This window comes from Streptomyces sp. KL116D, assembly GCF_030766975.1.
Classification (GTDB): Bacteria; Actinomycetota; Actinomycetes; order Streptomycetales; family Streptomycetaceae; genus Streptomyces; species Streptomyces longispororuber_A.
In genome coordinates, this window is record NZ_JASERH010000013.1 from 1 (window position 1) to 55126 (window position 55126).

General features: G+C 72.0%; 55 protein-coding genes, 1 tRNA gene, 1 pseudogene and 1 riboswitch (1 of these 58 cut by a window edge). Of the genes and pseudogenes, 26 read left to right on the plus strand and 31 right to left on the minus strand.

Features of this window, described 5'->3' with window-relative positions:
• The 3 genes and pseudogenes from RBJ77_RS04060 to RBJ77_RS04070 form a co-directional block, all read right to left on the minus strand.
• Positions 1-216 (minus strand): annotated as a pseudogene (locus RBJ77_RS04060) (hypothetical protein); the annotation flags it as partial.
• 102 nt (positions 217-318) lie between these two features.
• Positions 319-585, minus strand: a complete 267-nt coding sequence (locus RBJ77_RS04065) for a DUF4031 domain-containing protein (RefSeq protein WP_372343728.1) — start codon at positions 583-585, stop codon at positions 319-321.
• Positions 582-950 carry a hypothetical protein gene (locus RBJ77_RS04070; RefSeq protein WP_372343729.1) on the minus strand — a complete coding sequence of 123 codons (369 nt, stop codon included), beginning with the start codon at positions 948-950 and terminating at the stop codon, positions 582-584. Before RBJ77_RS04070 ends, RBJ77_RS04065 begins: the two co-directional genes overlap by 4 nt.
• A gap of 90 nt (positions 951-1040) precedes the next feature.
• On the opposite strand from RBJ77_RS04070, the gene RBJ77_RS04075 reads away from it, so the two are divergent.
• From RBJ77_RS04075 to RBJ77_RS04095, 5 genes are all read left to right on the plus strand, one after another.
• Positions 1041-1967: a MurR/RpiR family transcriptional regulator gene (locus RBJ77_RS04075; RefSeq protein WP_255974412.1), complete on the plus strand. Its 927-nt coding sequence runs from the start codon at positions 1041-1043 to the stop codon at positions 1965-1967.
• Positions 1968-2049: 82 nt separating this feature from the next.
• Positions 2050-3000, plus strand: a complete 951-nt coding sequence (gene murQ, locus RBJ77_RS04080; protein WP_372343730.1) for an N-acetylmuramic acid 6-phosphate etherase — start codon at positions 2050-2052, stop codon at positions 2998-3000.
• Between the two features lie 42 nt (positions 3001-3042).
• Positions 3043-4569, plus strand: coding sequence for a PTS transporter subunit EIIC (locus tag RBJ77_RS04085; protein ID WP_372343731.1), 1527 nt, complete (start codon positions 3043-3045; stop codon positions 4567-4569).
• A gap of 192 nt (positions 4570-4761) precedes the next feature.
• Complete coding sequence (locus tag RBJ77_RS04090) at positions 4762-5328, plus strand: ABATE domain-containing protein (RefSeq protein ID WP_372343732.1); 567 nt, start codon at positions 4762-4764, stop codon at positions 5326-5328.
• Between the two features lie 115 nt (positions 5329-5443).
• A complete protein-coding gene (locus tag RBJ77_RS04095) occupies positions 5444-5740 on the plus strand; it encodes a hypothetical protein (protein ID WP_255978590.1) in 297 nt (98 codons plus the stop codon).
• Between the two features lie 29 nt (positions 5741-5769).
• On the opposite strand, the gene RBJ77_RS04100 is transcribed toward RBJ77_RS04095, so the two are convergent.
• The 5 genes from RBJ77_RS04100 to thrC form a co-directional block, all read right to left on the minus strand.
• Complete coding sequence (locus RBJ77_RS04100; RefSeq protein ID WP_372343733.1) at positions 5770-6480, minus strand: DUF6215 domain-containing protein; 711 nt, start codon at positions 6478-6480, stop codon at positions 5770-5772.
• A gap of 176 nt (positions 6481-6656) precedes the next feature.
• Positions 6657-8282: a chaperonin GroEL gene (gene groL, locus RBJ77_RS04105; RefSeq protein WP_255978595.1), complete on the minus strand. Its 1626-nt coding sequence runs from the start codon at positions 8280-8282 to the stop codon at positions 6657-6659.
• A gap of 302 nt (positions 8283-8584) precedes the next feature.
• The gene (locus RBJ77_RS04110; protein ID WP_005486335.1) at positions 8585-8791 is read right to left on the minus strand and encodes a cold-shock protein; all 207 of its coding nucleotides are present in this window, start codon (positions 8789-8791) and stop codon (positions 8585-8587) included.
• 432 nt (positions 8792-9223) lie between these two features.
• Positions 9224-9499, minus strand: coding sequence for a ubiquitin-like small modifier protein 1 (locus RBJ77_RS04115; protein WP_306322932.1), 276 nt, complete (start codon positions 9497-9499; stop codon positions 9224-9226).
• A 94-nt stretch (positions 9500-9593) separates the two neighbouring features.
• Complete coding sequence (gene thrC / locus RBJ77_RS04120) at positions 9594-10892, minus strand: threonine synthase (RefSeq protein ID WP_372343734.1); 1299 nt, start codon at positions 10890-10892, stop codon at positions 9594-9596.
• An 18-nt stretch (positions 10893-10910) separates the two neighbouring features.
• A riboswitch (SAM riboswitch) is annotated at positions 10911-11065 on the minus strand.
• Between the two features lie 134 nt (positions 11066-11199).
• Between thrC and RBJ77_RS04125 the strand changes: the two genes are divergently transcribed.
• The 3 genes from RBJ77_RS04125 (at position 11200) to RBJ77_RS04135 (ending at position 15762) form a co-directional block, all read left to right on the plus strand.
• Positions 11200-12147, plus strand: a complete 948-nt coding sequence (locus RBJ77_RS04125; protein ID WP_372343735.1) for a glucosyl-3-phosphoglycerate synthase — start codon at positions 11200-11202, stop codon at positions 12145-12147.
• A 61-nt stretch (positions 12148-12208) separates the two neighbouring features.
• The gene (locus RBJ77_RS04130; protein ID WP_372343736.1) at positions 12209-14278 is read left to right on the plus strand and encodes a hypothetical protein; all 2070 of its coding nucleotides are present in this window, start codon (positions 12209-12211) and stop codon (positions 14276-14278) included.
• A 101-nt stretch (positions 14279-14379) separates the two neighbouring features.
• Positions 14380-15762, plus strand: a complete 1383-nt coding sequence (locus RBJ77_RS04135; RefSeq protein WP_372343737.1) for a trehalose-6-phosphate synthase — start codon at positions 14380-14382, stop codon at positions 15760-15762.
• 229 nt (positions 15763-15991) lie between these two features.
• On the opposite strand, the gene otsB is transcribed toward RBJ77_RS04135, so the two are convergent.
• The 3 genes from otsB to RBJ77_RS04150 are packed head-to-tail and all read right to left on the minus strand — an operon-like array spanning position 15992 to position 18297.
• On the minus strand, positions 15992-16813 hold the full coding sequence (otsB, locus tag RBJ77_RS04140) for a trehalose-phosphatase (protein ID WP_372343738.1): 822 nt from the start codon (positions 16811-16813) through the stop codon (positions 15992-15994).
• A 22-nt stretch (positions 16814-16835) separates the two neighbouring features.
• On the minus strand, positions 16836-17072 hold the full coding sequence (locus RBJ77_RS04145) for a DUF3263 domain-containing protein (protein WP_255978627.1): 237 nt from the start codon (positions 17070-17072) through the stop codon (positions 16836-16838).
• Between the two features lie 10 nt (positions 17073-17082).
• Positions 17083-18297 carry an ABC transporter substrate-binding protein gene (locus RBJ77_RS04150; protein ID WP_372343813.1) on the minus strand — a complete coding sequence of 405 codons (1215 nt, stop codon included), beginning with the start codon at positions 18295-18297 and terminating at the stop codon, positions 17083-17085.
• Between the two features lie 247 nt (positions 18298-18544).
• Between RBJ77_RS04150 and RBJ77_RS04155 the strand changes: the two genes are divergently transcribed.
• The 3 genes from RBJ77_RS04155 to RBJ77_RS04165 all read left to right on the plus strand — a co-directional run bounded on the left by RBJ77_RS04155 (position 18545) and on the right by RBJ77_RS04165 (position 21703).
• A complete protein-coding gene (locus RBJ77_RS04155) occupies positions 18545-19501 on the plus strand; it encodes an ROK family protein (RefSeq protein ID WP_372343739.1) in 957 nt (318 codons plus the stop codon).
• Positions 19501-20646: an N-acetylglucosamine-6-phosphate deacetylase gene (gene nagA / locus RBJ77_RS04160; RefSeq protein ID WP_372343740.1), complete on the plus strand. Its 1146-nt coding sequence runs from the start codon at positions 19501-19503 to the stop codon at positions 20644-20646. Before RBJ77_RS04155 ends, nagA begins: the two co-directional genes overlap by 1 nt.
• A 124-nt stretch (positions 20647-20770) precedes the next feature.
• Positions 20771-21703 carry a 1-phosphofructokinase family hexose kinase gene (locus tag RBJ77_RS04165; protein WP_372343741.1) on the plus strand — a complete coding sequence of 311 codons (933 nt, stop codon included), beginning with the start codon at positions 20771-20773 and terminating at the stop codon, positions 21701-21703.
• Between the two features lie 22 nt (positions 21704-21725).
• Here RBJ77_RS04165 and RBJ77_RS04170 read toward each other — a convergent pair whose 3' ends face one another.
• Complete coding sequence (locus RBJ77_RS04170; protein ID WP_372343742.1) at positions 21726-22646, minus strand: CBM35 domain-containing protein; 921 nt, start codon at positions 22644-22646, stop codon at positions 21726-21728.
• Between the two features lie 111 nt (positions 22647-22757).
• Entirely contained in the window at positions 22758-24440 is a 1683-nt protein-coding gene (gene cdgB, locus RBJ77_RS04175) for a diguanylate cyclase CdgB (RefSeq protein ID WP_372343743.1), read from the minus strand.
• Positions 24441-24786: 346 nt separating this feature from the next.
• Between cdgB and RBJ77_RS04180 the strand changes: the two genes are divergently transcribed.
• Positions 24787-25374: a flavin reductase family protein gene (locus tag RBJ77_RS04180; protein WP_372343744.1), complete on the plus strand. Its 588-nt coding sequence runs from the start codon at positions 24787-24789 to the stop codon at positions 25372-25374.
• A 284-nt stretch (positions 25375-25658) separates the two neighbouring features.
• On the opposite strand, the gene arfB is transcribed toward RBJ77_RS04180, so the two are convergent.
• Positions 25659-26084, minus strand: a complete 426-nt coding sequence (gene arfB, locus RBJ77_RS04185; RefSeq protein ID WP_255978652.1) for an alternative ribosome rescue aminoacyl-tRNA hydrolase ArfB — start codon at positions 26082-26084, stop codon at positions 25659-25661.
• 188 nt (positions 26085-26272) lie between these two features.
• Here arfB and RBJ77_RS04190 point away from each other — a divergent pair, with 188 nt between their 5' ends.
• Complete coding sequence (locus RBJ77_RS04190) at positions 26273-26848, plus strand: TerD family protein (protein WP_255978655.1); 576 nt, start codon at positions 26273-26275, stop codon at positions 26846-26848.
• A 73-nt stretch (positions 26849-26921) separates the two neighbouring features.
• On the opposite strand, the gene RBJ77_RS04195 is transcribed toward RBJ77_RS04190, so the two are convergent.
• Complete coding sequence (locus tag RBJ77_RS04195) at positions 26922-27539, minus strand: LysE family transporter (protein WP_372343745.1); 618 nt, start codon at positions 27537-27539, stop codon at positions 26922-26924.
• A gap of 471 nt (positions 27540-28010) precedes the next feature.
• Here RBJ77_RS04195 and RBJ77_RS04200 point away from each other — a divergent pair, with 471 nt between their 5' ends.
• Both RBJ77_RS04200 and RBJ77_RS04205 read left to right on the plus strand, forming a co-directional pair.
• A complete protein-coding gene (locus RBJ77_RS04200; protein ID WP_372343746.1) occupies positions 28011-28544 on the plus strand; it encodes a GNAT family N-acetyltransferase in 534 nt (177 codons plus the stop codon).
• A 183-nt stretch (positions 28545-28727) separates the two neighbouring features.
• Positions 28728-30296, plus strand: a complete 1569-nt coding sequence (locus RBJ77_RS04205) for a M4 family metallopeptidase (protein ID WP_372343814.1) — start codon at positions 28728-28730, stop codon at positions 30294-30296.
• Here the strand turns inward: RBJ77_RS04205 and RBJ77_RS04210 are convergent.
• The 4 genes from RBJ77_RS04210 to RBJ77_RS04225 form a co-directional block, all read right to left on the minus strand.
• Complete coding sequence (locus RBJ77_RS04210; protein ID WP_372343747.1) at positions 30289-31692, minus strand: M1 family metallopeptidase; 1404 nt, start codon at positions 31690-31692, stop codon at positions 30289-30291. The genes RBJ77_RS04205 and RBJ77_RS04210 overlap by 8 nt on opposite strands.
• A gap of 37 nt (positions 31693-31729) precedes the next feature.
• On the minus strand, positions 31730-32911 hold the full coding sequence (locus RBJ77_RS04215) for a YncE family protein (RefSeq protein ID WP_372343748.1): 1182 nt from the start codon (positions 32909-32911) through the stop codon (positions 31730-31732).
• Entirely contained in the window at positions 32908-33495 is a 588-nt protein-coding gene (locus tag RBJ77_RS04220) for an ankyrin repeat domain-containing protein (protein WP_372343749.1), read from the minus strand. Before RBJ77_RS04220 ends, RBJ77_RS04215 begins: the two co-directional genes overlap by 4 nt.
• Before the next feature lie 159 nt (positions 33496-33654).
• Complete coding sequence (locus tag RBJ77_RS04225; RefSeq protein ID WP_255982938.1) at positions 33655-34218, minus strand: heme-binding protein; 564 nt, start codon at positions 34216-34218, stop codon at positions 33655-33657.
• Positions 34219-34459: 241 nt separating this feature from the next.
• Here RBJ77_RS04225 and RBJ77_RS04230 point away from each other — a divergent pair, with 241 nt between their 5' ends.
• The 3 genes from RBJ77_RS04230 (at position 34460) to RBJ77_RS04240 (ending at position 37121) form a co-directional block, all read left to right on the plus strand.
• Positions 34460-35710, plus strand: a complete 1251-nt coding sequence (locus RBJ77_RS04230) for a sensor histidine kinase (protein ID WP_372343750.1) — start codon at positions 34460-34462, stop codon at positions 35708-35710.
• 180 nt (positions 35711-35890) lie between these two features.
• Positions 35891-36541 (plus strand): response regulator, encoded by a 651-nt coding sequence (locus RBJ77_RS04235; protein ID WP_372343751.1) that lies wholly within the window; start codon positions 35891-35893, stop codon positions 36539-36541.
• A gap of 79 nt (positions 36542-36620) precedes the next feature.
• Positions 36621-37121 (plus strand): hypothetical protein, encoded by a 501-nt coding sequence (locus tag RBJ77_RS04240; RefSeq protein ID WP_372343752.1) that lies wholly within the window; start codon positions 36621-36623, stop codon positions 37119-37121.
• Between the two features lie 40 nt (positions 37122-37161).
• On the opposite strand, the gene RBJ77_RS04245 is transcribed toward RBJ77_RS04240, so the two are convergent.
• Positions 37162-37842 carry a pentapeptide repeat-containing protein gene (locus RBJ77_RS04245; RefSeq protein WP_372343753.1) on the minus strand — a complete coding sequence of 227 codons (681 nt, stop codon included), beginning with the start codon at positions 37840-37842 and terminating at the stop codon, positions 37162-37164.
• A 162-nt stretch (positions 37843-38004) separates the two neighbouring features.
• Here RBJ77_RS04245 and RBJ77_RS04250 point away from each other — a divergent pair, with 162 nt between their 5' ends.
• The gene (locus RBJ77_RS04250) at positions 38005-39189 is read left to right on the plus strand and encodes an NAD(P)-binding protein (protein WP_372343754.1); all 1185 of its coding nucleotides are present in this window, start codon (positions 38005-38007) and stop codon (positions 39187-39189) included.
• 59 nt (positions 39190-39248) lie between these two features.
• Positions 39249-40262, plus strand: a complete 1014-nt coding sequence (locus tag RBJ77_RS04255; protein ID WP_372343755.1) for a zinc-binding dehydrogenase — start codon at positions 39249-39251, stop codon at positions 40260-40262.
• 5 nt (positions 40263-40267) lie between these two features.
• Here RBJ77_RS04255 and RBJ77_RS04260 read toward each other — a convergent pair whose 3' ends face one another.
• Together RBJ77_RS04260 and RBJ77_RS04265 are read right to left on the minus strand one after the other, a co-directional pair.
• Complete coding sequence (locus RBJ77_RS04260) at positions 40268-40741, minus strand: N-acetyltransferase family protein (RefSeq protein WP_372343756.1); 474 nt, start codon at positions 40739-40741, stop codon at positions 40268-40270.
• A gap of 9 nt (positions 40742-40750) precedes the next feature.
• Positions 40751-41695, minus strand: a complete 945-nt coding sequence (locus RBJ77_RS04265) for an aminoglycoside phosphotransferase family protein (protein ID WP_372343757.1) — start codon at positions 41693-41695, stop codon at positions 40751-40753.
• Here RBJ77_RS04265 and RBJ77_RS04270 point away from each other — a divergent pair.
• A complete protein-coding gene (locus RBJ77_RS04270; protein ID WP_372343815.1) occupies positions 41687-42340 on the plus strand; it encodes a rhomboid-like protein in 654 nt (217 codons plus the stop codon). The genes RBJ77_RS04265 and RBJ77_RS04270 overlap by 9 nt on opposite strands.
• On the opposite strand, the gene RBJ77_RS04275 is transcribed toward RBJ77_RS04270, so the two are convergent.
• Entirely contained in the window at positions 42337-43077 is a 741-nt protein-coding gene (locus RBJ77_RS04275; protein ID WP_372343758.1) for a thioredoxin domain-containing protein, read from the minus strand. The genes RBJ77_RS04270 and RBJ77_RS04275 overlap by 4 nt on opposite strands.
• 152 nt (positions 43078-43229) lie before the next feature.
• Here RBJ77_RS04275 and RBJ77_RS04280 point away from each other — a divergent pair, with 152 nt between their 5' ends.
• Complete coding sequence (locus RBJ77_RS04280) at positions 43230-44642, plus strand: NAD(P)/FAD-dependent oxidoreductase (protein ID WP_372343759.1); 1413 nt, start codon at positions 43230-43232, stop codon at positions 44640-44642.
• A gap of 69 nt (positions 44643-44711) precedes the next feature.
• Here the strand turns inward: RBJ77_RS04280 and RBJ77_RS04285 are convergent.
• A tRNA-Thr gene (locus RBJ77_RS04285) sits at positions 44712-44785 on the minus strand.
• 226 nt (positions 44786-45011) lie between these two features.
• On the opposite strand from RBJ77_RS04285, the gene RBJ77_RS04290 reads away from it, so the two are divergent.
• The 3 genes from RBJ77_RS04290 to RBJ77_RS04300 all read left to right on the plus strand — a co-directional run bounded on the left by RBJ77_RS04290 (position 45012) and on the right by RBJ77_RS04300 (position 47668).
• Positions 45012-46148, plus strand: coding sequence for an ABC transporter ATP-binding protein (locus tag RBJ77_RS04290; RefSeq protein ID WP_255975236.1), 1137 nt, complete (start codon positions 45012-45014; stop codon positions 46146-46148).
• A 249-nt stretch (positions 46149-46397) separates the two neighbouring features.
• A complete protein-coding gene (locus RBJ77_RS04295; protein WP_255975235.1) occupies positions 46398-46856 on the plus strand; it encodes a hypothetical protein in 459 nt (152 codons plus the stop codon).
• Between the two features lie 44 nt (positions 46857-46900).
• Complete coding sequence (locus RBJ77_RS04300) at positions 46901-47668, plus strand: NDP-sugar synthase (RefSeq protein ID WP_372343760.1); 768 nt, start codon at positions 46901-46903, stop codon at positions 47666-47668.
• 84 nt (positions 47669-47752) lie between these two features.
• Here RBJ77_RS04300 and RBJ77_RS04305 read toward each other — a convergent pair whose 3' ends face one another.
• The 7 genes from RBJ77_RS04305 to RBJ77_RS04335 form a co-directional block, all read right to left on the minus strand.
• Positions 47753-49381 (minus strand): DoxX family protein, encoded by a 1629-nt coding sequence (locus tag RBJ77_RS04305; RefSeq protein ID WP_372343761.1) that lies wholly within the window; start codon positions 49379-49381, stop codon positions 47753-47755.
• A 93-nt stretch (positions 49382-49474) separates the two neighbouring features.
• The gene (gene rlmB, locus RBJ77_RS04310; protein ID WP_372343762.1) at positions 49475-50425 is read right to left on the minus strand and encodes a 23S rRNA (guanosine(2251)-2'-O)-methyltransferase RlmB; all 951 of its coding nucleotides are present in this window, start codon (positions 50423-50425) and stop codon (positions 49475-49477) included.
• An 85-nt stretch (positions 50426-50510) separates the two neighbouring features.
• Positions 50511-51911 (minus strand): cysteine--tRNA ligase, encoded by a 1401-nt coding sequence (gene cysS, locus RBJ77_RS04315; RefSeq protein ID WP_372343763.1) that lies wholly within the window; start codon positions 51909-51911, stop codon positions 50511-50513.
• A gap of 58 nt (positions 51912-51969) precedes the next feature.
• Positions 51970-52374: a PPOX class F420-dependent oxidoreductase gene (locus RBJ77_RS04320; protein ID WP_372343764.1), complete on the minus strand. Its 405-nt coding sequence runs from the start codon at positions 52372-52374 to the stop codon at positions 51970-51972.
• 95 nt (positions 52375-52469) lie between these two features.
• The gene (gene ispF / locus RBJ77_RS04325) at positions 52470-53003 is read right to left on the minus strand and encodes a 2-C-methyl-D-erythritol 2,4-cyclodiphosphate synthase (protein WP_372343765.1); all 534 of its coding nucleotides are present in this window, start codon (positions 53001-53003) and stop codon (positions 52470-52472) included.
• Positions 52993-53742: a 2-C-methyl-D-erythritol 4-phosphate cytidylyltransferase gene (gene ispD, locus RBJ77_RS04330; protein WP_372343766.1), complete on the minus strand. Its 750-nt coding sequence runs from the start codon at positions 53740-53742 to the stop codon at positions 52993-52995. Before ispD ends, ispF begins: the two co-directional genes overlap by 11 nt.
• A gap of 274 nt (positions 53743-54016) precedes the next feature.
• The gene (locus tag RBJ77_RS04335) at positions 54017-54499 is read right to left on the minus strand and encodes a CarD family transcriptional regulator (RefSeq protein WP_003953493.1); all 483 of its coding nucleotides are present in this window, start codon (positions 54497-54499) and stop codon (positions 54017-54019) included.
• A 620-nt stretch (positions 54500-55119) separates the two neighbouring features.
• Here RBJ77_RS04335 and RBJ77_RS04340 point away from each other — a divergent pair.
• Positions 55120-55126 carry the start of a copper chaperone PCu(A)C gene (locus tag RBJ77_RS04340; RefSeq protein ID WP_255975227.1) on the plus strand. The gene runs 659 nt beyond the window's last position, so 7 of the gene's 666 nt are visible here — the first part of the coding sequence; its start codon is at positions 55120-55122; its stop codon lies off the right edge, out of view.

Here is a 55126-nt window from a genome sequence, read left to right on the forward strand (position 1 = left end):
CGCCACCACGAGACAGGCCCCCGGCAGCGCCCACGGCCCGAACTCCCGGCCGGACCGCAGCTGTTCACCCGTCACCCAGCCGAAGGCCGCGGCCCCCCGCACCGCCGGCCACCGGCCGGCCGCCACCACGTCGTGCCCCGCCCACGGCGCGCACTGCCCCCGCCAGAGGGCCGCGCGGCCCGCACCGCCCGGGACGTCCTCAAGTCCTGACACCACGACCGTCGCTCCGTTCTCTGCGTGTGATGGAGGTTCCACCCTCAAGACACGGCAGAGAACCGGACCGGCAAAGAATCTCGACGGCCGCCTCCGGCAACTCCCTTACGCGGGGCGCCCCTTGGGCCTGCGCAGCCCGGCCTCGGTGAGCCGTCGCACCAGTTCCTTCGAGCCGATCTCCACGGCGCCCGCACCGACCGCGTCCGCGTACCGGTGCGCGGGGATGTCGTAGTGGTCGCGCTCGAAGGCCCGGGCGGGCACCCCCAGCCCCTCGGCGAACGCGTGCAGTTCGTCGAACGAGACGTCGCTGACCAGGTGCGACCACATGCGGCCGTGGCCCGGCCAGTTCGGCGGGTCGATGTAGACGGTCATCCGGCCACGGTCCCCAGCGCCCCCACCGGCGCGACCACCACCCCGGCCTCGGAGCAGACCCAGTGCGGGTCGGCGCCCAGCTCCGGCTCCACGTCGAGGGCGTGCGGGTCGCCGGTGCCGCACACCGGGCACAGCGGCCACCGGCCGTAGCGCTCCAGGAGGCCGTCCTTGACGTCCTGGGCGACGAGCCCGGTCACGTACTCGACGCCCTCCGGCCACTGCTCGACCCACCAGCGGCGCGAGGCGATCGACTCCTCGACGAGCGAGACGACGTCCGCGTCGGCGACGTCCACCGCCTTGAGGTCGGCGAGGACGAGGGCGCGGGCGGCGTGCAGGGCCTGTTCGAGCGGGCTGACGGAATCCATGCACCCATTGTCCCGCGCCCCTCATATGTGACGGACGTCCCGGCCGAAGGACCCTTGACCGCGACACGCCGCGAAAATATCTTTCATTATGTGAGCAATGACGTGAAGGAAAGTTTCGCCAGCGATGCGCCGCCCGCCCCGGCCGCCCTCGCGGCCAAGGTGCGCACCCTGGCGCCGTCGATGACCCGCTCGATGCAGCGGGTCGCCGAAGCGGTCGCCGGCGACCCGGCGGGCTGCGCCGCCCTCACCGTCACCGGCCTCGCCGAGCTCACCGGCACCAGCGAGGCGACGGTGGTCCGCACCGCCCGCCTCCTCGGCTACCCCGGCTACCGGGACCTGCGCCTGGCGCTCGCCGGCCTCGCCGCCCAGCAGCAGTCGGGCCGGGCCCCGGCCGTCACCGCCGACATCGCGGTCGACGACCCGATCGCCGACGTCGTCGCCAAGCTGGCCTACGACGAGCAGCAGACCCTCGCCGACACCGCGGCCGGCCTGGACACCGTGCAGCTCGGCGCCGCCGTGGCCGCCCTCGCGGGCGCCCGCCGCGTCGACGTGTACGGGGTCGGCGCCTCCGGCCTCGTCGCCCAGGACCTCGCGCAGAAGCTGCTGCGCATCGGCCAGGTCGCGCACGCGCACAGCGACCCGCACCTGGCGATCACGAACGCGGTGACGCTGCGCGGCGGCGACGTCGCGGTCGCCATCACCCACTCCGGCGGCACCGGCGACGTCATCGAGCCGCTGCGGGTGGCCTTCGAGCACGGCGCCACGACCATCGCGATCACCGGCCGCCCCGACGGGCCCGTCTCGCAGTACGCCGACCACATCCTGACCACCTCCATCGCCCGCGAGAGCGAGCTGCGGCCGGCCGCGATGTCGTCCCGCACGAGCCAGCTCCTCGTCGTGGACTGCCTGTTCGTGGGCGTCGCCCAGCGCAGTTACGAGACGGCCGCGCCCGCCCTCTCGGCGTCGTACGAGGCCCTCGCCCACCGACATTCACCCCGCGGCCGGGGCGGCCGCTAGCCCCGGCGCCCGCGCACACCCCTCGCCCCGCCACCGCCCCCCCGTCACCCGTCACCCGTCACCCCGGAAAGAGCCGTCCGCCATGACCACCACCGACGACGCCGCCTACTCCGAGCTCCGCGCCCAGCTGGACACCCTCACCACCGAGGCGTTCCGCCCCGAGCTCGCCGAGATCGACCAGCTCTCCACCCTGGAGATCGCGAAGATCATGAACGGTGAGGACGCCTCCGTCCCCACCGCCGTCGCCGCGCAGCTGCCGCAGATCGCCGCCGCGATCGACGGCACCGCCGAGCGGATGGCCCGCGGTGGCCGCCTGATCTACGCGGGCGCCGGCACCGCTGGACGGATGGGCGTGCTGGACGCCTCCGAGTGCCCGCCCACCTTCAACACGTACGACGGCCAGGTCGTCGGCCTGATCGCGGGCGGCCCGTCCGCGATGGTGAAGGCGGTCGAGGGGGCCGAGGACTCCAAGGAGCTGGCGGCCGCGGACCTGGACGGCCTGGACCTGACCGCGGACGACATCGTCGTCGGCATCTCCGCCTCCGGCCGCACCCCGTACGCGATCGGCGCCGTCGAGCACGCCCGCGCCCGCTACGGCGCACTCACCGTCGGCCTGTCCTGCAACGCGGACAGCGCCCTCGCGGCCGCCGCGGACCACGGCATCGAGGTCGTCGTCGGCCCCGAGCTCCTCACCGGTTCCACCCGGCTGAAGGCGGGGACGGCCCAGAAGCTGGTCCTCAACATGCTCTCGACCGTCACCATGATCCGGCTCGGCAAGACGTACGGGAACCTGATGGTCGACGTACGCGCGTCGAACGAGAAGCTGCGGGCCCGCTCCCGCCGCATCGTCTCCCTCGCCACCGGCGCCGAGGACGCCGCCATCGAGGCCGCGCTCGCCGCGACCGACGGCGAGGTCAAGAACGCCATCCTCGTCATCCTCGGCGAGGTCGACGGCCCCACGGCCGCCCGCCTCCTGCACGACTCGCAGGGTCACCTGCGGGCCGCTCTCCTCGCGGCCACCACCACCCCGTAGAACCACCGGAACCACTCCCCGCACAGCAAGGCAGCACGCACCATGGCTGAGAACAAGAACCGCGACGTGGCGGCCTCGATCCTGCCGCTCATCGGCGGTGCCACGAACGTCACCTCCGTAGCCCACTGCATGACCCGGCTCCGGCTGGGGCTCGCGGACCGCTCGCTCGTCCAGGACGAGGCGCTCAAGGCGCTTCCCGACGTCATGGGCGTGGTCGAGGACGACACGTACCAGATCGTCCTCGGCCCGGGGAAGGTCGCCCGCGTCACCCCCGAGTTCGAGGAGCTGGTCAACGAGGGCAAGGCCGCCGCGCCCGCCCCCGAGGCGCACGCCCTGACCGCGGACGAACTGGCCGCGCAGGGCGCCGAGCTGAGGGCGGCGCGGAAGGCCAAGAACGCCACCCCGTTCAAGCTGTTCCTCCGCAAGATCGCCAACATCTTCGTCCCGCTGATCCCGGCCCTGATCGGCTGCGGCATCATCGCCGGCATCAACGGCCTGCTGGTCAACCTGGAGTGGCTGCCGGGCGTCACCCCGGCGCTCGCCGCCATCGCCTCCGGCTTCATGGCGCTGATCGCCGTCTTCGTCGGCTACAACACGGCGAAGGAGTTCGGCGGCACGCCGATCCTGGGCGGCGCGGTCGCGGCCATCATCGTGTACGCGGGCGTGGCGAACATCGAGGCGTTCGGCCAGAAGCTCTCGCCCGGCCAGGGCGGTGTGCTCGGCGCGCTGGGCGCGGCGGTGCTCGCCGTGTACGTGGAGAAGTGGTGCCGCAAGTGGGTGCCGGAGGCGGTCGACGTCCTGGTCACCCCGACCATCACGGTCCTGGTCTCCGGCCTGGTCACGATCTTCGGCCTGATGTACGTCGCGGGTGAGGTCTCCACCGGCATCGGCACGGCGGCCAACTGGCTCCTGGACAACACCGGCGCGTTCGCCGGCCTGGTCCTCGGCGGCCTCTTCCTCCCGCTGGTCATGCTGGGCCTGCACCAGGCCCTCATCCCGATCCACACCACCCTCATCGAGCAGCAGGGCTTCACGGTCCTGCTCCCCATCCTGGCGATGGCGGGCGCCGGCCAGGTCGGCTGTGCGATCGCCGTCTACAAGCGTCTCAAGCACAACAAGTCGATCCGCAACACCATCAAGTCGGCGCTTCCCGCGGGCTTCCTCGGCGTCGGCGAGCCCCTCATCTACGGCGTCTCGCTCCCGCTGGGCCGTCCCTTCATCACCGCCTGCGTGGGCGGCGCGGCGGGCGGCGCGTTCGTCGGCCTCTTCTCGATGCTCGGCGACAAGGTCGGCTCGACCGCCATCGGCCCGTCCGGCTGGGCGCTCTTCCCGCTCCTCGACGGCAACCACGGCTGGGGCACGACGGCCGCGATCTACGGCGGCGGCCTGCTGGTCGGCTACGCCGTCGGCTTCCTCGCCACGTACTTCTTCGGCTTCAGCAAGGAGATGCTGGTCGACCTGAACGCGGACGTGGACGCGGGCGAGTCCCCCGAGGCCCGCGCCGAGGAGGGCCCGTCGGCCCCGAAGACCACGGCCGCGGACCACACGAAGGAACCGGCGAAGGTCTGACCCCCTTCGCTCCCCCATCCCCGGGCCCCGCGGAAGCCACCCCCGAGCTCCGCGGGGCCCGGCCTTGTCCAGGGCCGCGAGGAACGGCGCGACCAGCCCCCACCGACCCGCCCCCGGCCGCAGGGTCCGTCTCACCGCGGACGAACCGGGACGTTACCTGTCAAACCAGTAACCTGCTAGCGTGCACCCATCATGGACACGCACCCCGGCCTCCTGGACTTCCGTTGGTACGGCGGAAGGCTCTCGGTCAACTTCACGGCCACGCTGGGCAAACGCGGACCCGAACCGGTCGAGCGGCTGCGCACGCCGGACGACCTGTCCCGCTGGTGCCACGAGGCGAGCCTGTCCGAGGGACCGCTGCCGGACGCCACGACCCGGACCCTCACGCAGGCCCGCCACCTGCGCGAGGCCCTCTACCGGGCCCTGACCGGCGCGCCGGGCCCGGCCGACCTGGACACGGTCAGCACCTGGTCCTCCCGCTCCCTGCCCGGCCCCCGCCTCGCCCTCGGCGAGAACGGCACCGCGACCCTGGAACGGCCCCAACTCCACCTCACGGGCGACCTGTTGACGCTGGTCGCCCGGGACGGCGTCGACCTCCTGACGGGACCGCACGCCCACCGTGTCCGGGAGTGCGCCGCACCCGACTGCACCCTGCTCTTCGTCGACGAGAGCCGCCCCGGCCGACGCCGCTGGTGCTCCATGGACACCTGCGGCGCCCGCACGAAGATGCAGGGCTACCGGGCCCGCCGCGCCCGCTGAACCGGCCGACCGCGACGTCGGGCACGCCGCCGACGGCGACCTCCCGAGCCCCGTTCCCGTACCCGTGCGCCGCTCTCCACATGCGCCGGGGCGCGCCCTCCCGCATCCTGACCCCATGGCTGACAGCACTCTTTCCAAGATCTCCTGGACCGAGTTCCGCCCCGACCAGCGACGCCTGGTCACCGGTGCCGCCCTGACCGGCCTCGGCATGCTCACGGCCGCGGCCGGTGTCGGCGTCCTGGTCTTCGAGCTGGCGCGCGCGGGCCGCACCTGGACCGGCGCGTGGGAGGTGCCGCCCGCCGAGCTGGCGTCCCGCGCCCTCCACCAGGCCCAGAGCGCCGCCCAGAGCGCCGCGCAGGCCGGCCGCGAGGCGTGGACCAGCTATCAGGAGTCCCCCGTCTCCTCCCGCTAGGAGCACGCCAGGAGCCGAGGACCGCCTGCTCAGGCGCGGGCGCGGTCCTTCCAGCCCGGGATCGTCGGCAGCACCCGCTCGGCGACCTGGAGCAGCGTCGTGTCGTCCGGCACCCCGCCGTCCGAGCGCCACAGGGTCAGCTCGTAGAAGCCGCCGCTGTCCTTGTCGTGCAGCGGGACGACGAGGACCCGGGCCGGGACGCCCGGCGCGCTGGTCGCGTCGCTGCCGTCGAGGCGGAAGCCGATGCTGATGGTGCGGTCGGAGTAGAGGGCCCCGTTGCGGCCGAGCACCTTCTGCGGCTGGACCTCGTCGCCGAGCAGCTCGGCGGTCGTGGCCACCGTGAGCTTGTTGTACGTCGCCGACAGGGTCACGGTGTACGTGTCGAACTCGACCCGCGACGAGGGGTGCGGGATCTTGCTGCTGCCGGTGCCGATCGAGCCCCCGCCGCCGCTCGCGCTCTTGGCGGTCTCCGCCGGCGTACCGAGGAGTTCGGCGAGGTCGGAGCGGTTGAGCGCGGTGCACAGCTGCGCTCCGTACGCCCGGCCCGCCGCCTTGTCGCCCTTCTCGGCCTCGCCGCCCGAGCAGACCGCGGGTTTCGCCTCGGCGGCCGCGCCGGTGTCCGTCTGGTTCTTCGAGATCGCCCAGAATCCGACGGCGAGCGCGCCCACCAATGCCACGGCGGATATCGCCTGGCCCCACGGATTCATGCCCTTCTCGGGCACGTCATTACTGTCCGCCATGTCCCCCACCCGCCCCGATCCCCTGACATATGCCGGGGGACCATAACCCGTGATCATCGGGCGGACAAGGAAAATCTTGATCACGCGGGCGGCCCCGGAAAACGCCCGAGGGCGGCACCCTCTCGCGAAGAGAAGGTGCCGCCCTCGGGAAAGGACAGGCCGAACCGTCAGACGGCTCAGAAGTCCATGTCACCGCCCGGCATGCCGCCGCCGGCCGGGGCAGCGCCCGCCTTCTCCGGCTTGTCGGCGATGACGGCCTCGGTGGTGAGGAACAGCGCGGCGATGGAGGCGGCGTTCTGCAGGGCAGAGCGGGTCACCTTCGCCGGGTCGAGGATGCCCTCGGCGATCATGTCGACGTACTCGCCCGTGGCGGCGTTCAGACCGTGGCCGACGGCCAGGTTCCGAACCTTCTCCACGACGACGCCACCCTCGAGACCACCGTTGACGGCGATCTGCTTGAGCGGGGCCTCCAGGGCGAGCTTCACGGCGTTGGCGCCGGTCGCCTCGTCACCGTCGAGCTCGAGCTTCTCGAAGACCGCGGAGGCCTGGAGCAGGGCCACGCCACCACCGGCGACGATGCCCTCCTCGACGGCCGCCTTCGCGTTGCGAACGGCGTCCTCGATGCGGTGCTTGCGCTCCTTGAGCTCGACCTCGGTCGCGGCACCGGCCTTGATGACCGCAACACCGCCGGCGAGCTTCGCCAGGCGCTCCTGCAGCTTCTCGCGGTCGTAGTCGCTGTCCGAGTTCTCGATCTCGGCACGGATCTGGTTGACGCGGCCCTGGACCTGGTCGCTGTCACCGGCGCCGTCGACGATCGTCGTCTCGTCCTTGGTGATGACGACCTTGCGGGCGCGGCCGAGCAGGTCGAGACCGGCGTTCTCCAGCTTGAGGCCGACCTCCTCGGAGATGACGGTGCCACCGGTGAGGATGGCGATGTCGCCGAGCATGGCCTTGCGGCGGTCACCGAAGCCCGGGGCCTTGACGGCGACGGACTTGAAGGTGCCACGGATCTTGTTGACGACCAGGGTCGACAGGGCCTCGCCCTCGACGTCCTCGGCGATGATCAGCAGCGGCTTGCCGGACTGCATGACCTTCTCGAGCAGCGGAAGGAGGTCCTTCACGTTGCCGATCTTCGAGTTGACGATGAGGATGTACGGGTCGTCGAGCGACGCCTCCATACGCTCCATGTCGGTGGCGAAGTACGCCGAGATGTAGCCCTTGTCGAAGCGCATACCCTCGGTGAGCTCCAGCTCCAGACCGAAGGTCTGGGACTCCTCGACGGTGATGACGCCTTCCTTGCCGACCTTGTCCATGGCCTCGGCGATGAGCTCGCCGATCTGGGTGTCGGCGGCGGAGATGGAGGCGGTCGAAGCGATCTGCTCCTTGGTCTCCACGTCCTTGGCCTGCTCGAGCAGGGCGGCGGAGACGGCCTCGACGGCCTTCTCGATGCCACGCTTGAGGGCCATCGGGTTGGCACCGGCGGCCACGTTGCGCAGACCCTCGCGCACCAGGGCCTGGGCCAGGACGGTCGCGGTCGTCGTGCCGTCACCGGCGACGTCGTCCGTCTTCTTCGCGACCTCCTTGACCAGCTCGGCGCCGATCTTCTCGTACGGGTCCTCGAGCTCGATCTCCTTGGCGATGGACACACCATCGTTGGTGATCGTGGGGGCGCCCCACTTCTTCTCGAGGACGACGTTGCGACCCTTGGGGCCCAGGGTCACCTTGACGGCGTCGGCGAGCTGGTTCATGCCGCGCTCGAGGCCGCGCCGTGCCTCCTCGTCGAACGCGATGATCTTGGCCATGTGAAGTGGTCCTCCCGGACGGGGTGGAAACGCAAACGGACCGTGCTGGTGCCCGCGACGGACGGCCTGCAGCCCTTGTGGTTCCTTGCCCCACCCGGCCTGCGAGCCTCACCGACCCGATCCAAGTTCTGTCACTCTCACTCGGAGAGTGCTAACGCCAATGATTAGCACTCGGCACCCCCGAGTGCAAGGCCGTTCGGAGAAGCCGGGGGTCGCCGGGGCAGCACGAAGGGCCCGCCCCCGGCAACCGGGAGACGGACCCTTCATGGACGTACGAAGCCTGCTGTCAGTCGCGACGCGCTTCAGCCGGCGGCCAGGCGGACCATGTCGGCCTGCGGCCCCTTCTGGCCCTGCGAGATCTCGAATTCCACTCGCTGACCCTCTTCGAGGGTGCGGTAGCCGTCCATCTGAATCGCGCTGTAGTGGACGAAAACATCCGCACCACCGTCGACCGCGATGAAGCCGTACCCCTTCTCCGCGTTGAACCACTTGACGGTGCCCTGAGCCATGCCTAACTCCCCTATTACTGGCCCTTGCGCGAGACCACACTTCGCGGTCCCGGGTCAGACCTCACGCCCCAAAGGGTTTGGGGGTGTGCGCCGGAACGCGTCGACCGCGGCTGAATGTATCTGCCCAACTGCCGTCTGCAACAGGTCAATCGGACGAGAATTCTGGGCACGCCAGATCGGGGAAACCAGGCCAACTCACCGGATTCCAGGGCAAGTCGGGCCGCACAAATGCCATAAAGAGCCCGAATGGGCTGGACACTTTGGCTGCTTCTTGTCGGGGCTCGGGCGAGAACTCATATGCGCCCGTCATGCACCACGTACGAGAGCGAAGCAGGTTCCCCAACTGTACCGCGCTCAACCATGCAGAATTGCCCCCTCCGCTTCTCTCGCGGAGGGGGCAATTCGAGTAACTCTGTGTGGAACGGCGAAAGATCAGCCGCCGGCGACGGCCGGAATGATCGAGACGCCCGCGCCGTCCGGCGTCGCCGTCTCCAGGCCCTGCTCGAAGCGGACGTCGTCGTCGTTGACGTAGACGTTGACGAAGCGGCGCAGCTTGCCCTGGTCGTCGAGGACGCGGGCGGCGATGCCGGTGTGGTTCTTCTCCAGGTCGGCGATGACGTCGGCGAGGGTCGCGCCCTCGGCGGCGACCTCGGCCTGACCGCCGGTGTAGGTGCGGAGGATGGTGGGGATGCGGACGTTGACGCTCATGGGTTCACCTCGGTCTTTCAGCCCCGCCGGCGTTCGAGGAGCGGGGATCCGGGGGCAGGGCCCCCGGTTTCGGGAAGGGGCGGGTCGGGGGAATCTACTCGGCGAGCCCGGCAGCGCGGAACGCGTCCAGCGACGGCCGAATGGTCGCTGTGGCCTGCGAAGACTCCGCGACCGCGTCGAGGGTCTTCAGACCGTCGCCCGTGTTCAGGACGACCGTCGTCAGGGACGGGTCGATGAGGCCCGCCTCGATGAGCTTCTTCGTGACGCCCAGCGTCACACCGCCCGCCGTCTCGGCGAAGATGCCCTCCGTCTGCGCGAGCAGCTTGATCGCGTCGACGACCTGCTCGTCGTTCACGTCCTCCACGGCACCGCCGGTGCGGCGCGCGATGTCCAGGACGTACGGGCCGTCGGCCGGGTTCCCGATCGCGAGCGACTTGGCGATCGTGTTCGGCTTCTGCGGGCGGACCACGTCGTGGCCGCCCTTGTAGGCGACGGAGACCGGGGAGCAGCCCTCGGCCTGGGCGCCGAAGAGCTTGTACGGCTTGTCCTCGACGAGACCGAGCGCGATCAGCTCCTTCAGGCCCTTGTCGATCTTCGTGAACTGCGAGCCGGACGCGATCGGGATGACCAGCTGGTCGGGCAGCCGCCAGCCGAGCTGCTCGCAGATCTCGTACGCGAGCGTCTTGGAACCCTCGCCGTAGTACGGGCGGAGATTCACGTTCACAAAGCCCCAGCCCTCGCCCAGCGGGTCGCCGATGAGCTCGGAGCAGAAGCGGTTCACGTCGTCGTAGTTGCCCTCGATCGCGACGAGGTCACCGCCGTAGACACCGGCCATGACGACCTTGCCCTGCTCCAGGTCGTGCGGGATGAACACGCAGGAGCGGAAGCCGGCGCGGGCCGCGGCGGCGCCGACGGCGCCGGCCAGGTTGCCCGTGGAGGAGCAGGAGAGCGTGGTGAAGCCGAAGGCGCGGGCGGCCTCGATGGCCTGCGCGACGACCCGGTCCTTGAAGGAGTGCGTGGGGTTGCCCGAGTCGTCCTTGACGAACAACTTGCCCTGCTCGACGCCGAGTTCACGGGCGAGGTTGTCGGCCTTGACGAGCTTGGTCCAGCCGGGGTTCAGGTTCGGCTTCTCGGCGACGTCGGCCGGGACGGGCAGCAGCGGGGCGTAGCGCCAGATGTTGGCGGGACCGGCCTCGATCTGCTTGCGGAGTGCCTCGGGGTCGCCGACGGGCAGGTCGTACGCGACTTCCAGAGGCCCGAAACACTCGACGCAGGCGAAGATCGGTCCGAGCGGGAACTGTGCGCCGCACTCGCGGCAGGAGAGCCCGGAGGCGGGACCGAGGTCGACGGTGGGGGCGGTCGTGGGTTCGGTCGCGACAGTCTGTGCAGCCATGAGAGGCGAGGCCCTTTCTCCTCATCTTCCTCGCGACGCATCTCGCCGCGAGACGGATTTGGCACCTTCCCTAGCCGGGAGCCTCGCGGACGCACTGCGATGTGCGGACGAGACCGGCTGGAGGGTTGCCGGGGCTTCAACGGGCCGTATCCCTCTGCCCCTCTGGATGAGCGGTATTCGATTGTGACGTCCGGGACCCCCGACATGCGATGGTCACCGACGTTGTTCAAGACTGTAACCGAAGCCCTGGACCCTTGAGATAGTCGTCCGAACCGCGAGATGGATCACATACGGGAGGCCCCTGACCGTGCTGGAAGAGGTCGAGCGCTGGCTGAGCAGGCGTTCCTGGTCCGTGGCCGACCGCCCGCGCCAGCAGCTGATCGCCGCGAAGCGGGCGTCGGGCCGGACGGTGAGCGTCGTCCTGCCCGCGCTCAACGAGGAGGAGACGGTCGGCGAGATCGTCTCGGTGATCCGGCGCGAGCTGATGACGGAGGCCGTGCCGCTCGTCGACGAGGTCGTCGTGATCGACTCCGGCTCGACCGACCGCACCTCCGAGGCGGCCGCGGCGGCCGGGGCCCGGGTCGTGCACCGGGACGCGATCCTGCCGCGCATCCCGGCCAGACCCGGAAAGGGTGAAGTGCTGTGGCGTTCGCTGCTCGTCACTTCCGGTGACATCGTGTGCTTCGTCGACGCGGACCTGAAGGAGTTCTCCGCGGACTTCGTCGCCGGGATCGTCGGGCCGCTGCTGACCAACCCGGACGTGGACTTCGTGAAGGCGATGTACGACCGTCCGCTGGACGGCGCCGCGGGCCAGGGCGGTCGCGTCACCGAGCTGATGGCCCGCCCGATCCTCAATCTCCACTGGCCCCAACTGGCCGGATTCGTCCAGCCGTTGGGCGGCGAGTACGCGGCCCGCAGGTCACTGCTCGAACGGCTGCCGTTCCCCGTGGGGTACGGCGTGGAGCTGGGTCTCCTGGTGGACGCCCTGCACACCGTGGGCCTGGACGCGCTCGCCCAGGTCGACGTGGGGGTCAGGATCCACCGGCACCAGGACGGGCAGGCCCTGGGGCGGATGGCGGCGGCGATCTACCGCACGGCGCAGCTGCGGCTCGCGCGCGGACATCTGGTGCGGCCCGTGCTCACACAGTTCGAGCGTGGGGAACGCGGGTTCGAACCGCGGATCCACGAGGTGGACACCGAGGAGCGGCCCCCGATGGCCGAAATCAGCGAGTATGCGGAGCGTCGCGTGGCGTAACTGAGGGCATTCATGTGTTTTGCCTACATTGCCCTTTATGTGGCTTAGACACGCAAAGGGCTTGGCGGCGGGGCTCGCCGCCACCGCCGCCCTGGCCGACCCCCTCACCGGCCTCTCCGCGAGCCCCGCGTCGGCAGACGTGGTCTCCCCCTTCGCCAAGCGGTACGACGAGGCGCTGTACGGCGACTTCAAGACCATCGGCAACACGGTCATGGGGTGCCCGACCACGCCGGCGGACATGGCGTCCCGCTGCGCCGTCGCCGCGAACGGCCAGGGTCGCGACAACAACAACACCTTCGTCATGGAGCGGATCAACACCGCGGGCACCACGGCGGAGTACGGCTCCAGCACCGGTCAGGTCGCCCTCCCGCCGGGCGCCGAGGTCGCCTACGCCCGCCTCTTCTTCGGCGGCAACGACGGCACGTACCGGGGGCCGAGCGGCGCCCAGATGAAGCGCTGCGACATCTCCGGCGCCGACGTGCTCCCCTCGCCCGGCGAGCCGACCGACGCCGTGCCCGTGGTCGGCGTGAACGGCACCGCGCCCAGCAAGGTCGCCCCGGAGAACCTGGTGCGCGACCCGGCGACGACCAGCGGCCCGCACTACTACACGGGCGAGGCCGACGTCACGAACCTGTTCAGCGGGATCACCGGGACCGGCGCCCCGATCCCGGTCGCCGTCGGTGACGTCTGGGCACCCACCGGCAAGGGCTGCGTGGCCGGCTGGTCCATGACCGTCGTCTACAAGTACGACGCCCCGAACGACCAGTACGCGCCCGACCGCCGCAACATCTACGTCTACGGCGGCCACGTCCTGCAGCGCTCCACCTCGCCCGCCACCGACGTCAAGGTCAGCGGCTTCTACCGGACCGACGGCGAACCGCACGCGAGCGTCACCGCGTACGAGGGCGACTGGAACACCCCGGGCGACCGGTTCCTCGTCGGCGGCCGGAACATGGTCGAGAGCCACACCGGCAACACCAACAACTTCTTCATCAGCGAGGACGACGGCGCCCTCGACCCGAAGATGGTCAACAACCTGAGCATCGACGCGAAGGAGTTCGACGTCACCGGCGGCTCCTCGCGGGCCGCGCAGCCCGAGCCGATCCCGGTCGGCGCCACCTCCACCACGCTGAGCTTCACCACCAAGGGCGACACCTACGTCCCCTCGGCGTTCGCGCTGTCCGTCCCGGTCCCCGACCTGGAGATCACCAAGACGGCCAGTCCCGCCAAGGTGAAGCCGGGCGGCACCCTGACCTACACGGTCAAGGCGACGAACATCAGCAAGCTCGACTACCCGAACGCCAAGTTCACCGACGACCTGACGGACAACCTCGACGACGCGACGTACAACGGCGACGCGAAGGCGAGCACCGGGACGGTCTCCTACACCAGGCCGCGGATCAGCTACACCGGTGACATCCCGGCCGGGCAGACCGCCACGGTCACCTACTCGGTGCGGGTCAACGACCCGGTCAGCGGCGACGGCAAGCTCACCAACAACATCGTCGCCGACACCCCGCGCACCAACTGCGACGCGGGCTCCACCGACCCGCACTGCGGCATCACGCCGCCGATCGAGACGCCGCCGGAGCCGCCGGCCCCGGTGCCGCCGCTGGACATCGTGAACCGCCCGGAGACGCCGACCGCGCCGCCCTGCGCCACGGTCCGCGACACGATCACCCTGCGCAACACCAGCGGCCACCCGCGCAAGAACGCCACGGTGTCCTTCCCCGCGAAGCACGTCACCGGCACCCCGACCGCCTCGGCCGGCACGCTCACCAAGAAGGGCTCGACCTACTACTGGACGGGTGACGTGCCCGCCCACGGCAAGGTCGTCATCCGGGCGAACGTCCGGGTGTCCTGCACGCCCGGCGACGTCACCGTGCTCCCGGTGACCGGTGAGGTGCCGAGCACCACCTGCACGGCCCGTCCGCGCGGCGGCGACGACCCGTGCACCGCGGTCGTCGTCACCGAGCGCCGGCAGGCCCGTCCCGCGCCCTCGCAGCCGGCCGGCTCCGAGCTGGCCGAGACCGGCTCCGGCCCGCACACGCTGCTGTACGGCGGGCTCGCCGTCTCGCTGTGCGGCCTCGGCGCCCTCGTCCTCGCCGCGGTCCGCAGCCGCAGGGACTGACGCCCCCTCTGGAGGCGTTCTGAAGGCGTTGTATACGGCCGGGCTCCTGATGGAGCCCGGCCGTACGTTTGAGCGTTTCCGGGGCGGGCTAGTTTCGCTCTATGGCTTCCACGCGTGGTGCTGCTGAGGTTCTCGTCGCGTCCAACCGCGGCCCGGTCTCGTACGCCGTCGGCGACGACGGCTCGATCGAGACGAAGCGCGGCGGCGGTGGGCTCGTCTCCGCGCTCAGCGTCGTCGACGACAAGCTCTGGGTGTGCGCGGCGCTGGACGACGGGGACCGGGAGGCCGTGCGGCGCGGGGTGGCCGAGCCGGGCGTGCGGATGCTGGACATCGACCCGGGCGTGCACGCGGACGCGTACAACGGGATCGCGAACTCGGTGCTGTGGTTCGTGCACCACATGCTGTACCAGACGCCTCTGGAGCCGTCGTTCGGCCCGGAGTTCCGCCGCCAGTGGGCCTCCTACGAGGCGTACAACCGGGCGTTCGCCGAGGCGCTGGCCGAGGAGGCGGCGCCGGGCGCGGCCGTCGTGGTGCAGGACTACCACCTGGCGCTGGTGCCGGGGATGCTCCGCGCGCTCCGCGACGACCTGCGGATCGGGCACTTCTCGCACACGCCGTGGGCGCCCGTCGACTACTTCCGGATGCTCCCCGACGACATCGCCGAGCAGCTCCTGACCGGGATGCTCGGCGCGGACCGGCTGGCCTTCCTGACCCGGCGCTGGGCGGACGCGTTCACCGAGTGCTGTACGCGGATCCTCGGCGGTACGTCCGGTACCCGGATCGGGGTGCACGGGCTCGGCGCCGACGCGGACTTCCTGCGGGAGCGCTCGCGCGCGGCCGACGTGGAGGAGCGGCTCGCCGCGCTGCGGGAGCAGGTGGGGCCCGGGCGCAAGGTGATCGTCCGGGTCGACCGCACGGAGCTGTCCAAGAACATCGTGCGCGGGCTGCGGGCGTACGAGCTGCTGCTCGAGACGCGGCCCGAGTGGCGGGAGAAGGTCGTCCACGTGGCGTTCGCCTACCCGTCTCGGCAGGACCTCGCCGTGTACCGGGCGTACACGGAGGAGGTGTCGCGGGTGGCCGAAGCCGTGAACTCCCGCTTCGGCACGGCGGGTTGGACGCCGGTCGTGCTGCACGTGAAGGACGACTTCGCGCGCTCGCTCGCCGCGTACCGGCTCGCCGACGTGGCCCTGGTCAACCCCGTCCGGGACGGGATGAACCTCGTCGCGAAGGAGGTGCCGGTCGTCTCCGACGACGGGTGCGTGCTGGTGCTGTCGCGGGAGGCCGGGGCGTACGAGGAGCTCGGGGAGGACGCGGTGGTGGTCAACCCGTATGACGTGAGCGGGACTTCGGCCGCGTTGGGCGCTGCGCTGGGCATGGCGGAGGGTGAGCGGGCCGAGCGTACGAAACGGCTGGCCGCCGCGGGGACCGCGTTGCCGCCCGGTCAGTGGTTCCTGGACCAGTTGGCTGCGTTGCGGGAGGGGTAGCCGCTTCGACTGCGGGCCGGTGGGGCTTCTCGCGCAGTTCCCCGCGCCCCTGGGCGGCCCGTTGAAGACTGCGCGTCAGCACACGCCCCCCAGGGGCGCGGGGAACTGCGCGACCAGCCACGACGAACCCCGCACCATCAAACGCGACGCGTCAGCACACGCCCCCCCCCAGGGGCGCGGGGAACTGCGCGACCAGCCACGACGAGGCCCGCGGCCGGCACCGAACCGGTCAGGGCAGACGCGTGGCCAGGTCGCGGAGGAGCGTGACCACCTCGGCCGGGCCGTCCAGGACCAGGTCGGCGCGGTCCGCCAGCTCGGCGATCACCGTGTCGGCCGCCACCAACACCCCCGCCACCCCGTCCGACCGCAACTTCTCCACCGCCGCGAACGCGGGCAGGTCGCCCAGGTCGTCGCCCGCGTACAGGACGGACTCCGCGCCGGTCTCCCGGACGTACTCGGTGAGCGCGACGCCCTTGTCGACGCCCGGCGGGCGCAGTTCGAGGACCATGCGGCCCGGTTCGACCAACAGGCCGTGCCGGGCGGCGAGTTCGCCCAGCGGGCGGCGCAGGGTCTCGAAGGCGGCCTGCGGGTCGGGGGCGCGGCGGGTGTGGACGGCGACGGCGCGGCCCTTCTCCTCCACGTACGTGTCGTGCCACAGGCCCGACTCGGCCAGCACGCCCGGGAGTTCGGAGCGCACCCCGGCGACCCCGGGGTGCGGCGCGGGGGCGCGCACCGTGCCGGTGACGGCGTCCCAGCGCTCGGCGCCGTAGTGGCCGAGCACGACGAGGTGTTCGAGGCCGGGGACGCCCGCGAAGCCGCCGTGCCGGACGGCGACCCCGGCCGGGCGGCCCGTGATCACCGCGACGGAGGCCACCCGGGGCGCGAGCGCGGCGAGCGCGGGGACGGCGTCCGGGTGGGCGCGGGCCTGTTCGGGGTCGGGGACGATCGGCGCGAGGGTCCCGTCGAAGTCCAGGGCGATGACGGCTCGGGAGGGGCGGGCGACGATCGCGGCCAGGCCGTCTCGCCCGGCGTCGGTCCGTGGGGCGTCCATACGGGCGACTTTAAGGGAGAACTCAGCGCTCGCGACGCCGCTCGTCCCGAACCCGCCGCAACCGGTTCACCGTCACCGGCGCCGCCTCCAGCGCGCGCGGGTCGTCGAGGAGCCCGTTCAGCAGCTGGTAGTAGCGGACCGGCGCCAGGTCGAGCTCCTCGCGGATCGCCCGCTCCTTCGCCCCGGGCGACTCCCAGCCACGCCCCTCGAACGCGAGCAGCGCGCGCTCGCGCTCGCCGAGAGGGGGCCGGGGATCCATGTCCGCCACGCTACTCGGCGGCTTCCGCGGCCGCGGCCTGGTTCTGGATCCGGCCGAGGACGGCACCGGGGCTGCCGTTGCCGGACACGGCGGCGCCGATCTGCTTCTTGATCTCGACGCTGACACCCGCCCAGGACGTCTTGCCGACGGGGTACAGCTCGGAGCTGCTCAGGCTCTGCAGGAACGGCCAGAGCTTCTTGTCCTCGGGCGCCGCGGACATGGTCTCGGAGGCGCTGGTGGTGACCGGCAGCAGGTCGTACTCGCGGGAGAAGTCCAGGACGTTCTGCTCGCTGTAGACGTAGTTGAGGAAGGTCCCGATCTCCTTGCCGTGACCGTTCTGCTTGAACGCCATCATCCAGTCGGCGACGCCCATCGTGGACCGGGCGGGACCGTTCGGGCCCGGCAGTTCCACGGTGCCGTAGTCGACGCCCTTCTTGTGGGCCATCTGCATCAGCGTCGGGTGCCCGTTGAGCATGCCGACCTCGCCCTTGGCGAACGCGGCGAAGGCGTCGGCCCGGTTCAGCCGGGAGGGGGCGGTGGGGCCGGTGAGGCCCTTGGCGACGAGGTCGTTCTTCAGCCAGTCGAACGTCTCGACGTTCTGCTTGGAGTCGATCGTGTACGAGCCGACGTCGTCGGTGTAGCCGTCGCCGCCGCTCAGCATCCAGATCATGGTCTCGGCCTGCGCCTCCTCGGAGCCGAGGGGCAGCGCGTACGGGATCTTCACGCCGTCGGCCTTCAGCGCCTTGGCGTCGGCCTCCAGCTCGGCCCAGGTGGTGGGCGCGCTGATGCCGGCGTCCCTGAAGAGCTTCTTGTTGTAGAAGAGCAGCCGGGTCGAGGAGGCGAACGGCATGCCGTACTGGGTGTTGTCGACCTTGCCCGCGTCGGAGAGCTGGGACAGGAAATCGGCCTGGGTGGGAACGTCGAGCAGGTCGCCGACCGGGTAGAGCTTGTCGGCCGCCGCGTAGTCCGCGTACGCGCCGATCTGCGCCATGTCGGGGGCCTTGCCCGCGTCGACCATGTCCTTGACCTTGGCGTCGACGTCGTTCCACGAGTAGACGTCGACGTCGACCTTGATGCCGGGGTTGTCCTTCTCGAACGCGGCGGTCAGCTGGTCCCAGTACTTCTGGGAGCTGTTGGCCGCGGAGTCGCCGTAGTCGGCGGCGACCAGCTTGAGCGTGACGTCCCCGGAACCGGTACCGCCGCAGGCGGTGAGTGTGGCCGCCATGCCCAGGGCGGCCGCTGCCGCCGTCAGTCCGGTGATGTGCCGCTGCACCGTGTCCCCACCCTCGAAATCCGTGTACCGCTGCGCCCCGGGGGTCTCCCAGGGTCGAACACAAGGTCTACACCACTCGGATCTCACTTCTGCAACGGGGCTGGTCACGCCCGGACCCGGTCGGTTCCGCGATCTTTCCGTGCAAGATCCATGCAAGTGGACTAGACCTGTTGTGGGTGAACGCGCGACACTGTGCCCCGTGAGACATGTCATCGCCCTGGACGTGGGCGGCACCGGGATGAAGGCCGCCCTGGTCGGCGCCGACGGCACGCTGCTGCATCAGGCGCGCCGGGCGACCGAGCGCGAGCGCGGCGCCGACGCGGTCGTCGAGACGATCCTCGACTTCGCCGCCGATCTGCGGGCGTACGGCGAGGAACACTTCGGGGAGCCCGCCGCGGCCGCCGGGGTCGCCGTGCCCGGCGTCGTCGACGAGGCGAACGGGATCGCACTGTTCGCCGCCAACCTCGGCTGGCGGGACGTGCCGATGCGGGCCCTGCTGAGCGCGCGGCTCGACGGGATCCCGGTCGCCCTCGGCCACGACGTGCGCACCGGCGGACTCGGCGAGGGACGGCTCGGCGCCGGCAAGGACGCCGACCGGTTCCTGTTCCTGCCGCTCGGCACCGGCATCGCGGGCGCCATCGGCATCGACGGCCGGATCGAGCCGGGCGCGCACGGCTCGGCGGGCGAGATCGGCCACGTCGTCGTCCGGCCCGGCGGGGTGCCGTGCGGCTGCGGGCAGCGCGGCTGCCTGGAGCGGTACGCGTCCGCCTCCGCGGTCACCCTCGCCTGGCAGGCCGCCAGCGGCGACGAGCACGCCACCGCGGCGGACTGCGCGAAGGCCGTCGACGCGGGCGACGAGCGGGCCGCCGCCGTCTGGCGGGACACGGTCGACGCGCTCGCCGACGGCCTCGTCATGGCACTCACTCTGCTGGACCCGCGCACCCTGATCATCGGTGGCGGACTCGCCGAGGCCGGGGAAACCTTGTTCACACCGCTGCGGGCGGCCGTCGCCGAGCGCGTGACGTTCCAGTCGCTTCCCACCATCGTCCCGGCCGTCCTCGGGGACACCGCCGGATGCCTGGGCGCGGGACTCCTCGCCTGGGACCTGCTCGCCGAACACGTCGAAGGCACGGACAACACGGAGGTAACCGCCTGATGGCCACAGCAAAGGTGCTCGCCGGTGCCCGGGTGGTACTGCCCACCGGGACCGTCACCGACGGACGCGTCATCGTCGACGGCTCGCGGATCGCCGGGAGCGCTCCCGCCGACGCCGCCGTCCTCGACCTCTCCGGCCACTGGGTGGTGCCCGGCTTCGTCGACATGCACAACCACGGCGGTGGCGGCGCGTCCTTCACCTCCGGCACGGTCGAGGACATCCTCAAGGGCATCCACACGCACCGGCTGCACGGCACCACGACGGTCGTCGCGTCGTTCGTCACCGGCGAGATGGACTTCCTCGTGCAGCGCGCGGGCCTGCTCTCCGAGCTGGCCGAGCAGGGCGAGCTCGCGGGCATCCACTTCGAGGGCCCGTTCATCTCCCCGTGCCGCAAGGGCGCCCACGACGAGACGCTGCTGCGCGACCCCGACCCGGCCGACGTCCGCAAGCTGATCGACGCGGCCCGCGGCAGGGCCAAGATGGTCACGCTCGCCACCGAGCTGCCCGGCGGCATCGACTCCGTGCGGCTGCTCGCCGAGCACGGCGTGATCGCCGCGATCGGCCACACCGACGCCACGTACGAGCAGACGGTGGAGGCGATCGACGCGGGCGCCACCGTCGCCACGCACCTGTTCAACGCGATGCCGCAGCTCGGCCACCGCGCTCCGGGCCCGATCGCGGCGCTCCTGGAGGACGAGCGGATCACCGTCGAGCTGATCAACGACGGCACGCACCTGCACCCCGCCGCCCTCGAACTCGCCTTCCACCACAAGGGCGGCGAGAAGGTCGCGTTCATCACCGACGCGATGGACGCGGCCGGCTTCGGCGACGGGCGCTACATGCTCGGCCCGATGGAGGTCGAGGTGAAGGACAGCGTGGCGCGGCTCGTCGAGGGCGGCTCCATCGCGGGATCGACGCTCACCCTGGACCGGGCGTTCAAGCGGGCGGCCACCGTCGACCGACTGCCGGTCGAGGACGTGGTCCGCGCGATTTCCGCCAACCCGGCCCGTTTGCTGGGCATTTACGACCAGGTGGGCTCGCTCGAACCCGGCAAGAACGCCGACCTCGTCGTCCTGGACGAGGAGTTCGACCTCAAGGGCGTGATGCGCGGCGGCGAATGGCTCGTCGAGCCGCACCTGTCCTGAGGTCGCAACTGCCGCGAGATCGCAGGCAGTTGCCCGGGCGGCCGGTCCCAGGGCTGGGCTGGCCGCCTTGACTTTGGCATGATCGGCCCCCGCTACTGAAAGTACGTTAGGGGGGTGAGGTCCGGTGATCCTCACGGTCACGCTCAACACCGCACTCGACATCACGTACCGGGTGCCCGCGCTGCGCCCGCACGCCTCGCACCGCGTCACCGAGGTCACCGAACGGCCCGGCGGCAAGGGTCTGAACGTGGCCAGGGTGCTCGCCGCACTCGGTCACGAGGTGACGGTGACGGGCTTCGTGGGCGGCGCCACGGGACGCACGGTGCAGGACCAACTCCTGGGCGTGGAGCGGGTGTCCGACGCCCTGGTGCCGGTCACCGGGTCGACCCGCCGCACGATCGCCGTGGTGGACGCCGCCACCGGCGACACCACGCAGCTCAACGAGCCGGGTCCGGCCGTCTCGCCCACCGAGTGGGCGGCCTTCCAGGAGGCGTACGAGCACCTGCTGCGCTCCGCCTCCGCGGTGGCCCTCTGCGGCAGCCTGCCGCCCGGTGTGCCGGTCGGGGCCTACGCGACGCTCGTCAGGGCCGCCAGGGCCGCCTCCGTGCCCGTCCTGCTCGACACCAGCGGTGAGCCGCTGCGCCGCGGCATCGCGGCCCGCCCCGACCTGGTCAAGCCGAACGCGGACGAACTGGCCGAACTCACCGGCTCCCACGAGCCGTTGCAGGCCATGAAGGACGCCCGCAGGCGCGGCGCGCACGCCGTCGTCGCCTCGCTCGGCGCCGAGGGCCTGTTCGCGCTCACCCCGGACGGCGAGTGGCGCGCCCCGGCCCCCGACCGCCTGTCGGGCAATCCGACGGGCGCCGGTGACTCGGCGGTGGCGGGCCTGCTCTCCGGCCAGGTGGAGCACCTCCCCTGGCCGCAGCGGCTGGCCCGCGCGGTCGCCCTGTCGGCGGCGACGGTGGTGTCACCGGTGGCCGGGGAGTTCGACCGCGACACCTACGAGTCGCTGGTGGGCAAGGTCGCGGTGGCCGACCGTCTGGACGGGGCGGCCTGACTCCGGCCGCCCCGGGCGTCGGCTACTGCAGCCAGAGCTTGTCGATGTTGGCGTTGCACTGGTTGCCGTCGGCGCAGACGAGCTCGATGACGTTCGTGCCCTTGGTCAGGGTGACGTTCGCCCAGGTCGACTGCCAGCCCTTCGCCCAGTCGCCCTTCGGGGACCCCGCGAAGTTCCGCATGCTGAGCGCCTGGGCGTTCGGCTTCGCGTTCACGTTGAGCGTGGCGTCCGCGTCCTCGCCGGGGATGCCGAAGCGGACGTAGAGCCGGTACTGGCCGGCCTTCGCGATGTCCACGTTCCAGGAGATCTTCGCGCCCACCTTGTTGAAGCCCGCGACGTACACGCCGCCCGCGGCCTTCGCGCCCTTCACGTCGGACGCGGTGACGGGGCCGCCTTCCAGCTTCAGCGCCTTCGCGTCCGTCTTGGGCAGGGCCTCCGGCTTGGCCTGCGAGGACTGCGACGGGGTCTCGCTGGGCTGCACGGTCTGCGCGTCGCCGGACGGGTTCGCGCCCGCGTCGCCGCCCTTGTCGTCGTCCGAGCCGTTGCTGAGCATGGCAACGCTGATCCCTATGACGACGGCCGCGACCACGGCGACCGCCCCGATCAGCAGCGCCTTCGTGTTCGGACCGCGACCCCGGCCGCCACCGCCGCGCGCGGGCTGCTGCGGCGGTCCTGGCTGGGCGGGAACGCCGCCGGCCACCGTCTCGGGAGCCTGGTAGTACGCGTTCGGCTGCTGGTACTGCTGGGTGGGCTGGGTCTGCCCGTACTGGCGCTCGCCGACCGCGCGGACCTGGTGGTACGAGGAGCGGGGATTCGGGTAGCCGTAGCCGCCACCCCCGCCATTGGGCGGGGTCGCCCCGGCCGCCTGCCCGTCGGCGTACAGATAGCCGAACGGGTCGTCGTCCTCGGGCGTGGTGCTCGCGCCGTTGTTGCCGGGCGCCATCCCTGATCACTCCCTACACGTTGCTTACCGGGGCGAGCGTACCCGCTGCGAGGCACCCCAAGGCGTGGCCTTGACCTCACCGAGACCCGGGAATCCCGCGCGGCCCGGGGGTCAGCCGGCCCGCCGGTGCTGCTTGGCACGTGATCTTTTCTCCACGTACATCCGCTGGTCAGCGGATTGCAGCACTTCCTCTGCCGTCATGCCGCAGTGGGCCCAGCCGATGCCGAAACTGGCCCCCACGCGCACCGCCCGGCCGTCCACCCGAATCGGCGGAATGATGGCGTTCCGCAACCGGACCGCGAGATCCTCGGCGTCCGCCCGGCCGAGCCCGTCGGCGAGCACCACGAACTCGTCGCCGCCGAGCCGGGCGACCGTGTCCCCGTCCCGGACGCCGCTGGTCAGCCGGCGGGCGACCTCGATGAGAACCGCGTCACCCGCGTTGTGCCCGAACCGGTCGTTGATCGACTTGAAGCCGTCGAGGTCGCAGAAGAGGACGGCGAGGCCCTTGGTGCCGTCGTCGGCCGAGCCGTCGCCCTCGGGCGCGATCACGTGCACGTGGTGGTCGAAGCCGTCGAACCCCTCGTAGAGGCCCGACTGGTGCGGGACGACGGAGCCGAAGTCGAAGCCGTGCCCGTTCGTGTCCGGGACGGCCGGGTGGTCGCCGTACGCCGCGTCGAGCGAGTCCACGGCGCTCGGCCTGCTGTCCTGCGGGCGGCGGCAGAGCCGGGCGGAGAGGCGGGCGCGCAGCTCCGCCGAGTTGGGCAGGCCGGTGAGGGAGTCGTGCGAGGCGCGGTGGGCGAGCTGCAGCTCGCGGCGCTTGCGCTCCTCGATGTCCTCGACGTGGGTGAGCAGGAACCGCGGCCCGTCGGCGGCGTCGGCCACCACCGAGTTCCGCAGGCTGACCCAGACGTACGTGCCGTCGCGCCGGCCGAGCCGCAGCTCGGCGCGGCCGCCCTCGGCGGAGGTGCGCAGCAGCGTGCCGATGTCCTCCGGGTGCACGAGGTCGGAGAAGGAGTAGCGGCGCATGGCGGAGGCGGGCCGGCCGAGCAGCCGGCACAGCGCGTCGTTCGTCCGCAGGATGCGGCCGTGCTGGTCACCGCCCATCTCGGCGATGGCCATGCCGGACGGCGCGTACTCGAAGGCCTGCCGGAAGCTTTCCTCGCTGGCGCGCAGGGCCTGCTGCTCGCGCTCCAGGCGGACGAGGGCGCGCTGCATGTTGGAGCGCAGCCGGGCGTTGCTGATCGCGATGGCGGCCTGGAACGCGTACATCTGCAGGGCCTCGCGGCCCCAGGCGCCGGGCCGCCGCCCGTTGCGCGGGCGGTCGACGGAGATGACGCCGAGGAGTTCGCCGCCCGACGTGCCGGTGGCGTACATCGGGGCGAAGAGGCGGTCGGAGGGGTGCCACTCGTCGTCGAAGCGGGGTGGCGGGCCGTCCGTGAACCACTGCGGCACGTCGTCCTCGTCGAGGATCCAGCCCTCGGTGTACGGGATGAAGCGCAGCTCGCCCCAGGACTCGCCCATGCTCAGCCGGCGGTCCCAGGAGGTGCGGGAGCCGACCCGGCCGGTGATCAGTGCCTCGGCGGCGGAGTTCCCGGAGAAGGCCGCGACGACCAGGTCGCCGTCGGGGCGTACGAGGTTCACGCAGGCCAGCTCGTATCCGAGCCCGTTGACGACACCGTCGGCGACGGTCTGCAGGGTGTCGGCCAGGCTGCGGGCGGTGTTCATGTCCGCCATCACCTGGTGCAGCTGACGCAGGGTCGCAAGACGGACGTACGGCTCCGACTCGGTCTCCATGCTCAGTTCTCCCCGAGACCTCGACAGCACTCCAGAATTCTGATCGGCTCTCTTCGCACGTGCAGCAGCACGTTCATTTCGCAGTGTCGACCGCCACTGAATCACAGCGCGCTGCCCACTCGGTACACAGGGTCAACAAATAATGGCCCCTGTGACTCAAGTCACAGCAGAAGGTGAAGGGTTGGCGCCCTTACCCGGGTGCGTTCTGTGTGTTTGCCGAACACGGTAACCAGGACGAGCCGGGTCGAAACCGGGTGTTCCGGTTGATGCCGGTCGGTGGTCCTAGGACCTCGCTCCGTCGTCCGCCCGATGCGAGGCGTACAGATGCCGGACTAGCGTCGATCCCGTGTTGAAGACTCCCCCTGCCACGCCGGTCCCCCCGCTCGCCACCGTCCCCTCCCCTTCCTCCAGGCATCCTGAGGGAGTGAGTCACGACGAGTTCCGCTCCGCCCTGTCCCGCCTCGCCGCGGGCGTCGTCCTGCTGACCGCGCACGAGCCGCAGCTCGACCCCGAGGGCCCCTCCGGGGAGGACGCGGGCATGACGGCGACGGCCTTCATGTCGGTCTCGCTCGATCCGCCGCTGGTGATGGTCTCGCTGCGCAACGGCTCCCGCATGGACGACCTGCTCGACGAGCAGCCCCTGTGGGCGGTGTCGGTCCTCTCCGAGTCGCAGAGCCACATCGCCGGCCGGTTCGCGATGAAGGGCCGCATCAGCGACCGCCTCCTCTTCGAGGACATCCCGTACGTCCGGGGGGAGCACACGGGGGCTCCGCTGGTCGGCGGGGCGTTGGCGACGCTGGAGTGCCGGACGGAGCAGCGGGTGGTGGCGGGTGACCACACGCTGGTCATCGGCCGCGTCCTGGGCGCGGCGCTGCCCAGTGGGGACGGGGGTCCGCTGATGTATTTCCGTGGCCGGTACCGGCACTTGGGGTAGACCGGGGGGTGTTCGTCTGCGGGCCCGGTGGGGGCTGGTCGCGCAGTTCCCCGCGCCCCTGGAGATGCGCCCTTCGGGCGGCATCTCCCCGGGGAGAAGGCTGCGCGCAGCGCATGCCTTTCAGGGGCGCGGGGAACTGCGCGACCAGCCACGACGAGACCCGCACCCGGCATCACACAGAACCCGGCGGACGGCGCCCCGCTGAAGGGGCGCGGGGAACTGCGCGAGAAGCCCCACCGGACGGTGAGACGGCAGCGCTCGGGAACCCGGCAGACGGTCACCCGCTACCAGTCACGCCCGGAGCGCCCCCGCTTCGTATCGGCCCGAGCCTTCTTCTCCCGCAACCGCCGCTCGTTGATGCCGCGAGGCACCCGCGTGGCCCGCCGCGGCTTCGGCGGCGGCGCCGACGCCTCCGCCAGCAGCGCGGCCAGCCGCACCGCCGCGGTCTCGCGGTTGCGCCACTGCGAGCGGTGCTCGGACGCACGGACCGACACGACGCCACCGACCAGGCGGGACGCCAGCCGCTCCAGGGCGCGCGCCTTCCAGACCTCGGGCAGCGCCTGCGTGTTCGCCAGGTCGAAGCGGAGCTCCACCTGCGAGTCGCTGGTGTTGACGTGCTGACCGCCCGGCCCCGACGACCGCGAGAAACGCCAGACGAGCTCGGCCTCCGGAAGGACGACCGAGCCGCGGATGGGATAAGGACCGGACATGCGTCCATGGTCGCGCGTGCGTACGGCCCGCGTCACCCTCTTTTCGCCCGGCGTGCGGCGGCCGGGTAAAGAAAGTAAAGAGAGCTGGAACCTGAGGTACCCCCCTCCGCGTTCATAGGGGTACGAGTAGCTTCGGCTACGCACGTACACCGCGCACCAGCGCACTTAACGAGGGAAGGACTCCCGCAATGGCTGTAAGCCTGTCCAAGGGTGGCAACGTCTCGCTCACCAAGGAGGCTCCGGGCCTGACCGCCGTCACCGTGGGCCTCGGCTGGGACGTCCGCACCACGACCGGTACCGACTTCGACCTGGACGCCTCGGCCATCGCGGTCAACACGCAGGGCAAGGTCTACTCGGACGCCCACTTCGTCTTCTTCAACAACAAGCAGACGCCGGACCAGTCGATCGTGCACACGGGTGACAACCGCTCCGGTGAGGGCGCGGGCGACGACGAGGCGATCAACGTGAACCTGTCGGCGCTGCCCGCCGACGTCGACAAGATCGTCTTCCCGGTCTCGATCTACGACGCGGAGACCCGCACGCAGAACTTCGGCCAGGTGCGCAACGCGTACATCCGCATCGTGAACCAGGCGGGTGGCACCGAGATCGCGCGCTACGACCTCTCCGAGGACGCGGCGACGGAGACGGCGATGGTCTTCGGCGAGCTGTACCGGAACGGGGCGGAGTGGAAGTTCCGCGCCGTGGGCCAGGGTTACGCCTCGGGCCTGGTCGGCATCGCGCAGGACTTCGGCGTCAACGTCTGAGTTCCGTAAGCCAGTCGGGTACGGGCCCCGGCCGCCGCACCGCCTTCGTGGTGCGGGGCCGGGGCCCGTCCGGCTATCCGGACAGGGCCAGATGGGTCGCGAGGCCGGCGATCAGCGTGCTGGACGCGAGGGCGGTCAGCAGCCGGGCCCGCGGACCCGTCAGCGCCCGGCCGAGCAGTGCCCCGCCGCACGCGAGCAGCAGTTGCCAGCTGGCGGACGCGGCGAACGCGGCGAGGACGAACACGGTGCGCTGGGCCGGGCCGGTGGCGTGGCCTCCGCCGCCGCCCAGGACGAGCGCCGCGAAGTAGACGACGGTGAGCGGGTTGAGGAGCGTCAGGCCGAGGAGCCCCAGGTAGGCGTTGCGCGCGGTGAGTCGGGGTTCGTCCGGGCGGGCGTCGTGGCGCCGGCGGAGCGCCTTGACCGTGCCGTGCGCCGCGAGGGCGAGCAGGACGGCCGCCGAGGTCCAGCGCAGCGGGGTCTGGACGGTGCGGACCAGGGGGACGGCGACGGCTCCGCCGGCCACGGCCGCGAGGGCGTAGAGCCCGTCCGCGGTGGCCACGCCGAGCGCCGCGCTCGCGCCCGTGCGCAGGTTCGTCCGGGCCGTCAGGGTCACCAGGTAGGCCGCGATGGCGCCGACCGGTACGGCGATGCCGTATCCGGCGAGCAGGCCCGCGACCAGGGCCCCGGTCACGCGACGGTCGGGATCGGCCTCCGCTCCTGGTCGCGCTGCTGTCGCCCGGCCGGGGTGGGGGCGGGCAGGGGGCGCGGCGTGGTGTGCGGGGAAGTGGTCACGGCCTGAATCCTCCCGGCCGGGGCCAGGGGGTCGCAACGGGTTTCTTCGCCCGGCGCCGGGGTTGCGGTCACGGGGCTCCGCCCCGGACCCCGCTGCTCAATCGCCGCAGAGGCTAGAAATGACGGTCACCGGCCCCGACCCCCGACTCCTTCACCCCCGCAACGGCCTTACGGTCACAGGGCTCCGCCCCGGACCCCGCTGCTCAATCGCCGCAGAGGCTAGAAATGACGGTCACCGGCCCTGACCCCCGACTCCTTCACCCCCGCAACGGCCTTACGGTCACAGGGCTCCGCCCCGGACCCCGCTGCTCAATCGCCGCAGAGGCTTGAGGTGGCCGACCCAAGCGCTTGAGCCGCCTACGCTCGGGCCGTGATCCTCGAAGCCCTCACACCCGGCCCCGACCACCCCCTCCCCGCCGAACTCCTCACCGAGACCGCGGAGCTCTACGCCTCCAATCGGGAGTTCTTCGCGCTGAGCGGGGACTTTCCCGATCCTGACGACATCACCGTGGAGCAGGTCGCCGCCGCCCTCGCCGACGAGCTCGCGCAGCCCGGTGCCGAGGTGTTGCTGGCCCGGGCCGGCGGGCCCCTCGTGGGGATCGCCGTGACCCTGGAGCAGCACCCCGACCCGGCCGACCCGGATCCGTGGATCGGGCTGCTGATGATCGACGGGGCGCGTCAGCGCGCCGGGTTCGGGCGGGAGCTGGCGGCCGCCGTGGAGGAGCGGTTCCGGGCGGCCGGGCGGGACGGGGTGCGGCTCGCCGTGCTGGAGAACAACCCGAAGGGCCTCGCCTTCTGGGCCGCCCAGGGGTACGAGGAGATCGACCGGCGGCGAGACCGCCAACTGGGCCGCCCCTGCCGGGTGTTGCGCAAGACCCTGAACCGGCCACACGCCGTCGAATAACGGACACCCGCCCACCTCCACCGGACACGATCCGGCAAAACCTTGAGCGCGGACTGTCAAAACAGCGGTTCCCGGTGCCACTCTCTCCCCGCGCCCCCCACGCCCCCACCGGGTACACAAGGAGTCCGAGTGAGACACCGCTCTACCGCTCCCCGCGTCGCCGCCCTCGTCGCCAGTGCCGCGATGGTCGTCCTCGGCGTCCAGGCGGGCACCTCCGCCCAGGCCGCCACGGACCGCGCGACAGGCGCCACCGCCCTCCCCCTCAGCGCCTCCCAGCGGGCCACCGCCCTCAAGGACGCGCAGGCCGACGCCCCCACCACGGCCCGCCGACTGGCTCTGGGCGACGGCGAGAAGCTCGTCGCCCGCGACGTGGTCAAGGACGCCGACGGCACCGTCCACACCCGCTACGAGCGCACCTACGACGGCCTGCCCGTCCTCGGCGGCGACCTCGTCGTGCACACCGCGAAGAACGGTGACCTGAAGGGGTCCACCAAGGCACGCAAGGGATCCGTGGCCGTGGCGGACACCGCCGCGTCCGTCACCCCGGCCGCCGCGAAGAAGTCCGCCGTCGCCGCGGCGCCGTCCGTCCGGGACGCCGCCGCCGGCTCCGCCCGCAAGGTCGTCTGGGCCGCCGACCCGGCCACGGCGCCCGTCCTCGCGTACGAGACGGTCGTCACGGGCACCCAGCAGGACGGCACGCCCAGCGAGCTGCACGTCGTCAGCGACGCCGCGAGCGGCAAGAAGCTGTACTCCTACCAGGCCATCGACACCGGCACCGGCGTCAGCGAGTACAGCGGCACCGTCACCGTCGGCAGCACCGCGGCGGCCTCCGGCGGCTACGACCTGACCGACGGCGGGCGCGGCGGCCACAAGACGTACGACCTGAACGGCGGCACGTCCGGCACCGGCACCCTCTTCCACGACGCCGACGACACCTGGGGCGACGGCACGGTCGCCAACCGGCAGACCGCCGCGGTCGACGCCGCCTACGGAGCCGCGGAGACCTGGGACTTCTACAAGGAGGCCTTCAACCGCAACGGCATCGCCGGTGACGGCAAGGCCGCGTACAGCCGCGTCCACTACGGCAACGCGTACGTCAACGCCTTCTGGAACGACAGCTGCTTCTGCATGACGTACGGGGACGGCATCGGCAACCAGCACCCGCTGACCGCCCTGGACGTGGCCGGTCACGAGATGAGCCACGGGCTGACCGCCGCCACGGCCGGGCTGAAGTACAGCCGGGAGTCCGGCGGCCTGAACGAGGCGACCTCCGACATCTTCGGCACCGCCGTGGAGTTCCACGCGGGCAACTCCGCGGACGCCGGTGACTACCTCATCGGCGAGAAGATCGACATCAACGGCGACGGCACCCCGCTGCGCTACATGGACAAGCCCAGCAAGGACGGCGCCTCCGCCGACTACTGGTCGCGCCAGGTGGCCCGCCTCGACGTGCACTACTCGTCGGGCGTCGCCAACCACTTCTTCTACCTGCTGAGCGAGGGCAGCGGCGCGAAGGTCATCAACGGCGTCTCCTACAACTCACCCACGTACAGCGGGACTTCGGTCGCCGGCATCGGACGGGACAAGGCCCAGCAGATCTGGTACAAGGCCCTGTCCACGTACATGACGTCCTCGACCGACTACGCGGGCGCCCGCACCGCCACCCTCCAGGCGGCCGCCGACCTGTACGGCGCGGGCAGCGCGGAGGCCACGGCCGTCGCCGCCGCCTGGACCGCGGTGAACGTCAACTAGCCTTCTCCGGCTTGCCGTCCCCGTACAGCCAGGTGTCCCAGACCCCGGCGAGGGCCTCGCCCTTGCCGGGGTTGCGCTGCTCCACATAGGTCGTGAAGTCGGCCGTGCTCGCGTTCCCGTACTTGTGGTCGGCCGGCCAACTCCGCAGCAGGGAGAAGAACTTGTCGTCGCCGATCACCTCGCGGACGCGCTGCAGCACCATCGCGCCGCGCTGGTAGACCGGCGCGTCGGAGATGTGCGCGGAGGTCGGCGGCTCGGCGGGCGGGAAGGCCCAGACGCCGTCGCTCGCCGGGCGGTCGTACACCGCGTCGAAGGACTGCCGGGCCGTGTCGCCGCCGTGGTCCTCTTCCCACAGCCACTCCGCGTACGTCGCGAAGCCCTCGTTGAGCCACATGTCGCGCCACGACTTCGGGGTGACCGAGTCGCCGTACCACTGGTGCGCCAGCTCGTGGACGAGGGTGGCGAGGTCGGGGGCGCCGGGGAAGACGGGGCGGTTCTGGGTCTCCAGGGCGTAGCCCGCGTCGCCGTCGCGGTCGACGATCGCGCCCGTGGAGGAGAACGGGTACGGGCCGAAGGTCTTCGCCTCCCAGTCGACGACGTCGGGCAGCCGCGCGAGCACCTTCGCGCTCGCCGCGGCCTCGGCCGGGTCGACGGCCGTGTACACGGGGATCCCGGCGGGCGTCCGGCCCTCCTGCGTCTCGAAGTCGCCGATCGCGACGGTCGCCACGTAGCTCGCCATGGGCTGTGCGACGTGCCAGGAGTAGGCGGTGCGCCGGCCGTCGGGGCTGCGCCCGGTGCTTCTCAACTCCCCGTTGGAGACGGCCTTCACCCCCGTCGGGACGGTGACCGTGATGTCGTACGTCGCCTTGTCCGACGGGTGGTGGTTGCCGGGGAACCAGGCCATGGAGCCGGTGGGTTCGCCGAGGCCGAGCGCGCCGTCGGCGGTGCGCAGCCAGCCCTCCTCCGAGCCGTCCGGGTCGGTGATGGTGACGGGTTCGCCGGTGTAGCGGACGCTCGCGCGGAAGGTGGCGCCCTTGCGCAGTTCGTCGTGCGGCCGGACCGTCAGCTCGTGCCCGGCGCGGCTGCCCACGGCCGGCTTCCCGTCGACGGTGACCTTCTTGACCGTCAGCCCTTCCAGGTCGAGGTTGAAGGCGCTGAGGTCCTGGCCCGCGGTCGCGGTGATGTCGGCCGTGCCCGTGAGGCGGTGGGAGGCCGGGTCGTAGGCGAGGTCGAGGGCGTAGTGCGTGACGTCGTAGCCGCCGTTGCCCAGCTTCGGGAAGTACGGGTCGCGCAGGCCCGCGGCGCCGGGGGTGCCGTGGACGCCGCCCTCGCACGCGGCGAGGGCGGCCAGGGCGGTGAGGGACAGCAGGGCCGCGGGGAGCCGGAGGGTGCGCACCCCGCGATCCTATTGCCCCGAATGCCCCGCTTCCGCGTCACAGTACGGCGATGCCCAACGGCCGTTCGCCCGCGGCCAGTCGGCGGACGTCGCCGCTGTCGAGGTCGACGACCGAGATGCCGTTCCAGTAGCCGTCGCGGGTGAAGCCGCCGGTGACGTACGCGGTGCGGCCGTCGGCGGAGACCGCGACGTCCTCGTGCGGTCCGTCGAGCGGGATCACCCTCTCCTTGCCGTCCTTCGTCCGGACGGTCAGCGACGGGCCCTCGTCCTCGGACGGGTCGATGGGTCCTGTGCCGACGGCGAGGAGGGTGCCGTCGGGGGTGACCGTGACGCCGTGCTGGTGCGTGTTCGCCGTCATCCGCTCGATCGTCGAGCGGCCGGTGTCCGGGTCGACGACGACCAGCTTCTCGCCCTCGAAGGGGAACAGCAGCCTGCCGTCGGACGGGCGGACGGCCGCGTAGTGCGGCTTCAGCCAGGAGCCGAGCCCGCCCTCCGTGCCGTACGGGGCGACCTCGATGCGGCGCGTGTCGTGCGTGCGCGCGTCGACGACGGTGACGTCGAACGAGTCGTGGTCGGTCGCGTAGACCTCGCGGCCGTCGCGCGAGACGTCCACGTCGAAGGGGCGGCGGCCCACGTCGGTGACGTCGGTGACCTCGCGGGTCCCGGTGTCGACGGTCTCCAGCGTGCCGTTGCCGCCGGGCACGTTCACGCCGACGTAGACGTGGTCGCCGTCGGGCGCGAGGGCGATGCCCATGCCGCCGCCGCGGTACTCGCCGCCGGTGACCCGCCCGAGGTTCTCCGTCTCGTACGCGACGAGCGCCGTGCGCTTCCGCTGGTGCGTGTCCACGACGGCGACGCCCTCGGCGGTGGCGACCCAGGCCCGGCCGTCCTCGCCGACGACCAGTCCGTACGGGGCCTCGCCGACCCGCACCGAGTCGATCGCGCCCCGGTCGGGGTCGACGAAGGTGACGGTGTCGGAGCCGAAGTCGGCGACGAGGAGGGTGCCGTCGGGGGTCTCGCCGGTGGTCTTCGGCGACGCGGACTTCGGTGACGACGGCTTCGGTGACGACGGCTTCGGTGACGTGGGCGAGCCCGGGGACTTCGTCGCCGAACTCGCTTTCGTTTCAGGGGAGTTGGCGTCCGACGCGTCGCTCTGCTGGGCGGCGCACCCGGTGGCGAGGACCACGACGGCCGTCGCGGCCAGGACGAGACGCCTCACCGTACGGCCCTCAGCAGACCGGCGATCTCCTGGAAACCGCGGCGCTCCGCGTGCTCCAGGGCGGTGACGCCGTCCGCGTCGGGCAGCCCGGGGTCGGCGCCCGCCGTGATCAGCAGCTCCACGATCTCCTGGTGGGCCCGGCCGCCGTCGCCGAGGATCACGGCTTCGAGCAGCGCGGTCCAGCCGAGCCGGTTGACGTGGTCGACGTCGATGTCGGTCTCGCGCAGCACGGCCCGGACGTAGTCGACGTGGCCGCGCTCGGCCGCCGGGATGACGGAGATGCCGCCGAAGCGGTTCGTCACCTTCAGGTCGGGGTGCGCGGGCAGCAGCGCGCGCATCATCGCGACGGACCCGGTGACGCCCGTGACCAGCCAGGCGCTGTCACTGCGGTCGTCCTGGGCGTTCGGGTCGGCCCCGGCCCCGACGAGGACCTGCGCGGCGGCGACGTGGTCGTGCAGCGCCGCGAGGAGGAGCGGGGTGCGGCGGTGGGCGTCGCGGGCCTCGGGGTCGGCGCCCGCCCCGAGGGCGGCGCGGACGGCTCCGGCGTCGCCCGTCGCGGCAGCGTCCAGCAGGTTTCGGTTCATCGGGCCCCTCCGAAGGGTCAGGAGGAGCGGGGCCAGGGGCAGCGGCCCGTGGCCCACGCCCCGTCGCGATGGCTGTCTCGTGGGCGAGTGCGCGTCCATGGTGGCCGGTGGCACAGAGCCCCGCGCCCCTCGGGGGGACGCGGGGACTGGCGCACGGTCCTAGCCGAGGGAGGCCACGCCGGCCTGGGCGAACTTCTCGTCCAGGTCGCCCGACGGGGCGCCGGCCACGCCGATGCCGGCGATCGGGGCGTTCTTCGCGGTGACGGGGGCGCCGCCCGCGAGGAACAGGGTGCCCGGGATGTCCTTCAGCGTCGGGGCGTTCTCCAGGCGCTTGGTCAGCTCCGAGGTCGGGGCGTTCCAGGAGACCGCGGTGTACGCCTTCTTCACGGCCGACTCGTAGGACTGCGGGCCCGCGCCGTCGCCGCGCAGGGTCAGGATCGTGTTGCCGTTGCGGTCGACGACGGCGACGGAGACCTTCTGGTTCTCCTTCTCGGCGGCGTCGAGCGCGGCCTGCGCGGCCTTCGACGCGGCGTCGATCGTCAGGTGCGTGGACGACGTGGTGGTGTTGCCCTTGACGTTGGCGGCCGGGGCGGCGGCCACGGCCTGCGTCGTCTCCGAGGCGCTCGCCGAGTAGGCGCCGAAGCCACCGAGGGCGACGGCCGCGGCGAGGGTCGTGCCGGTGATGACGCGGGTGCGCTTCGAGACCTTCTTGACGTGCTTCATGAGGACAACTCCCAAGTTCGGTGAGGGTGGTCGGGCGGTGTGCCCGGAACCTCTCGGTGCCGTTCGTCGAGGAGGCCCGGGGCTCCGGGGGTGCATCCCGGTTCCGCCGTCCCGCTCTGCCTCAATCCTGGGTCCGGAACGGGGCCGGGACCCTCGACGGACCGGCTGGACGCGGCGCGCCGAGCGGCCGACACCGGGGTCATCCGAACGGTTGACCCCGGGGGCGCCGCCCCCGACGACAATGGGAGTGTTTGCCCAGTTCGCAGCGGTGGAGGAGGTGACGGTGGGCGCGACCACGAGACGCACCGACCAGTCGTACGAGAACGACACCCGGTGGCTCACCGCCGTCATGCACGCCGCGTTCTTCCTGCTGCTCGGCGTCGCCCTGGCCCGGTTCCTGCTGCGCCACCCCGGCGGCACCCGCACGCCCTGGATCATCGTGCTCAGCGTGGTCCTCGCCGTGCTGTACGTCCTCGGGATCGCGCTGGACGGCCCGCGCCGCGCCACCGTGCGGCGGCGCCTGTGGCTGGCGGCCGTGGTCGCCGTGGTCGTGGTCCTCGTGATCCTCGCGCCCAGTTTCGCCTGGGTCGGGATCCCGCTCTTCTACACCGGTCTGCGCACGCTGCCCACCCGCGCGGCCCTGGTCCTGGTGACGCTGCTGACCGGTCTCGTCATGGCGTCCCAGCTGCGTCTCGCCGGGCGCTGGGACCCCGACCTGGTGCTCGGCCCGCCCGCCGTCGCCATGCTCGCCACCGCCGTCTTCCTCCAGATGCAGCGGCAGGCGGCCCGCCAGCGCGCCCTCATCGACGACCTGATCAGGACCCGCCGCGAACTCGCCGCGTCCGAGCGCCGCGAGGGCACGCTCGCCGAGCGCCAGCGGCTGTCCATGGAGATCCACGACACCCTCGCGCAGGGCCTGTCCAGCCAGCAGATGCTGCTCCAGGCCGCCGAGCGGGTGTGGGAGTCCGACACCGGCAAGGCCCGCGCCCACGTGCACACGGCGGCGTCCATCGCCGAGCACAACCTCACCGAGGCGCGCCGCTTCGTGCACGACCTGGCGCCCGCCGACCTCGCCCACGGCCTGGAGGCGGCGCTGCACACCGTCGCCGCGCGGGAGTCCGGCGACCGGCTCTCGGTCCGCGTCCACATCGACGACGGGGGCCGCACCCCGCGGCTGCCCGACCGGGTCCAGTCGGCGCTGCTGCGGATCGCGCAGGGCGCGCTGGCCAACGTACGGGAGCACTCCGGCGCCACCACCGCGGCGATCACGCTCACGCTCCTCGACGACCAGGTCGTCATGGACGTCGCCGACGACGGCCACGGCTTCGACCCGGCGGCGCTGCCGGACGCCGCCGCGGGCGTGCGCGGCCACGGCCTCCCCGCGATCCGCGCCCGCGTCCACCAGCTCGGCGGCACCCTGACGATCGAGTCGTCCCCCGGCGAGGGCGCGGTCCTCTCGGCGGCGATCCCCTTGGAGCCGCCAGATGCCTGACGCCACGGGGCGCCGCCCCGGACCCCGCTCCTCAATCGCCGGAGGGGCTGGATTTGACCGCCCCCGGGATGTCGGCCGCAGGCCGCGCCCTCAGGGGCGCGGGGAACTGCGCGACCAGCCACGACGCAACACGCACCCGCCCACCCGCTCGACCCGCCACGGCGAGAAGGAGCCCACCCCATGACCGGCCCGAGCCCAGCCAACGCCCCGGTGCGAATCCTCCTCTGCGACGACCACGCAGTGGTCCGCGCCGGCCTGCTCGCCCTCCTCGACAGCGCCCCGGACATCGAGGTCGTCGGCGAGGCCGGCACCGGCGAGGAAGCGCTCGCCCTCGGCGCGAAACTGCGCCCCGACGTCGTCCTGATGGACCTCCAGCTCGGCGAGGGCATCGACGGCGTGGAGACCACCCGCCGCATCGCCTCCGCCCCGTCCCCCACCCCGAACGTCCTGGTCCTGACCACGTACGACACCGACGCCGACATCACCCGCGCCATCGAGGCCGGCGCCACGGGCTACCTGCTCAAGGCGGAACGCCCGGAGGAACTGTTCGCCGCGATCCACGCCGCGGCCCAGGGCCGCACGGCCCTCTCCGCCCCCGTCGCCAGCCGGGTCATGGCGAACATGCGCAAACCGCGCCCCACCCTCACCGACCGCGAGCGCGACATCCTCGGCCAGCTCGCGCACGGCCTCGGCAACCGGGAGATCGCCAAGGCCCTGTTCATCAGCGAGGCCACCGTCAAGACGCACCTGGGCCGGATCTACGACAAGCTCGGCGTGGACACCCGGGCGGGCGCGGTGGCCGTGGCGAAGGAGCAGCGCCTGCTGCCCTGAGCAGGCGGCGCCTGCCGCCCCGAGCGCACGGGACCGCCGCCGTGCGCCCGCCGGGCCGGTACGTGACACCATCACGTACGTGCTCGACATCGGTTACGCCCTCTCCCGCCGCTTCCCGGATCCGCCGCAGACGGACTACCGGCGCGCGGACGTCCACGCGCTGCGCCACGACCTGTTCAGCGGTGACGTGTACCTCGCCGACACGAAGGCGGACCGGGAGCTGTCCACAGCCTGGGGATGGGTGCCGGTGCTCGACTTCGCGTGGGCGCTGTGCGACATCGTCGAGCAGGTGGACCGCGACCCGCGCGGCAGCCGCAGCGCCACCCCCCAGTACGCGGAGCTGGACTTCACCGAGTCCACCGACCGCATGCTCTTCGAGCGCCGGTTCGGCTGGGTCGACATCGAGGCCGACTGGATGCCGGGCGACGAGCCCCCGCTGACCTTCTCCCACGCCGAACTGCGCCGCGAGGCCCGGGACTTCCTGCACGACCTGATCGCCGACCTCACCGACATGCACGAGGACCTCGGCGACAACCCGGCGATCTGGGACCTCCAGGGCCGCTTCCCCCGCCTGAAGTAGCCCCCGCCCCGCCATCTGACCCGGCCCGGCCCGGCCTGCGCTACCCCTCCACCCGCACCCCGAGATGCGCCGCCAACGCCGGCGCCAGGTCCAGCAGTTGACCCGGTGAGATCACCGCGCCGCCCAGCCGGTCGATCCCGCGCGCGATCTCCAGCTGCGCCGCCTCCCGCAGGTCCACGTCCGTCAGCGTCACCCCCGACAGGTCCGCGCCCTTCAGCACGCACCCGGGGAACTCGACCCGCTCCAGGCGCGCGCCCCCGAAGTCCGGCTCGACCAGCACGCAGCCCTCGAAGACGACGTCCTTGAGCCGCGCCTTGCGCAGGTTCAGATAGTCGATCTTGCCGCCGCGGATCACCACCCGCTCCAGGCCCGCCCCGTGCAGCTGCACCCCGCCGAGCCGGGCGTCCACCACCTCCACGTCCCGCAGCGTCGCCTCCGCCAGGTCCGTGCCGACGCCCCGGACGCCGGTCAGCGTCGAGTCGAGGACCCGGGCCCGGCGCAGCGCCGTCTCGTCGAAGCCGCACCCCTCGACCGCGCAGTCCATGAACCGCGCCCCGATCCCCTCCTGCCCGGTGAAGTCGACCGCGCGGAACTCCACGCCGTCGTAGTCCCCGTCCGGCTCCAGGAGGCCGCCCTCCCGCCACGGCTCCAGCGGAGGCAGCCGCACCTCCGGCCGCCGCGCCCGCTTCACCTTCGCCGCTCCACCACGCCTGTCCGCCATGCCCCCATGCTGCCCGCCCCCACTGACAGTGCCCACCGACAACCCCGGCCGCACCCCTGCGACCTGCGCCGATTCCTCCGATGTCACATTCGGGCCCCGCTCGTCCGTCGTATCCGGGAGAGCGCACGCGCGCCACAGACGCCCGCACAGGCAGGAGCGACCATGCCCCGCAGCACCCCCGACCTCACCGTCATCGGCGGCGGCTTCGCCGGCCTCACCGCCGCGGTCACCGCCGCGGAGGCCGGCGCCCGCGTCACCCTCTACGAGGCCCACCACACCCTCGGCGGCCGCGCCCGCACCGCCGACGCCCCGTACCGCACCCACGAAGGCCCGCACGCCCTCTACGACGGCGGCCCGCACTGGACCTGGCTGCGGCAGCGCGACCTGCTCGGACCGCTCGCGCCGATCCCTCCCCTTGAGGGCGCCCGGCTGCGCTTCCACCGCGACGGCGCGCTGCGCCGCACCCCGCCCCTCGCGCTCCTGCGGCTGCTCCGGCACCGGCCCGAACTCGCCCCGGTCGACGAGGACTTCACCACCTGGGCGAGCCGCATCGTCGGGCCGGCGGGCGCCCGGGCCGCCGCGCACTACACGGCGGTCGCGCTCTTCCACCACGACCCGGGAGCACTCTCCGCGCGCTTCGTGCAGGAGCGCCTGCGCCGCACCGCCAAGCTGCCGCCCGAGGCGCACTACCCGGTCGGCGGCTGGTCGTCGGTCATCGACCGGATGGCGGCCCGCGCCTGGAACCTGGGCGTGCGCGTGGAGACCTGCGCCCGGCTCGACACCGTGCCCACCGGCGCCCCGACGGTCGTCGCCACGTCGCTGGACGCGGCCCGCCGGCTGCTGCGCGACGACTCCCTCGTCTGGGACAGCGGCCGTACGACGCTGGTCGACCTGGCCGTCCGCAGCCGTCGCGGCGACGCGTTCGCGGTCTCCGGGATCGACTTCCCGGCCTGGATCGAGCGGTTCACGGCGCAGGACAGGTCGCTCGCCCCGCGCGGCGAGAGCCTGGTCCAGGGCCAGGTCCCGCTCGCCCCGCACGAGTCGAAGGCCGCCGGGTCGGCCCGCGCCGACCGCCTCCTCGACCTGGCGCTGCCGGGCTGGCGGGACCGGCTGACCTGGCGCCGCGACGCGGTCGCCAAGGGCCGCACGGGCGCGCTCGACCGGCCCGGCACGACCTGGCGCGACCGGCCCGCGATCGACCGGGGCGACGGCGTCTACCTGGCGGGCGACATGGTGGCGGCCCCCGGCGTCCTGTCCGAGGTCTCCCTCACCAGCGCGATCGAGGCGACGACGCTCGCGCTGCGGTCCCGGGTCTCCGTGCAGGGCCTTGACCTCAACCGCGCTTGAGGTCGAAGACTGGCGGCACACGAGAGCACGGCACGACAGACGCACCACGGGGAGCGCTCATGCACGCCATCCGCCTGCACGCCTTCGGCCCGGCCGAGAACCTCACGTACGAGAAGACCGACGACCCCGAGCCCGGCCCGGGCCAGGTCCGCATAGCGGTGGCGGCCGCGGGCGTGCACCTGCTGGACACCGCGGTCCGCCAGGGCATCCAGGGCCCGCTGCCGCACCTCCCCGACCTGCCCACGATCCCCGGCCGCGAGGTCGCGGGCACCGTCGAGTCGCTCGGCCCGGACACCGACCCGTCCTGGCTCGGCAAGCAGGTCGTCGTCCACCTGGGCTTCACGCCCGGCGGCTACGCCGAGCTGGCCGTCGCGGACGCCGCCCGGCTGCACGAGATCCCGGCGAACCTGGACGCGGCCGGGGCCGTCGCCATGATCGGCACCGGCCGCACCGCGATCGGCATCCTCGACTTCGCCGAGGTCACCCCGGACACGGTCGCCATCGTCCCGGCCGCGGCGGGCGGCATCGGCACGCTCGTCGTCCAGTACGTGAAGCACGCGGGCGGCACCGTCATCGGCCTCGCCGGCGGCCCGGAGAAGACGGCCCAGGTCGAGCGGAACGGCGCGGACCTGGCCCTCGACTACCAGGACCCCGGCTGGGCGGACACGGCACGGGAGTTCCTCGACGCGCGCGGCCTGCGCGGCACCGTCCTGTTCGACGGGGTCGGCGGACCCGCGGCCCGCGCCGCCCTCGACCTGCTCGGCCCCGGCGCACAGCACCTGATCTTCGGCTGGTCCGCCGACGGCATCGGCGGCGCCCCCGGCCCGCAGCTCCTGGACGAGGCCGAGCGCACCCGCCGCGACCTCACCCAGGTGGAGGTCCTCGGCCCGCCGATGATGCGGCGGGCGGGCGGCGACAACCCGATCCGCACCCTCGAACTGGCCGCCCTCGACCTGGCCGCCCGCTCCGTCCTCAGCCCGGCCGTGCACCGCTTCCCGCTCGCCGAGGCAGCGGCCGCGCACCACGCCCTCGCCTCGCGCGGCACCACGGGCAAGGTGGTCCTGGAGCCGTAACTCCCTTACGCGCCCAGGCTGTTCAGTGCCTCGTCGGTGAGCCGGAACACCGTCCACTCGTCCTGCGGCCGCGCGCCGAGCGCGCGGTAGAAGGCGATGGACGGCTCGTTCCAGTTCAGCACCGACCACTCCAGACGCTCGTAGCCACGCGCCACGCAGATCCGGGCCAGCTCGGTCAGCAGGGCCTTGCCGTGGCCGCCGCCGCGCGCGCCGGGGCGTACGTACAGGTCCTCCAGGTAGATCCCGTGGACGCCGCGCCAGGTGGAGAAGTTCAGGAACCAGAGCGCGAAGCCGACCGGTTCGCCGGTGGCGTCGTCCTCGGCGACGTGCGCGAAGGCGGCGGGCCGCTCGCCGAACAGTGCGTCCCGCAACTGCTCCTCGGTGGCCCGGGCCTCGTCCAACGCCTTCTCGTAGTCGGCGAGTTCCCTGACCATGGCGTGGATGACGGGAACGTCTGCGGGGGTGGCTTCACGGATCATGTGCGCAGGTTAAGCCTTCGGGCGCGCGAGCCTGCGCGCGATCTCCATCCCGTCCGGTGAGAGCGGGCGGCCGTCCTCGACGTCCCACAGCGCGTTCTGCAGCACCCGCCCGAGCGTCCAGGCCCGCGCCCGGTCCCGGTCGAGGCCGAGGACGTCCGTCATCGCGTCGAACCGCCACACCACCTCGTCCGGCTCGAAGCGGTTGTCGAGGGCGGGCCACAGGTCGAAGCCCGGGTCGCCCGCGAGCGGCTTCGGGTCGATCGCCAGCCACGGCTCCCGGCCACTGTCCGCCCGCGGGGCCAGCACGTTCTCGAAGTGCAGGTCCCAGTGCAGCAGCCGGTCCCCGGCCTCGCCCACGACCTCCCGGACGGCCGCCGCGCAGTCCGCCACGGTGCGCCGCTGCGCCGGGTCGGCGATCCGCGGCAACGCGTCCGGCACGTCCGCCAGCATCCGGGCCGCGATGTCGGAGAGGCGCCGCAGGCCGGCCGGCGCGGGCCCGGCCGTGAGCCGCGCGAGCAGCTCGGCGATGACGAGGACGGCCTTGCGGGAGTCCGCCACGACGCTCAGCATCCGCCCCGCGTCCAGCCGTTCGAGCAGCATCGTGCCGGTGGCGTCGTCGTGGTCCAGGAGCCGCACCGCCCCGTCGCCGTCCCAGTGCCGCAGCGCGACGGGCTCGCCGTCGGTCTCCTCGTCGAGCACCTGGAACTTCACGACGGCCGGCACCCCGTCCGCCGCCCGCACCACGGGCAGCACCAGCGCGGCCATCCCGTGCATCGGCGGCCCGTCGACCGTCAGCCCCCACCGCTCGACGAACTCCTCGACGCGGGCGGGCAGCCCCGCGATGAACGCCCGGCCCGCCTCCCCCGCGAACTCGTACTGCGACTCAATCAGTCCGCCCGGAATGTCGATCACGCCGCCGACCCTACCGGCGTGCCTGAATCGACCATGCACCATTTTCTCCGCCGCGTGGGGGCCTACGTCCGCAGCGCTCCGGGCACCTACGTCTGGCTGGCCGCGCTCTTCGTGACGACGGTCGCCGTGCACCACATGAGCCCGGAGTTCGAGGAGGAGTTCCTGCGCCAGCGCTCCACGAACCTGCACGAGCTGTCGCAGAACCCGATGCGGGTCCTGGTCTCCTCGGCGTTCTGGATCGACGGCGCCACCTGGTGGCCGTACGCGGTGCTCTACACGGTCTTCCACGCGCAGGCGGAGCGCTGGCTCGGCACGCTGCGCTGGCTCGCGGTCGCCGCGGCCGCGCACGTCCTGGCGACACTGATCAGCGAGGGCGCGCTGCTGTGGGCGATCCGGCACGGCCACGCGCCGCCGTCGTCGGTGAACACCCTCGACGTGGGCGTCAGTTACGCCCTGGCGGGCGTCGTCGCGGTCCTCACGTACCGGATCAGCTCACCGTGGCGGTACGTCTACCTGGCGGTGGTGCTGGTGGTCTACGGGAGTCCGCTCGTCACGGGCCGCACGTTCACGGACCTCGGCCACTTCACGTCGGTCCTGATCGGCCTGGCCTGCTTCCCGTTCGTCCGGGACGCGGGCGGGGCGTGGAACCCGGTGCGCGCCCTGCGCCGGACCCCCGACAGAAGCTAGGAGATCCCGGCGTCCTTCAGGACCGCCGCGAACGACGCCTTCCCGTAGAGGGCGTCCTCGCCGCCACCCGCCTTCTTCCCGTCGATCAGCACGGTCGGCGTGCCCTGCATCCCGTCGTCCCGGAACGCCCGCATCGCGTCGCCGACCCACTTCTCGTACGCGCCGTCGTTCACGGCACTGTCGAAGGCGGTCGAGCGCAGCCCGTCGACCTTGCCGGCGATCTTCAGCAGGAAGGCGTTCGTGTACGCGTCCTGCGACTCGTCGTCCGGCTGGTTGGCGAAGACGGCGGCGTGGAACTCGGGGAACTTCCCCGCGTCGACCGAGGCGCGCAGCGCGTTCGCGGCGTTCACCGAGCCGGAACCGCCGAGGTTGTCGTCGAGGAACGAGGCGATCGTGTACTCGATCTTCACGTCGCCGCTCGCCACGGACTGCGTCAGCGCCCGCGCCCCGCCCTCCTCGAACTTCTTGCAGTAGGGGCAGCGCGCGTCCTCGTAGACCTTCACCGTGTGCGGCGCGTCCTGCTCGCCGACCGTGATCGCGGCGCCGTCCGCCCGGGCGGGCAGACCGGCGAGCGTCCCGGGGTCGGCGACGGCCCGCACCTCGGCGACGGTGCCGCCGTCGGCGGAGCCGGCCGCCTTCGGCGTCCCCGACGAACAGGCGGCGAGCACCGCCCCGAGGCCCACCACGGCGACGGCCGCTCCCGCACCGCGCCCCCTGCCACGTATCGCGCGCCTCATACCAGCACCCCAGAACCTTCCCGAACCGATCAGATCCCCTCAAACTACGCACCCGCCCACCCCCGGCGAAGCGCCGAACGGCCCGATCCACCGGGACCAACGCCCTCTCCCCTCTGCCGCGAACCCCCTCCCTCCCAGTAACGTCCACCGCCATGAGCAGCACGAACAACGCGACGGCGACGGTCAACGGCGGCATCTCGTTCTGGTACGCGCAGCACGGCATCCCCGTCGCGCGCGAGCCCCTCGCCGGTGACGCGAGCGCGGACGTCGTCATCGTCGGCGGCGGCTACACCGGACTGTGGACGGCGTACTACCTGAAGAAGGCCGCGCCCTTCCTGCGCATCACGGTCCTGGAGCAGAAGTTCTGCGGCTACGGCGCCTCCGGCCGCAACGGCGGCTGGCTCTACAACGGCATCGCCGGCCGCGACCGCTACGCGAAGCTCCACGGCCACGAGGCGGCCGTCCGCCTCCAGCAGGCCATGAACGAGACCGTGACGGAGGTCGTCGACACCGCCCGCGCCGAGGGCATCGACGCGGACATCCACCACGGCGGCGTCCTCGAAGTCGCCTACACGCCGGCCCAGTTGGCGCGCCTGAAGGACTTCCACGCCGCGGAACTCTCGTACGGCGAGAAGGACCGGGTGCTGCACGGCGCCCGCGAGACGGCGGACCGGATCCGGGTGGCGGGCGCGGTCGGCTCGACGTGGACCCCGCACGGCGCCCGGCTGCACCCGGTGAAGCTGGTCCAGGGCCTGGCCCGCACGGTCGAGGCGCTCGGGGTGACGATCCACGAGTCGACCCCGGTCACGGAGATCAAGCCGAAGCACGCCGTCACCCCGTACGGCACGGTCCGTGCCCCGTACGTCCTGCGCTGCACGGAGGGCTTCACGGCGTCGCTCAAGGGCCAGCGCCGCACCTGGCTCCCGATGAACTCGTCGATGATCGCGACGGAGCCGCTGACGGCGGCCCAGTGGGAGTCGATCGGCTGGGAGGGCCGCGAGACGCTGGGCGACATGGCCCACGCGTACATGTACGCGCAACGCACGGCCGACGACCGCATCGCGCTCGGCGGCCGGGGCGTCCCGTACCGCTTCGGCTCGCGCACGGACAACGACGGCCGCACCCAGCCGCAGACGATCACCGCCCTCACCGAGATCCTGACCCGCTTCTTCCCCCAGCTCACCGGGGTCCGGGTGGACCACGGCTGGTCCGGCGTCCTCGGCGTCCCCCGCGACTGGTGCGCCACGGTCACCCTCGACCGCTCGACGGGCCTCGGCTGGGCGGGCGGCTACGTCGGCTCGGGCGTCGCCACCGCGAACCTCGCCGCCCGCACCCTGCGCGACCTGGTCCAGCAGGACTCGGGCCAGTCGGGCCCCACGGACCTGACGGCGCTCCCCTGGGTCAACCACAAGGTCCGCAAGTGGGAGCCGGAGCCGCTGCGCTGGCTGGGCGTGCACGGCATGTACGCCACGTACAACGCCGCCGACCGCCGCGAACTGACCACGCACACGGCGACCTCGTCCCGCCTCGCACAGACCGCGGACCGCCTGGCCGGCCGGCACTGACCTGCCCCGCGCTGCCCCGCGCACAGCAAAACCCCAGGCCGGAACCGATCCGGCCTGGGGTCTCAGGGGAGCCCCCTGTCGGATTCGAACCGACGACCTACGCATTACAAGTGCGTTGCTCTGGCCATCTGAGCTAAGGAGGCAGCCCGAGCAGTGTAACCAAACCCGTGCGCCCGCCCATCGAAAATTTCGGCGAATCTCACAGGCCCCGACCTACTGACAGACCCGGCACCCGGCAGGTACGGTCCGATCAGTTCACCCGCGTGGACTACACCAGTGCTACAAGCCCCTGCGGCAGCAGCCGCAGCGGCCCCACCTTTACAACGGATCGTCCGGCACGTTCCTGCCGGTGAAGGGGGCTTCACAGCCATGGCTTCTGTCACGTTCGACAAGGCGACCCGCGTCTACCCGGGTTCCACCAAGCCCGCGGTCGACGGCCTGGACATCGAGATCGAGGACGGCGAGTTCCTCGTCCTCGTCGGTCCCTCCGGCTGCGGCAAGTCGACCTCCCTGCGCATGCTCGCGGGTCTCGAGGACGTCAACGGCGGTGCGATCCGCATCGGTGACCGCGACGTCACGCACCTGCCGCCGAAGGACCGGGACATCGCCATGGTGTTCCAGAACTACGCGCTCTACCCGCACATGTCCGTCGCCGACAACATGGGCTTCGCGCTCAAGATCGCCGGCGTGAACAAGGCGGAGATCCGGCAGAAGGTCGAGGAGGCCGCGAAGATCCTCGACCTCACCGAGTACCTGGACCGCAAGCCGAAGGCCCTCTCGGGTGGTCAGCGCCAGCGTGTCGCCATGGGTCGCGCCATCGTGCGTGAGCCGCAGGTGTTCCTCATGGACGAGCCGCTGTCGAACCTCGACGCCAAGCTCCGCGTGTCGACCCGTACGCAGATCGCGTCGCTGCAGCGCCGCCTCGGCATCACCACCGTCTACGTCACCCACGACCAGGTCGAGGCCATGACGATGGGCGACCGCGTGGCGGTCCTCAAGGACGGTCTGCTCCAGCAGGTCGACTCGCCGCGCAACATGTACGACCGCCCGGCCAACCTCTTCGTCGCCGGCTTCATCGGCTCCCCGGCCATGAACCTGGTCGAGGTCCCGATCACCGACGGCGGCGTGAAGTTCGGCAACTCGGTCGTGCCGGTCAGCCGTGAGGCCCTCAAGGCCGCCACGGACAAGGGCGACACCACCGTCACGGTCGGCGTCCGCCCGGAGCACTTCGACATCGTCGAGCACGGTGGCGAGGCCGCGAAGTCCCTCACGAAGGACGCGAGCGACGCCCCGGCCGGCCTCGCGGTCTCGGTGAACGTCGTCGAGGAGCTCGGCGCCGACGGCTACGTCTACGGCGCGGCCCAGGTCGGTGGCGAGCACAAGGACCTGGTCGTCCGGGTGAACGGCCGCCGGGTTCCGGAGAAGGGCACCGAGCTGCACGTCGTGCCGCGTCCGGGCGAGACCCACGTGTTCGCGACGTCGACGGGCGAGCGCCTCTCCGACTGACACGGCCTGACACGGCCCGACGCTGCCTGACACAGCCTGAGCCACTCAAGTGAGGTGAAGGGCCCCGCACTTCGGTGCGGGGCCCTTCGCGTGCGCAGCCCGGCGCAGCCCATGTTGTCGACAAATACCCCGGCAATTAGGACAATTCCGCCACCTGCGTCAACGCCCAAGGAACAAAACCCAGTTACGGGTCCCTCATCAGAGTGACTAAATGTCGCCAAATCATCACCGACCGCTACGCTCACTCGCGTGACGCACTCCGCTAACTACACCCAGAAGTCGCGCCGAGCCCGGGGCCAGGGCCCCGCCCGCCGCGCCGCCCGCACGCTCGCCTTCGTCCTGCCGGTGATGCTGGTGCTCTCCGGGACCCTCGCGGTCACCCGAGTCAACTGGTCCGGAAGCTCGTCGGACTCCATCCTCACGGCTTCCTCACAGGACGTTTCCGCGCGCGCCAAGTCGCGCGCCCCCCAGGACCTCCTGCGCGACCGTCTCCTCCAGGAACTCCAGGAGAAGGACCCGGGCATCGCCCTCACCCACCTCCAGCAGGAGGTGGACCGCCGCCCGTCGCTCGCCAAGCACTGCATGTCGATCGCGAAGGCCCTCGGCCGCGCCGCCGTCCAGGCCTACGGCCCGGCGCGCGCCCAGTCCTTCGCCCGCCCGGTCTGCGACACCTCCTTCGCGACGGGGGTGGCCGGCTTCCGCGGCTGAGGCCGACCCGCCCCCTCGGGCCGTGCGCACGTACAGTTCCGGTCATGACGACCGCTGAACCGGCCGCGCACGGCCCGCACTCGTTCTCCCACCGCGAGGTACACCGCCCCACGCAGGCCGTCGTCCTGGCGGGCGGCCAGGGCTCGCGGCTGCGCCCCTACACCGACGACCGGCCCAAGCCGATGGTGGAGATCCCCGGCACCGGCACCCCGATCATCGGCCACCAGCTGACCTGGCTCGCCGAGGAGGGCGTCACCGACGCCGTCGTCTCCTGCGGCCACCTGGCCGAGGTCCTCCAGGAGTGGCTGGAGTCGGCCGAGCTGCCGCTGCGCGTCACGACGGTCGTCGAGAAGGAACCGCTCGGCCGGGGCGGCGGCCTGAAGTTCGCCGCCGCGCACCTGCCCCACCAGGACCGCCCCTGGTACGCCACGAACGGCGACATCTGGACCCGGTTCTCGCTGCGCGAGATGGCCGACTTCCACTACGAGCGCGAGGCCACGGCGACCCTGGCCCTCGCCCGGCCGCGCATCCCGTGGGGCGCCGTGGAGACGGACGCGTTCGGCCACATCACCGACTTCGTCGAGGCCCCGCCGTCCCCGTACCTGATCAACGCGGGCGTGTACGTCTTCTCCCCCGAGTTCGCCTCGCTGCTGCCGGACACCGGCGACCACGAGCGCACCACGTTCCCGCGCCTGGCCCGCGCCAAGCGGCTGGCCGGCTTCCCGATCCCGCAGGGCGCGTACTGGCGGGCGATCGACACGGCGAAGGACCTCACGGAGGCCGCGAAGGAGCTTGCCGCGCTGAGCCGCTGAGCCGGTACACCGGTACGCCTCTACGACGACGGGGCCCGCACGATCGGATCGTGCGGGCCCCGTCGTCGTACCGGGAGGGGCGGGTCAGCCGAGGATGCCGCCGACCAGACCCGGCTTGTCGGCGCCGCCACCGCCGTCGGAACCCCCGGACGACGTGCCGCCGTCCGACGTGCCGCCACCGGTGGACCCGCCCGACGTCGGCGAACCCCCGCTGCTGCTGGTCGGCGGCTGCTGCGGCGTCGTCTGCCGCGGCGGCGCCTGGCCCGCGGTCGCGCCCTGCGTCGGCGTCGTCGGCGTCGTGCCACTGGTGGTGCCGGCCGCGGGCGCGCTGCTCGGCGCGCCGGACGGGCTCGACGTGGTGCCCTGCGTCGGCGTGTTGGACGCCGAGGGGCTCTTCGACGTCTCGCGCTTCTTGTGTCCGGGCTCGGACGGGAGCGGCGAACCGGGCAGTTCGTTGCGCGGGGCGTCGCCGGGGCCCGGCGCGGTGACCCGGTCCGAGTCGCGCACGGCGCCGCCGAGCAGCGAGCCGATGAGCAGCGTGCCGCCGATGACGAGGGTGGCGACGACCGTGCCGCGGCGCAGCACGTACCGGCGCAGCTCCCACAGCGCGGCGCGCGGGCCGAGCCGCCGCCAGGCACCGCCCGCCAGCCGCCCGTCGATGGAGTAGACGGGGGCACCGGCGATGATCAGCGGCGACCACGCGGCGAGGTAGATGATGTCGGGCGCGTCGTAGGCGGGGACGGTCTTCCAGCTGACGGTGACGAGGATCGCGGCCGAGAGCAGCGCGCCCACCACCGCGGCGATCCGCTGCCACAGGCCCAGGACCGTCAGCACGCCGACGATGACCTGGAGGAAGGCGATCACGAGTCCGGCGCCGACCGGGTGCTGGAGCGCCCAGTCGCGCATCGGCTCGGCGAGCGCCCACGGGTGCAGCGAGTTCAGCCACTTGACCATCGAGCCGCGCTCGCCGCCGTCGAAGTAGACGGGGTCGCAGAGCTTGCCCATGCCGGCGTAGATGGAGATGAAGCCGAGGAAGACGCGCAGCGGGAGCAGCACGACGCCGAGGTTCATCCGGCGGCCGGGGTAGTAGGCGTGCCGGACCGGCCCGTAGCGCCGGGCGGCCGTCGACTCGGCCTCGGTCTCCTCGTCCGGGTCGTCGAACTCCTGGTCGTCGTAACCGATCCGGTCGAGTTCTCCGGTGTCCTCGAAGGCGCTGCCCGCCTGCCGCATCTGCGGCAGCAGCCGGGTGCCGTCACCGCCCTGCGGGCCGACGACGACAGGCGTCTCCGCCGTGGGTTCACCGCCGTACAGGTCGAGGTCGTCGGCGAGGTCCCGGTCGAGGTCGACGCGCGGGATGACCTGCGTGGCACCGCCGTCGTCCAGGTCACCGGCGCGGCGCGCGCCCTGCAGGAGCCCACTGGCGGCGAGGTCGCCGCCGCTCATGACCACAGGGCGCCGCCGGGCACCCGGGGTGCCCGCGGCGGTGATGACGGGGATGCGCGTGGTCGCCGCCTCGACGGCGCTCACGTGCCTTGCGATGCGCGGGAGTTGCGTCTTCTGAGCCCTGGGGAGCTGCACGCGGAAACTCGCGTGGTTGACGATGACCTGCGCCGGGTCGCACGGAACCTTCACCATGCTCAGCGCGGGAGCGTCGTCGAATCCCGACGAGCGGTCCCCCGAGGGTGTGCGGGGCGTTCTGGTGTCCACACTCATCTAACCGAGTGATGTGTGTTTAGGACACTGCCTTGACCGCACCGGAATGTCCGGGCCCCGTCAAGATCGAGGGGCCCGGACGGATCAGCGGTGTCAGGCGCGGCGGCGCGCGGCCTCGTACAGCACGACGCCCGCGGCGACACCGGCGTTCAGCGACTCGGCGCCGCCCGGCATCGGGATCCGGACCCGGAAGTCGCAGGTCTCGCCGACCAGCCGGGACAGGCCCTTGCCCTCGCTGCCGACGACGATGACCACGGGACCTTCGAGGGCCGCCAGGTCACCGACGGTGTGCTCGCCGTCCGCGGCGAGCCCGACCACGGCGATGCCCGCCTTCTTGTACTGCTCGAGCGCACGGGTCAGATTGGTGGCGCGCGCCACCGGCGTGCGCGCCGCGGTACCGGCGGACGTCTTCCACGCGCCCGCCGTCATGCCGGCCGCGCGCCGCTCGGGCACGAGCACGCCGTGGCCGCCGAAGGCGGAGACGGAGCGGACGACCGCGCCGAGGTTGCGCGGGTCGGTCACGCCGTCGAGCGCGACGATCAGCGGGTCCTGGCCCTCGTCGAAGGCGGCGGCGACCAGGTCCTCCGGGTGCGCGTACTCGTACGGCGGGACCTGGAGGACGAGGCCCTGGTGGTTGAGCCCGTTGGTCATCCGGTCCAGCTCGGGGCGCGGGGCCTCCATGAGGTGGATGCCGCCGCGCTCACCGGCGAGCTGAAGCGCCTCGCGCACCCGCTCGTCGTTGTCGATGAACTGCTGGACGTAGAGCGTGCTCGCGGGCACGCCCTCGCGCAGCGCCTCGACGACCGGGTTGCGGCCGACGACCATCTCGGAGGACGACTTGCCGCGCGGGCCGCCGGTGCGGCTGGTGGGACGGCGGGCGGCCTGCTTGGCCTGGGCGTTGGCGATGCGGTTCTTCTTGTGGCCCTTGCGCATCTCGGCGGGCGGCGTCGGACCGCGGCCCTCCAGGCCCTTGCGCCGCTGGCCGCCACTGCCGACCTGCGCGCCCTTCTTGCCGGACATGCGGCGGTTGTTGTTGGCGGCCATGACCTACCTGTCTCTGCGGAAATCTGTGGGTGTACGTCTATGAAGTGTGCCGCCCGATCGCCCGGGCGGCACATTCACCTGGTTCTCAGCGCGGGCCGAGGGTCCACCGGGGACCGGACGGGCCGTCCTCGATGACGAGCCCGGACTGGCCGAGCCGGTCGCGGATGGCGTCGGCGGTGGCCCAGTCCTTGCGGGCGCGGGCCGACTCCCGCTGGTCGAGCACGAGCCGTACGAGGGTGTCGACGACGCCGTGCAGGTCCTCGCCGCGGTCGCCGTCGCCGACCCAGTGCGGGTCGAGCGGGTCGAGGCCGAGGACGCCGAGCATGGCGCGCACCTCGGCGAGGCGGGCGACGGCGGCTTCCTTGTCGTCGGCGGCGAGGGCGGAGTTCCCCTGCCGGACGGCGGTGTGCACGATGGCCAGCGCCTGCGGCACGCCCAGGTCGTCGTCCATCGCCTCGGCGAACGCCGGGGGCACCTCGTCGGCCGGGGCGACCGTGCCGCCGGCCAGCTCGGTGACCCGCTGCACGAAGCCCTCGATCCGGGCGAACGCCGACTCGGCCTCGCGCAGCGCGTCCTCGCTGTACTCGATGGTGGAGCGGTAGTGCGGGGTGCCCAGGTAGTACCGGAGCACGATCGGGCGCCAGTGCTTGACCATCTCGGACACGAGCACGGAGTTGCCCAGCGACTTCGACATCTTCTCGCCGGACATGGTGACCCAGGAGTTGTGCACCCAGTACTTGGCGAACTCGTCGCCGAACGCCTTGGCCTGCGCGATCTCGTTCTCGTGGTGGGGGAAGATCAGGTCGATCCCGCCGCCGTGGATGTCGAAGGCGGAGCCCAGGTACTTGTGGGCCATCGCCGAGCACTCCAGGTGCCAGCCGGGACGGCCGCGGCCCCACGGCGTCTCCCAGCTCGGCTCGCCCGGCTTCGCGGCCTTCCACATGGCGAAGTCGCGCGGGTCCCGCTTGCCGGTCTCGCCCTCGCTCTCGGGCTGGAGCAGGTTGTCCAGCTCCTGGTTCGACAGCTCCAGGTAGCCGGGGAAGGACCGCACGTCGAAGTAGACGTTCCCGTCGGACTCGTACGCGTGCCCGCGCGCGATGAGCCCCGACATCATCTCGACCATCTCGGTGACGTGGCCGGTGGCACGCGGCTCGTAGGTGGGCGGCAGGCAACCGAGCGCGGTGTAGGCGTCGTTGAACGCCCGCTCGTTCTCGTACCCGATCGACCACCACGGCCGGTTCTGCTCGGCCGACTTCTTGATGATCTTGTCGTCGATGTCCGTCACGTTCCGCACGAACGTGACGTCGTAGCCGCGGTAGGTGAACCAGCGGCGCATGATGTCGAAGTTGAGCCCCGACCGGATGTGCCCGATGTGCGGGGCGGCCTGGACGGTAGCGCCACACAGGTAGATCGAGACACAGCCCGGCGTGAGCGGGGTGAAGTCACGGATCTGCCGGGCGCTGGTGTCGTACAGGCGAATAGTCACCCCTCCAGGGTAGTGGGCCCGGAGGGGTGCCATGGGCCCGAGGGCGCCCGAAACCGGCTCAGATCCGCCCGACCACCTTGCGGGCCTGCACCCGGACCACGACGCGCTGCGCGTCGTCGCCCGACGCCGGGTTGAACTCGGCGTACTTCTTGCCGGTGTACTTCACCGACAGCTCGTCGATGAGCTCCTGGCCGCCCTCGGTGGTGATGTCCGCGGTGCCCCTGATCTCGGCGTACGCGTACGGGTTGTCGGCCGGCTGGACCAGGACCGTCACGCGCGGGTCGCGGCGCAGGTTCTTCTCCTTGCGCCGGCCGATCGTGGTGGAGAACAGGACGTCGTCGCCGTCGCGCTTGACCCACACCGGGGAGACCTGGGGGCTCCCGTCGGGCTGGATCGTGGCGACGGCGATGAACGTCTTGGTGTCGAGCAGCGCCTTGAGCTCGTCGGACAGCTGGGCGGACATGGCCTCACTCCTTCTGGGGGACGGTCGTCGCGTACCCGATCCTGCGGGACGACACCGGGCCGCGCCCGCATTTCGCCGCACGCTCCACACGGATGTCACACGGCGGCGGTCCGCACCACCAGTGCGGTCGCGACCGCCATGAGCCCTTCGTCGCGGCCCGGGAAGCCGAGCCCGTCCGTCGTCGCGCCCGACACGGACACCGGCGCCCCGGCGGCCTCCGACAGCACCTTCTGCGCCTCGTCGCGCCGCTTGCCGATCTTGGGCCGGGGGCCGACGACCTGCACCGCGACGTTCCCGATCCCGAAGCCCGCCGCGCGCACGATGCGGGCGGCCTCGGCGAGCAGCGTGACGCCGCTCGCGCCGGACCACTCGGGGCGGCCGGTGCCGAAGTGCCGGCCGAGGTCGCCGAGCCCGGCGGCGGAGAACAGCGCGTTGCAGGCGGCGTGGGCGACGACGTCGGCGTCGGAGTGCCCGGCGAGCCCGGGGCCTTCGTAGTCGGGTGCCTCCCACTTCAGCCCGGCGCACCACAGCTCGCGGCCCTCTTCGAAGGCGTGGATGTCGGTGCCGATGCCGACCTGCGGAAGGACGTACGGGAACGTCGCTGGGGTCTCAGGGGTCTCAGAAGCCATCGTTGGCCCTCCTGCGGGCGAGTACGGCCTCGGCGAGGACCAGGTCGAGCGGCCGCGTGACCTTGAACGCCTCCTCGTGCCCGGGCACGAGGACGACCTGCAGGCCGAGCTGCTCGACCATGCTGGCGTCGTCCGTGACGTCGTCGGTGACGGTCTCGTGGGCGCGGGCGAGCGTGGCGTGGTCGAAGCCCTGCGGCGTCTGCACGGCGCGCAGCCGGGCCCGCGAGGGCGTCGCGACGACCGGCTCGGGGCTGCCGTCGGTGGTCGGCACGACCTCCTTGACGGTGTCGGCGAGCGGCAGCGCCGGCACGACGGCCGGCGCCCCGTCCCGTACGGCTTCGATGACCGCGTCGACCGTGTCGACCGGGACGAGCGGGCGGGCCGCGTCGTGCACCAGCACGATGTCGATCCCGTCCGGCAGGGCGTCGAGCCCGAGCTTCACGGACTCCTGCCGGGAGTCGCCGCCGGGCACGACCAGGAAGTCGGTGCGCTCGGGCAGCGCGTGGTCGGCGAGCAGGCTCTTGACCTCGGCGGCGCCTTCGGGCGGTGCGACGACCACGACGAGGGAGACGGAGCGGGAGGCCGCCATCGCCCGGACGGCGTGGATCAGCATCGGGGTGCCGCTGAGCGCGCGGAGCGCTTTGGGGGCGCCGGGGCCGAGGCGCACGCCCCGTCCGGCGGCCGGAATCACGACAGCGGTGCGAGCGCCACCGGCATCGGGACGCGTTTCGTCAGACATCGGTTCCGTTCAGGTTTGTACGCTCGGGGGTGGTGGGTATGGCCCCATCGTGCCGGGCGCGACGTCTTGACCGGACCCTTCCGTGACATCTGGTCGAGCCAGCTGCCCGGGCCCGGCACACCAAGTACGGGTACCAACCCGAGCGTGGGGGATGTGCGGGTACGAACATGCCGCAGCGCCCGGCGACACCATCAGGGTCATCGGGCACCACGGCATTGTTCTGCGCTGCACTGCATTTTCGCTGCACTGTTCGGCTACGTGGCAGCAGCGCTTGTCAGGACGCGAGAACCTCGTCGAGCAGGGCCTCGGCCTTGTCCTCGTTCGTGTTCTCCGCGAGAGCGAGCTCGCTCACCAGGATCTGGCGAGCCTTGGCGAGCATGCGCTTCTCACCCGCGGACAGTCCGCGCTCCCGCTCCCGGCGCCACAGGTCACGCACAACCTCCGCGACCTTGATGACATCGCCGGAGGCGAGCTTCTCCAGGTTTGCCTTGTAACGGCGCGACCAGTTCGTGGGCTCCTCGGCGTACGGCGCGCGCAGTACCTCGAAGACCCGGTCGAGCCCGTCCTGACCGACCACATCACGTACGCCGACGAACTCCGCATTGTCCGCTGGCACACGTACCGTCAGGTCGCCCTGGGCGACCTTCAGCACCAAGTAGGTCTTGTCCACGCCTTTGATCTGGCGAGTTTCGATAGCCTCGATCAGCGCGGCCCCGTGATGGGGATAGACCACGGTGTCGCCAACCTTGAACGTCATGTGACAGGTACCCCTTCCGTGGCTATCCAGGGTAACACGGAAACGGCGGGTTCTGAATGGCGTTTTCGCAGGTCAGGGCATATCTCGGGGCTTGACAACAACAACAGGAACGTGCTGCGGAGGGGTAGCGGAGGAGGGTATTCGCAGGTCGGAGCGGCTCTCCGGCGGAGGCGAAACGCGTACGTTACAGCCCTCTGAACAGGGCCCCAAGGGGTCGAACGTCCCGGTTTGCGAGGTTCGGAGCGCTGAACTTCCGCTGCTCCGTTCGAGGGTCCGGAGGTCCGTTCGAGACGAATCCGGAATTGATCAAGGCGATTCCCGGTGCCCGGTGATCGTTTTTCCGGACCCCCATGCATTCCTTACGGGAAATCCGTGCGGGGCCTCTGGACAGCGGATATGTGAATGGTGAACGGGGGGTGACACGGGGCGAATGGTGACGGTGAGGAGCGCGGGGAACACGGGGTGCTGAGCGACCTATGTGACGGGGGTCCTGCCCGCAAGGGGCGGGTCGGGTGCGGCGGCACGGGAACGGCTCGGTAACCTAAGCCCGCTGACAGACCCTTAGGACGGCTTTACACACGCCGTCCTGATCCGCCCACGTTCAAGGAGTTGCCGCCGCCGTGAGCA

Excerpts from the sequence above, each read along its gene's own strand:
- RBJ77_RS04205 (WP_372343814.1), top strand. The coding sequence starts at position 28,728 with ATGGTCGTCCTCGGCGTCCAGGCGGGCACCTCCGCCCAGGCCGCCACG.
- arfB (WP_255978652.1), bottom strand. The coding sequence starts at position 26,084 with ATGTCCGGTCCTTATCCCATCCGCGGCTCGGTCGTCCTTCCGGAGGCC.
- RBJ77_RS04225 (WP_255982938.1), bottom strand. The coding sequence starts at position 34,218 with ATGAAGCACGTCAAGAAGGTCTCGAAGCGCACCCGCGTCATCACCGGC.
- RBJ77_RS04260 (WP_372343756.1), bottom strand. The coding sequence starts at position 40,741 with ATGATCCGTGAAGCCACCCCCGCAGACGTTCCCGTCATCCACGCCATG.
- cdgB (WP_372343743.1), bottom strand. The coding sequence starts at position 24,440 with ATGGAGACCGAGTCGGAGCCGTACGTCCGTCTTGCGACCCTGCGTCAG.
- RBJ77_RS04245 (WP_372343753.1), bottom strand. The coding sequence starts at position 37,842 with ATGGCGGACAGGCGTGGTGGAGCGGCGAAGGTGAAGCGGGCGCGGCGG.
- RBJ77_RS04150 (WP_372343813.1), bottom strand. The coding sequence starts at position 18,297 with ATGGCGGCCACACTCACCGCCTGCGGCGGTACCGGTTCCGGGGACGTC.
- RBJ77_RS04335 (WP_003953493.1), bottom strand. The coding sequence starts at position 54,499 with ATGACGTTCAAGGTTGGCGACACCGTGGTCTATCCCCATCACGGGGCC.
- RBJ77_RS04190 (WP_255978655.1), top strand. The coding sequence starts at position 26,273 with ATGGCTGTAAGCCTGTCCAAGGGTGGCAACGTCTCGCTCACCAAGGAG.
- RBJ77_RS04280 (WP_372343759.1), top strand. The coding sequence starts at position 43,230 with ATGAGCAGCACGAACAACGCGACGGCGACGGTCAACGGCGGCATCTCG.
- RBJ77_RS04145 (WP_255978627.1), bottom strand. The coding sequence starts at position 17,072 with ATGGATCCCCGGCCCCCTCTCGGCGAGCGCGAGCGCGCGCTGCTCGCG.
- RBJ77_RS04110 (WP_005486335.1), bottom strand. The coding sequence starts at position 8,791 with ATGGCTCAGGGCACCGTCAAGTGGTTCAACGCGGAGAAGGGGTACGGC.
- RBJ77_RS04250 (WP_372343754.1), top strand. The coding sequence starts at position 38,005 with ATGCCCCGCAGCACCCCCGACCTCACCGTCATCGGCGGCGGCTTCGCC.
- RBJ77_RS04100 (WP_372343733.1), bottom strand. The coding sequence starts at position 6,480 with ATGGCGGACAGTAATGACGTGCCCGAGAAGGGCATGAATCCGTGGGGC.
- RBJ77_RS04090 (WP_372343732.1), top strand. The coding sequence starts at position 4,762 with ATGGACACGCACCCCGGCCTCCTGGACTTCCGTTGGTACGGCGGAAGG.
- RBJ77_RS04070 (WP_372343729.1), bottom strand. The coding sequence starts at position 950 with ATGGATTCCGTCAGCCCGCTCGAACAGGCCCTGCACGCCGCCCGCGCC.
- RBJ77_RS04085 (WP_372343731.1), top strand. The coding sequence starts at position 3,043 with ATGGCTGAGAACAAGAACCGCGACGTGGCGGCCTCGATCCTGCCGCTC.
- ispF (WP_372343765.1), bottom strand. The coding sequence starts at position 53,003 with ATGGCTTCTGAGACCCCTGAGACCCCAGCGACGTTCCCGTACGTCCTT.
- RBJ77_RS04095 (WP_255978590.1), top strand. The coding sequence starts at position 5,444 with ATGGCTGACAGCACTCTTTCCAAGATCTCCTGGACCGAGTTCCGCCCC.
- RBJ77_RS04235 (WP_372343751.1), top strand. The coding sequence starts at position 35,891 with ATGACCGGCCCGAGCCCAGCCAACGCCCCGGTGCGAATCCTCCTCTGC.
- nagA (WP_372343740.1), top strand. The coding sequence starts at position 19,501 with ATGGCCACAGCAAAGGTGCTCGCCGGTGCCCGGGTGGTACTGCCCACC.
- RBJ77_RS04255 (WP_372343755.1), top strand. The coding sequence starts at position 39,249 with ATGCACGCCATCCGCCTGCACGCCTTCGGCCCGGCCGAGAACCTCACG.
- thrC (WP_372343734.1), bottom strand. The coding sequence starts at position 10,892 with ATGGCTGCACAGACTGTCGCGACCGAACCCACGACCGCCCCCACCGTC.
- ispD (WP_372343766.1), bottom strand. The coding sequence starts at position 53,742 with ATGTCTGACGAAACGCGTCCCGATGCCGGTGGCGCTCGCACCGCTGTC.
- RBJ77_RS04320 (WP_372343764.1), bottom strand. The coding sequence starts at position 52,374 with ATGTCCGCCCAGCTGTCCGACGAGCTCAAGGCGCTGCTCGACACCAAG.
- RBJ77_RS04270 (WP_372343815.1), top strand. The coding sequence starts at position 41,687 with ATGCACCATTTTCTCCGCCGCGTGGGGGCCTACGTCCGCAGCGCTCCG.
- RBJ77_RS04115 (WP_306322932.1), bottom strand. The coding sequence starts at position 9,499 with ATGAGCGTCAACGTCCGCATCCCCACCATCCTCCGCACCTACACCGGC.
- RBJ77_RS04305 (WP_372343761.1), bottom strand. The coding sequence starts at position 49,381 with ATGAGTGTGGACACCAGAACGCCCCGCACACCCTCGGGGGACCGCTCG.
- RBJ77_RS04300 (WP_372343760.1), top strand. The coding sequence starts at position 46,901 with ATGACGACCGCTGAACCGGCCGCGCACGGCCCGCACTCGTTCTCCCAC.
- RBJ77_RS04170 (WP_372343742.1), bottom strand. The coding sequence starts at position 22,646 with ATGGCGCCCGGCAACAACGGCGCGAGCACCACGCCCGAGGACGACGAC.
- RBJ77_RS04290 (WP_255975236.1), top strand. The coding sequence starts at position 45,012 with ATGGCTTCTGTCACGTTCGACAAGGCGACCCGCGTCTACCCGGGTTCC.
- RBJ77_RS04230 (WP_372343750.1), top strand. The coding sequence starts at position 34,460 with ATGGGAGTGTTTGCCCAGTTCGCAGCGGTGGAGGAGGTGACGGTGGGC.
- groL (WP_255978595.1), bottom strand. The coding sequence starts at position 8,282 with ATGGCCAAGATCATCGCGTTCGACGAGGAGGCACGGCGCGGCCTCGAG.
- murQ (WP_372343730.1), top strand. The coding sequence starts at position 2,050 with ATGACCACCACCGACGACGCCGCCTACTCCGAGCTCCGCGCCCAGCTG.
- RBJ77_RS04135 (WP_372343737.1), top strand. The coding sequence starts at position 14,380 with ATGGCTTCCACGCGTGGTGCTGCTGAGGTTCTCGTCGCGTCCAACCGC.
- RBJ77_RS04275 (WP_372343758.1), bottom strand. The coding sequence starts at position 43,077 with ATGAGGCGCGCGATACGTGGCAGGGGGCGCGGTGCGGGAGCGGCCGTC.
- RBJ77_RS04065 (WP_372343728.1), bottom strand. The coding sequence starts at position 585 with ATGACCGTCTACATCGACCCGCCGAACTGGCCGGGCCACGGCCGCATG.
- RBJ77_RS04265 (WP_372343757.1), bottom strand. The coding sequence starts at position 41,695 with ATGGTGCATGGTCGATTCAGGCACGCCGGTAGGGTCGGCGGCGTGATC.
- rlmB (WP_372343762.1), bottom strand. The coding sequence starts at position 50,425 with ATGGCCGCCAACAACAACCGCCGCATGTCCGGCAAGAAGGGCGCGCAG.
- otsB (WP_372343738.1), bottom strand. The coding sequence starts at position 16,813 with ATGGACGCCCCACGGACCGACGCCGGGCGAGACGGCCTGGCCGCGATC.
- RBJ77_RS04220 (WP_372343749.1), bottom strand. The coding sequence starts at position 33,495 with ATGAACCGAAACCTGCTGGACGCTGCCGCGACGGGCGACGCCGGAGCC.